We start from the raw sequence: 57,671 nt of genomic DNA, 5'->3' as shown, positions 1-57,671 counted from the left end.
TCATTAAATTACTGATCGGCGTGCGTAGCTCATGCGCCAGATCGGAAGAAAAATCCGATAGACGTTGGAATGCTTCCTCTAAGCGCGCCAACATCTGATTCAAGCTATGTGCTAAATCGGCGAGTTCTGGTGGTACTGCTTCTAGGGATAAACGTTGATTCAGCTTATTGGCCGTCACCCCTGATGCCCGTTCACGCATGGTTCGTAGCGGGCTAAGGCCGCGACTGGCAGCTACCCATGATAAGGCACCGGTCAGTATCGCGGCAGCGATAACGAATAACCATAGGCTGCGCATAAAGTTGTGCATAAACTCTTTGTGATGCGCGATATCAGTTGCTATCCCAACGGTAATCGTCGGCAATTGGGGATTTTTAGTTGCGTAGTGACCGACTAAGCCGCGATAAGTTTGCCCGCCTTGATCCCACGAAAATAATTCATGGGATGCTTTATTCGTGCGCGGATGTAGATAGCTGTCTGGGAACTGTATTTGACTTGAGTTGAGTAGCACCTTGCCCTTCGCATCTTGCACCAGTATCGCTAGATCATGATGCCCGACCAAGGCATCGCCAAGTTGATCGGATAGATTATTGACATCTTGTTGGGTGGTGACACGTTCAATAATGTGTTGGGCTAACTCAAGTTTGCCACTCAAGGCGTGGTGATCTTGTTCCTCAAAATGCTTTTCGATCGAGGCACCGATAAACCAACCTAATACCAGCAACACCGCACATGAGAGCGTAGTAAATAGTAGGCTCAGACGTGCCGTCAGCGAGAGTTTTTGTAGTAGCGCTCTCATGGGTTCTTCACCTCGAGCACATAGCCCATGCCGCGCAAAGTGTGTATAAGCTTAGGCTCAAAGTGATCATCGATTTTACTACGTAGACGACGCATAGCGACCTCAATGACATTGGTATCGCTATCAAAATTCATATCCCACACTTGGGATGCAATCAGCGAACGGGTCAGCACTTCGCCTTGACGGCGCATTAAAAGTTCGAGCAAGGAAAATTCTTTTGCCGTTAATTCTATGCGTTGTCCATCTCGACTCACGCGGTGCTTGAGTAAATCCAGTTCTAGATTCGCGGCACGTAAGACGCTCGCTTCAATTTGATTTTTGCCGCGACGCAGTAAGCTGCGCACCCGTGCAACTAATTCTGAAAAAGCAAAAGGCTTGACCAGATAATCATCCGCACCTAATTCCAAACCCTTCACTCTATCTTCGACTTGATCTTTAGCCGTCAAAAAAAGTACCGGGATTTGCAGACCTTGTGTGCGTAGCGCATCCAATACTTGCCAGCCACTGAGTTCAGGTAGCATGACATCCAAAATAATTAAGTCAAAATCGCCATTCTTTGCTAGGTGCAAACCATCTAGACCATTGCGCGCTAAGTCAACGGTGAAACCAAATTCTGTTAAACCTTGTTTCAGGTAATCACCAGTTTTTTGTTCGTCTTCGACTATCAGGATTTTCATTTGACTTCAATAAATGGGGTTGGCATCAGCTCTATGGACTTATTTTACTCGCGAAAATCCTTTCGAACTCGCCGCTGATGGGCAAGATTACAGAATTGTAATCTTGCTGTCAGCTTAGTGTCGGGGGCTAAGTCGCATAATGCAGGCTATTATTTTTCTGCGCAGGAGCACGTTTTGAAGTATCTGCCCGCTTTTATTATTTCTTTATTTTTGCTGGTATCAAATGTCGCCGCCATTCAAGTAGCACAGGCGCATGGTGCGGACGACCATGAGCACGCTACGACGGCTGGTTTGATGACCCAAGTCGCACCGCGTGCCAGTGCACAAACCGAAGACTTCGAATTGTTGATGGTGCTGCAAGGTCGACAATTAATCATTTATTTGGATCGTTTTGCTGATAATCAGCCTGTGCTCGATGCGCAACTGGAGTTGGAGAGCGCGGGCTTAAAAGCTATTGCAAAACAAAGTAGTCCAGGTGTCTATGTGCTTGATTTGCCTAAAGGTTGGCTGGAGAAAAGCGGCAAATATGCGTTTTCTATCAGCGTGGAAGTTGGGGATTTGGGCGATGTGATGACGGCCAGTTTGGAAATCCCTGAATTGAACGACACCCACCAAGATGAGCATGAACATACAAGTATTTTTTCGACTTGGTGGAAATGGTTGCTTGCAGCGACTTTATTGTTGATTGCTGTGACTTTGGTTTATGCGATATGGCGTCGTAAGCAGCGTTCTGACTTTGCTGCGTGAGGAAGCAATATGAAGATTCAAACTAAGACTATTACTAATACCAAAACTGACTTAATGCCTAGTGTTCAATCCACCATTTTGATATTGAGTGTGTTGAGTGCATTGAGTTTTTTTGCAATTCAATCAGTGTTCGCGCACGGTGATGAAGATCACAGTAAAAAGCCATCGGCAAAAGCGCTTGCAAAATCTAATTCAACTGCGGCAAGCGCTGATGCCAGCGCGGCACAACGTCTCGCCGATGGCAGTCTATTTGTGCCTAAGATCGTGCAACGCCAATTAGCGCTCAGAACGGTGCTAAGCGAAGTTGCTGATTTACCGCAAACCTTAGAGTTAAACGGCAAGATCATTGCCGATCCGAATGCAGGTGGTCGGGTTCAGGCCAGCCAAGCAGGGCGCGTGGAGGTGAGTGCGACAGGTTTGCCCAATCTCGGACAAAGAGTCAGTAAAGGACAGATCTTGGCTTACCTACGTCCGGTGATGAGCAATCTGGATCGCGGCAATAGTCAAGCAACTCTGGCGGACTTGGATGCGCAGTTGGATATCGCTGCGCGTAAAGTACAACGCTATGAGCAATTGTCAGATGCTCTGCCAAAAGCGACGGTGGAAGCCGTGCGTTTTGAGTACGAAGGATTGAAGAAACGCAAAGCCTCGGTGGAAGCGAGTTTGTCCAAAAGTGAAGCCTTGGTTGCGCCGGTATCTGGCGTCATCAGTGTTGCCAACGCGATCGCAGGGCAAGTGGTCGATGCCAAAGAGACGCTGTTTGAAATTGTTGATCCTTCACGTTTGATGGTAGAAGCACTGGCCTATGATCCGGTGTTGACCAATGATATTGCGAAAGCCTATGCAAAATTAGGTAATACAGATCAAAGTTTGGCACTGAGTTTTATTGGTGGTGGTCAGCAAATGCGTGAGCAAGCGATTCCTCTGTTATTCAAAGTAAATCAGCTCAAGGCTAAAGACCTTGTTGCCGCCGTCGGACAGCCCGTAAAAGTGATATTGCAGACCAAGAAACAAGTCGCTGGGGTCGCGTTGCCCAATGCCGCCGTGATTAAACTGCCGGGGGGAGAATCGGTGGTGTGGATACATACCGAGGTCGAGCGCTTTGTACAACGCAAAGTCAAGACGCAGGCATTAGATGCGCAACGCATGTTGGTGTTGTCAGATTCGGTAGGTGCATCTGATGTGGCGGTGAGTAAGACTGCGGAAGTGAGTGCGGGCATCAAAGCTGATGAGCGTGTGGTCATTTTTGGGGCAAGTTTGTTGACGCAAGTGCGCTAAATTTACTCGCATTAAGTTAAGGATATAAAAATGTAGGGCGGGTGAAACCCGCGCCGCCGGACCATCGAGCACTTGAGCGGCTACATAGTTGCAAACTTACTTAACCTCTTTTCAAGGAAAAATTTCTGCATGTTTCAATGGATCATTAACACCAGTTTGCGACAACGCCTGCTTGTTTTGGCGGCGTCTATACTATTGCTTGTGTATGGACTGATGAGCATACGTCAGATGCCAGTAGATGTGTTTCCCGATTTGAACAAACCTACAGTCACCTTGATGACTGAGGCTGGTGGTATGGCACCAGAAGAAGTAGAGCAGCTAGTTAGTTTTCCAATTGAATCTGCGATGAATGGTATGTCGGGTGTGACTCGTGTGCGTTCCGTTTCGGGTATTGGATTATCCATCGTGTATGTGGAATTTGATTGGGGTACTGATATTTATCGTAATCGCCAACAAATCGCAGAGCGACTGAGTTTGGTGCGTGAACAATTGCCTACTGGCGTAACACCACAAATGGGACCGATCTCGTCGATTATGGGCGAGATCTTGTTGATTGCTTTACCTATCAATGCGCCTGAAAGTAAGGGGAACGGTAGTACCGAAAACGCCACTCAAGCAGATAGTGCTCAAGGACAGAGTACCTCTATGCGCGCTCGCGAGTACGCCGATTGGGTAATGCGTCCGCGTTTGCTGAACATTCCCGGTGTAGCTCAAGTGACCCCGATTGGCGGTGAAGTTCGTCAATATCGAATCGAAATTAATCCTGCTCAACTACAGGCTTTGGCGATAGAACGAGACAAGGTAGAAGCCGCACTGAAAGATTTTGGTGCGAATACCAGTGGTGGTTTTTTGGAAGCAAATGGGCGGGAATATCTGATACGCCAAATTGGTCGGACTAGCCGTATCGAAGACATACAAAATATCGTAGTCGCTATGAAGCAAAATCAAGCGATACTTTTAAAGCAGCTGGCAGAGGTGAAGTTAGCGCCAGCCTTTAAACGAGGTGATGGTGGTTATCAAGGAAAACCTGCTGTTATCTTATCGGTACAAAAGCAACCTAGCGCAGATAGCATTAAGTTGACGCGCGAGGTGGAACGAGCCATCAATGAGTTGAGTAAGAATTTGCCAGCTGGGGTAGCGCAGCCACAGTTCTTATTCCGTCAGGCGGATTTCATCAAAAATTCTTTGGATAATGTGAGTGATGCCTTGCGTGATGGTGCCATCATGGTGGCGATCTTATTATTCTTATTTTTGCTCAATGTACGCACCACAATCATTTCTTTGGTCGCGATACCTTTGTCTTTATTGGCGACTGTCTTGGTGTTCCGTTATTTGGGTTTGTCGATTAATACGATGACGCTCGGCGGTTTGGCGATTGCGATTGGCGAGCTGGTTGATGATGCGGTGGTCGATGTAGAAAATGTCTTGCGTCGTTTGAAGGAAAACAGCAATTTGGCACAACCACTGCCAGTATTGCAGGTCATCGCGAATGCGTCGGGTGAAGTGCGCAGCGGTATTGTGTACGCGACCATGATAGTCGTGTTGGTGTTTGTCCCCTTATTTGCTTTGCCTGGCATTGAAGGCAGTTTGTTTACGCCTTTAGGCATCGCCTATGTGGTGTCAATCTTGGCGAGTATGGCTGTGGCGATGACGGTTACGCCAGTTCTGTGCTACTTCCTACTCCCTAAAATGAAGCAATTAGGACATGGTGATAGTCCTCTAGTGAAACGCTTGAAACAATGGGATACGCATCTACTCAATTGGTCATTTCTCCATGCGCGTAGTTTATTAGCACTCGCGGTAACGGCTGTTTTGCTGGCTGCTTTGGCCGTGCCATTTTTCCCACGCGCTTTTTTACCGGCATTTAACGAGGGCACATTGACCGTCAATTTGGTGCTCAATCCCGGTACTTCATTAGAAGAATCTAATCGCCTCGGTAGTCTGGCAGAGCAATTGATCGCAAGTGTGCCTGAAGTCACGCAGGTAGGTCGTCGTACCGGTCGTGCCGAGCTAGACGAGCATGCAGAAGGCGTGCATTACAGTGAGATGGATGTCGATCTGAAACCATCCAATCGCACCCGTGAGGCGATTATTCAAGATATACGTCAGCGTCTGTCGGTCTTGCCTGCGGCAAGCAATGTGGGACAGCCGATTTCGCATAGGTTAGATCATTTACTATCTGGCGTACGTGCCCAAATCGCGCTGAAAGTGTATGGAGAAGATTTAGATAATTTGCGCAATATTGCTAGCGATTTACGCGAACGTTTAATGAAAGTACCGGGCGTCACCGATTTGCAAATTGAGAAGCAAGTCTTGATTCCACAAATTAAAATTCATATCGACTATGAACAAGCAACGCGCTATGGAATCGCCCCAGGTGTTTTACTGGGTGCATTACAGCAAATGATAGAAGGCGAAAAAATTACCCAAGTGATAGAAGGTAATCGTCGTTTTGATTTGCTATTACGTTTGCCAGAAAAAGGCCGCAATGCGCAAGCCTTGCAGCAAGTCTTAATAGAAACCCCGCGTGGTCATATTCCACTTTCACAATTAGCGCGGATAGAAGAGAGCGATGGTCCGAATCAAATCAGTCGCGAGAATTCACGCCGTCGCATCGTATTGTCCGCCAACACGGATGGGCGTGATATGCGGCAGGTGATCCAAGCTATTCGTGACGAGCTATCGGCAAAGCAATTGCAGGTTGGTTATTCGACCGCCTTAGAAGGTCAATTTCAAGCCCAGGAAAAAGCTGCTAATTTGATCGCCTTGTTGTCTTTGATTTCTTTGGCTTTAATGTTTTTGGTACTGTATAGCCGATATCGCTCCGTCGCGTTAACCATGATCATTATGGGAAATATTCCTTTGGCCTTGGTCGGTAGCGTCATCGCTTTATGGCTGGCAGATCAGACCTTATCTGTTGCTGCTTTGGTTGGCTTCATCACCTTGGCGGGTATCTCGACACGCAATGGTATTTTGAAAATCAGTCATTATATTAATCTCTGTCTTTTTGAAGGCGAACAGTTTGGTAAAGCGATGATCATACGTGGCTCCTTAGAACGCTTGACGCCAGTCTTGATGACGGCATTGGTGGCGGCGTTTGCGCTCTTGCCTTTGTTAGTGTCGGCGGATGCACCTGGTAAAGAAATACTGCATCCAGTGGCGGTGGTGATCTTTGGTGGATTGATTAGTTCTACTTTATTAGACACGGTTTTGACGCCCTTGATGTTTTGGTTGTGGGGTGAAAAACCTTTACAAAAATTATTAGCAGCGCGCGCAGAGATGCAAAATGATCAGCAAGAAGTAGGGTACAAGCAGGAAAGTTTTTAGATCATAATTTATGAACTTAGTTAATGTAATTTAGAAAGTCAAAATCGTGACTATTCAGCTACTATGAAAAAAACTTAAAACCCCTAAACACAGAGGCACAGAGAAAATCAAGAGATTAATTGTAGTTTTGTTTTTCTCCGTCTTTGCTGTACCTCTGTGTCTCTGTGTTGAGAGGTTTGTTTTATTTGTCACAGGAGCTGAGTAGTCACTAAAAATCTACGAAAAGGAAAAACCATGAAAATCGCAAAAATAGTATCTAACTTGTTATGTGTCTCCGTTTTGAGTCTCGGTGCAATTGCAACAGTTAGCGCACACGACAACGCCTATTTTGATTCGATCAAATCAGCCAATGGCGGGCAAACTCGTATGGCCGGTGTGTATCACTTTGAACTCGTGTTGGCCAAAGGCAGTAAAGAAGCTAAGGAAAATCCGATTACGGTGTATGTCACGGATCACGCTAGCAAAGCCTTGGCAACTGCCGGTGGAACTGCAACTTTGACGATAGTGCAAGGTAAAAATAAATCTACCGTTACTTTGCTGCCAAGCGGTACCAATCAATTTACTGGCAAAGGCGTGTATGCATCCAATGCTAATTTTAAAGGCGCCTTGACTGTAACGATGGCCGGTAAACCAGCTGAGCAAGCACGCTTTACGCCTTTTGCACCAGTGAAAGCCGCACCAGCGAAAAAAGAGGCTGAGCACGAACATCATCATTGAGATTTTGTTTAACGCTACTTAGAAAAATAATTAGGGAGAATTTTTTGGTGAAAATAATCAGAGCTAGCCTCATCACATTGACATCACTTATCGCTATGAGCAGCATGTCTTCAGCGCATGCGAATTTATTGACGCTTAAGTGGAACGAGCAGGGTGAGTTTCGCCATCAAGGTCAGATCAAAGCGGGCGGCATACTTGAAGTCTGCGGTAAGTTACCGAATGGCTTGCGTATAGATTGGGATTTTAAGAGCGATCAAGCATTGGAGGCGAATATCCATTTTCATTTGGGCAAAAAAGTTAAATTGCCTGTCAAATTGGCCGCTAAATCAGAATGGAAAGATAGATTTGAAACCAAGCTAGCTCAAGATTATTGTTGGATGTGGAGTAATCGTAGCGATCAAGTTGCTGAAATCAGCTTGAGTTTGACTCAAGTCGGAAGTGAAAGCGGCGTTGATAAAGCTGTATTAATAAAGCGGTGAATTGAGAGTGCTAACTAATGCTTAGTCCTATTCAGTTCACAATCAATGCGGTCTGAATTGAAATGGACAGGCAGGTGACACCCATGCCGCCAAGCTACCGAACACACGAGATTTGAAGATAAATGCGCGTCAGTAGAAGGCAAGATTTGTTACACTGAAATCTTGCCTTCTTTGTTTTTGTGCTTGGAGAAATTAGATGATGTGGGTTTTCGCTTTGAATCATCGTAGTCGATCTCATTCATACGTTCTAGCCGTGCTAGGCAGCGCCATGCTGGGGCTGAGTTTGCCTATCTATGCAGATCCGTCGACAAAAAATATCGATATCCAAAGCCGCAATAATTACCCACACGCTACGGAAAAAATAGGCAATGTGCGACAAATTTACGACGGTGTTTTAAGTCCAGAATTAGCGGTCAATACCTTTCGTAATATAGATCGATTATTTCCTAGCGCTTTGGTACGTAAATCCAAGCGACCGTATTTAATTCCAGTTGATTCCAAACCTCTGACGCAATTTAGTTTTATAGATAGTGGTCGCCGTATCGAGTTGGAACAGTATTTGGAACTAAACCGTGTTGCAGGATTATTGATTCTAAAAGACGGCAAAATCAAACTAGAAAAATATCGCTACGGTAATACGCCACAAACGCGCTGGATGTCGATGTCGATTGCCAAGTCGATTACCTCAAGTTTAGTGGGCGCAGCTGTACAACAGAAGAAGATTGTCAGTTTGAATGACATGGTTGCACGCTATGTGCCTGAATTGAAAGGCAGTGCCTATCAAGCGGTCAGTCTACGAGACTTACTCATGATGACTTCGGGCGTCGCTTGGAACGAAACTTATATTGATCCGGATTCAGATCGTCGCCATTTGCTAGAGGCACAAATTTCGCAAGTGCCGGGTGCGACTATGCAGGTCATGAAAAAGCTTAGGTCTATACATCCGCCTACTACATTAATGAACTACAACACGGGGGAAACTCAGCTTGTGGCGCAAGTTCTGAGGAATGCTATAGGTCAGTCACTAGCGAACTATTTGTCGGAGCGTATTTGGGAAAAATTTGGTATGGAAGCGGATGCCTATTGGTGGTTAGATGCACCTAAAGGTGTCGAAATCGGCGGCAGTGGTTTCAGTGCTACTTTGCGTGATTACGGACGCTTCGGTTTATTCATGTTGAACGGTGGGCGTGCCGGTACCGAGCAGATATTGGCGCCAGGTTGGACATACGAGGCGAGTACGCCTAAGCGACTCGCGAATGGTCAGTTAATCCCGTATGGCTATCTATGGTGGCCTAGTACCAGCCCTGAAGCTTTAGCAGATGGTGCTTACGCTGCTATTGGGATACATGGCCAATATTTGTACATCAATCCACGTCAAAATATCGTGATCGTCGTATGGGGTGCGCAGACTAAACCCACTGGCGGAGCCGTGATCAATGACCGCGCTTTTTTTGATGCGATCAGCCGATCATTGCGTACACCTTAGGCCCTAGTGCGCGGCGATCTTTTCTTCTAAGGTTTTCAAGAGATTGCGAGCGTAAGTTCGTTGTTCTTCTGGCGCATCACTGATGACGTCTTCCAATAATAAGCAAGCACCTTCACTATCGCCTATCTCTATGTAGGCAAGCGCTAATTTGAGACGCACTTCATAAGCCGGTAATGCCGGCTTATCTTCTTGCGGTGGGCTAATGTGCGCAACGCACGCTGGGCTTTGAATGGCGACTTCAGTGCTTTTCTCTGAAGCGAGATTGCTGAGTGAGTTTGCTGGAATGGATGCCGCTTGAGTAGTCTCTGTTAATTGAGGTAGTTGAGCGAGTTGATGGGGGGCCGCAGGCGTAGATGCAGTTTGTGCTTCAGATTTATATTCATTTGCTAGATTAGATTTTTGTGTTGGCACTTGCGCGTCACGCAAAGGCTTTGAAATATTGACTAACTCTGCCGGTGCCGCAGCGACCATCGTCGTAACAGAAGCTAGTTTGTTCGTGGAGTCTGATACCGATTTTTTAGGTACGAATAAAAATGCCGCTAATGGGATTTGTTTTAATTGATCTACGCTGCGCGGACGATTGGGTTCTTGTGCCAATTTCATTAAATTCTCTAGATTTTCATAGAGTGTAATGTCAAATCCTTGACGACCGTTGATGCGAGAGTTTGCTAGTAAACGTTCTAGATAGGTGGCGACATGATCCTCATGCCACAGCTCTAAAATCTTATTTAAGACGTGCGGATAATCGGCGATTTGTTTTTGTCCTAAATCTTGGTGATCGTTCCACGATGGGACATTAATATTGAACAGTTTTTTTATTTCTTTGCGTATGGATTCAAAATTGGACTGATCATTTTCTTGACGGAATCCCTTAATCATAGAGAGCCAAGGCAAGGGGGATGTCGGGCGATTTTTGGTAGATTCTACATAGCGATCATGGGCTGAGCTGCCAGGGGTGTACACATTGAGCCACGCATCGACAAAGTTTTTTACCTGTGACATCTCTTGTTCAGTATTGGGGTTTATGCTTGTCTTGCTAGTCGTTGTGGCCGATAAGGGCTCTGAATTGTGCTCCATTACGCTGGAATGAAATGAAGAAACGACGCTATGGTGTGCCAGTTGGCGGGTGTCAATCAAAGATAGTATGGAATCTTGAAATTGCCGCAAGCCGGTGGTGAGTTCGGCGAGGCTGTTATTAAATGCGGCTTTGACGTGCAAGCGCCAGAACGAAAATAAGGAAATTACCATAAAAAATGTCATTAAACCTACTAGACATTGTGTCCAAAAAACTTTTTGCGCATCACTTTCTAATAGCGATTTTTTTTCTTGATTGATACGGGTATTTTCCGCCAGTAAGGCGTTTAACTCCAGATGTAAATCAGCACGCAGGTTCGTATTTCGGTTCGAGTTTTCGGTGGTGTTTATTGACTTTGTTTTTTGAGTAAGATTGCTGCTTGATTCATTAATCTCGGGTGCTGCCGCGTGAGCTAAGTGATTGGCATTGAGTGGATTGATCTGGTCTAAAACAATGAGTAGGGAAAACGCGATCAAGGCGCGTACTATTCTTCCTGTGACAGCATGGGCGTGCGGTGTAGTCATAGTGATCCAGAAATCGTGGTGGGAATTTTTTTATCGGACTTTGATCATGGACTTTTCTGCGCTTATGGACACGGCTGATGTTTGATCTCAATGGGATCGCGCTTTAAGTTCTGATCTTTTTTCTTATGAGGATTTTAAGAGAGAAAGAATGGCACATGATTGGTACAGTGATAATTGTTTGCATAAAACAAACACAATGCGTGCACAATTTTTAGCAAAGTATTGAGCACTGGAAATTACAGTGCCGTAAGGCAAAATTTCCAGTGCTATGGGTGTGCTCTTCAGTGATCGTGGGTGAAGCGATGTGATTTCGCTTATGTTCTAAGTATTGCGTAACGCTGCCCGTGTGGCATGCGCATGTTTTTCCCACGCTCGGCTTTTCCAACGACGATACATCAAGATACCTCGCACCCATTCGTCAATCGCAAAAGCGCACCAAACACCGACTAAACCCCAGCCAAAATAAATGCCAAACACCCAAGCTAAACTGACCGCAATTCCCCACATAGAAATGATGCCGACATACAGTGGAAAGTAAGCGTCACCGGTAGCACGTAATGAATTAATGACGACTAAATTGAAGGTGCGCCCAGGTTCCAATAGTAGCGATACCCGCAGCAATACGGCACCGCTAGCGATGATCGCGGGGTTGCTGCTGAACAGTCCAAATAATGAAGAAGCAAATAAAACCACGATGGCAGTCATCACTACCGTAACCGCAATGCCCAAGCGCAGACTGCGTAATAATTGGCGGTAGGCTAATTCAATTTCACCCGCACCGATAAAATGTCCAATCATGATTTCAGTACCTATACCGATCGCGATGCTGAGCATCATCATGATCATCGATAATTGCATCGCGTAGGTGAAGGTTGCCATACTGGTTTCACCCATCTGCGCGATGAAATAAGTGATCACCATAAAGCTAGTCCACCAACTGAGATTCTCACCCGCTGAGGGAATACCTATGTGTAAAATTTTCTTGATGATATCGCGAGAGAATTGCCAGAACGCAGTGAACGGAACATGCAGGTGTAGGCGCTTTTTAAGTAACCAGATAAATACCAAACAGGCGATTGCGCGGCTAATCACGGTTGAAAGCGCAGCACCTACTACGCCTAGTTCTGGGAAACCAAGATAGCCAAATATTAAGACGACATTTAATCCTATATTGAGCAAATTCATCCCCAATGCAACACCCATCGCATCCCTAGTGTGTCCATGCGCACGCAGGACAGAGCCAAAAATAATATTTAAGGCCTCCAAGAACAAAGTGCCACCCATTAGCGCCAAGAAGGGTTGTGCGTACGAAAGTAGTGCTGCTGGTAGCTGGAGTAATCCCAGCATTTGATTGGAGAAGGCAAAAGTCATTGCACTAATAATCGCCCCCAACCAAAAATTGACACCCACTGCGGTGGTCGCGACGCGGTCAGCGCCCGCCTTATCTTGCGCGCCCAGATAATGCGTGATCACGACGCTGCAACCCAATCCGACGAAAGAGAACAGTACGATAAAAAATACCACGATCTGATTTGCCACAGAAACACCTGCTGCAGCCGCATCCCCTAAATGACTGATCATGAAGACATCTATCATACCCGGCAAAATATGCGACAACTGCTCAATAAAAATGGGCCAAGTAACGGCAAACAGTCCGAGTTTTTGTAGCTTATTGGTGTTCATAGTGGGGCAGAGTGAAACGAGACGGGGGACAGCAAAGAGTAACTAGCCATTATAACGGGAACTTTCAAAGCCCTTTGGTCATCCTAGATTGGCTGCAAAAATAAATGCACGATAAATCCTCGATCAATACAAGATAAACGCACGATTAATATAAGATCAAACACAACACTCGCATAGGAAAGCGAGCCGTAAAAAGGTATGATCAAACGCATTTTGGTGTTTGCCTCACGCTCAATCACATTGGAAAATAATATGAAAAAAATGCGTCCTATTTTGTCCACTACATTGTTAGCCAGCTCGCTAGTCAGTTTATTCGCCACCTTGTTGAGTACAAATTCATCCGCTCAAACAACGAGCCAGATAACTAATCAGATAACGAGCAGTATTTTATTAAAACCAGATCGCGTTTTTGACGGGCAGCAAATGCACAGTGATTGGGTGGTGCTGGTACAGAATAATAAAATTGTTGAAGCAGGTGCCATGCGTTTTAAGCTTGCTGCCGATACTAAAGTGATTGAGCTAAAAGGCATGACTTTAATGCCTGGCCTAATTGAAGGCCATTCACATTTATTACTGCATCCTTATAACGAAGTCAGTTGGGATGATCAGGTCTTAAAAGAAAGTCGTGCCGAGCGCGTGATTCGAGCGGCAAATCACGCAAAGGCGACTTTGGCGGCAGGCTTTACCACCGTACGTGATTTAGGTACCGAAGGGGCAGAGTACGACGATGTTGGTTTGAAAAAAGCAATAGAAAAAGGCGTGATTTTAGGCCCTCGCATGATAATCGCGACCAAGGCGCTCGTTGCTAAAGGTGCTTATGGACCTAAGAGCGTCAATCCAGATCTAGATTTGCCACAAGGTGCAGCGGAGGTCTCAGGCGTAGAGCAAATCGCACATGAAGTTCGTACCCAAATCGGCAAGGGAGCCGATGTGATTAAGGTGTACGCAGATTATCGTGCGGGCAGAGATGGCGAAGCGGCGCCGATTTTCTCTACCGAAGAAATGGCGGTCATGGCGACCATTGCGAAAAGTGGCAACCGTCAATTGGTAGCGCATGCATCTACACCTGAAGGCATGCTGCGAGCCATTAATGCGGGTGTCTCCACCATAGAACACGGTGATAGCGCGACCGAAGAGGTGTTTAAGCGCATGAGAGAAAAAGGCGTGACTTTGTGCCCAACTTTGGCGGCAGGTGACGCAATAGAACAGTATCGTGGCTGGAAAAAAACCATCGATCCAGTGCCGGCTCGTATTCTCGCCAAACGTCAGAGCTTCGCATTGGCATTGAAATTAGGTGTCAACATCTGCATGGGTGGTGATGTTGGTGTCTATGCGCACGGTGACAATGCAAGAGAAATGGAATTGATGGTCGACTATGGTATGAGCGCACTTGAGGTCTTACGCTCGGCTACTTCGGTGAATGCGAAAGCTTTCGGTTACGCTGAAAAAATTGGGAGTATTAAAAAAGGTTTGTTAGCTGACTTGGTGGCAGTGGAAGGCGATCCTTCGAAGGATATTCAAGCGGTGCGTCGTGTGAAGTTGGTGATGAAGGACGGTAAAATTTACCTATAGTCGCGTGATTTAAAAATGCATCGATAAAAATCCGAAAAAATCGAAAAAATCCAAATACATAAACGCAAAATGAAGGAGTCGTATTTTGAAATTGAACAATAAAATCGCCGCCTATATCGCTGCCAGTCTAAGTTTGATGACTATTACGACGCAGGCTAGATCCGCCACCGAAATCGATGCCGCGACCAGTTTTCTAGTAGCTCAATTGCCCGATTCAAATTCAGGCACCGATGCACAAAACTACGCCAGCTTAGTCAAGCTGTTCCAAGATTGGCGTAACTTTGAGCGACCCAGTGTGAAAGATGGTGCGCCAGATTACACAGCAATTCGCCGCGACAAAGATTATCAGGTATTTAAACGCTATCAAGCGCGGCTTAAGTCCATGGATAGCAGTAAATGGACAGTCGCGCAAAAGGTCGATCTCCAAATCGTACAAGCCGAAATGAACGGCTATGATTTTAATCAACGCATTTTGCAGCCATGGGTGCGTGATCCGGCTTTTTACCAAAGTATCTATACCGAAGCCAGCGATACGCCAGCAAGAGAAGGTCCGACCAATCATGCCACCATCGAAGTATGGAAATATCGTTTCCCTCTATCTAGCGAAGATCAGATTAAACTCGCCAAAGAGCTAGCAGTTATTCCTCCCTTATTAAAGCAAGCTAAAGGCAATCTCACTGGCAATGCATGTGATTTATGGATCGCAGGTATTAATACTTTCGAGCTACAGGCTGAAGAATTAAAAAACATAGAAAAAGATTTAGTCAGCTATGCCAATTCTGAATTAAAAAAGGCATTAACCGCTGCGCAGATCGCTAATGCCGATTTCATCACATGGCTGAATGCACAGGCACCCCGCAAAAACGGCCCTTCGGGTATCGGGAAAGAGAACTACACTTGGTACCAACAAAATGTCCATTTGGTGCCATTGACCTGGCAACAAGAAGTTGATTTGCTTCAGCGCGAATTAGATCGTGCTTGGGCGAATTTGAAGTTGGAAGAGCAGCGCAATAAAGATTTACCACCCATGCGGGCTGCGAGTACCGACGACGAATACAAGGCAATGGCAGATCGTGCCGCTAGTAAGCTCATGCGCTTTTTGAGTAATAAGCAAGTGATGCCGATCAAAGCAAATATGGAACCAGCTTTGCGCGAGCATTTACAATCTTTTGTACCCGAAGATAAGCGAAACTTCTTCAGTATCACGCTGCACTATGATCCTGTTGCCTTGTATTGCCATTGGTATCATTGGTTTGATTTGGCGCAAATGCGTGATGAACCCCATACTAGTTTGATACGGCGCGGACCCTTGTTATATAACATTTGGGATAACCGCAACGAAGGAGTGGCGACTGGAGTTGAGGAAATGTTTATGCACATGGGCTTACATGATGATAGTCCACGATCTCGTGAGCTAGTGTGGATATTACTAGCGCAACGCGCAGCTCGTGGACTTGGCTCATTATACGCACATGCGAATCAAAAAAATATGGAAGAAGCCAGTCGAATGCATCTTGATTGGACGCCACGCAATTGGATGCGCCGCGAGCCGCATTTAATTAAATTTGAACAGCATTTGTACTTGCGTCAACCGGGCTATGGCACCAGCTACATAGTCGGTAAATATTTGATAGAACGTTTGATGGCGCAACGCGCTAAACAGCTAGAGCTAGAAAATAAACCTTTTGTGATGCAAGATTTTTTTAAGGCATTCAATGATTTTGGTAATATTCCGGTCATGTTGACTAGCCAACAAATGCTAACAAAATAATTTTTTATGTTCGCAAATAAAAAAATAAGTGAACAAAACCCACAAGGAAAAAACATCATGACAACAATCGTCAAAAGCGATTTAGAAATTGCACAAAGCGCTCAACTCAAACACATCAACGAGATTGCTAAATTATTGGGCGTGGATATCGATGATCTCGAACACTATGGTAAGTACAAAGCCAAATTACCACTGCACTTGATTGACCCAGCAAAAATTAAAAAGAATAAATTGATCTTGGTCACCGCCATCACACCAACCCCACCTGGCGAAGGTAAAACCACCACATCAATTGGCCTCACCGAAGGTCTAAATCGAATCGGTAAAAAAACCACGGTTGTATTGCGCGAACCTTCGCTAGGCCCAGTGTTTGGTATCAAAGGCGGCGCAGCGGGTGGTGGTTATTCGCAAGTGGTGCCGATGGAAGATATTAATCTGCATTTTACTGGGGACTTTTCTGCGATTGAAAAAGCGAATAACTTATTAGCTGCCTTGATCGACAATAATATTTACTTCCAAAAAGAAAGTTTAGGGATTGATCCACGCACGGTGAAGTGGAAGCGTGTGATGGACATGAATGATCGCTCATTGCGCAGCATCATTACTGGCTTGGGTGGTCGTCCTGGCGGTAACCTACGTGAAGCGGGTTTTAATATTACGGCAGCGTCCGAGATCATGGCGATCTTGTGCCTTGCAGAATCCTTCCAAGATTTGAAGACCAAGCTCGGCAACATTTATGTCGGCGATACTTACGACAATAAGCCAATTTACTGTCGCGATTTGAAAGCGCAAGGTGCGATGGCTGCTTTATTGAAAGATGCAATCAAACCCAATTTGGTACAAACTTTAGAAGGAAATCCTGCGATTATTCATGGCGGTCCATTCGCGAATATCGCGCAGGGTACGAACTCGGTGTTGGCGACTAAACTTGGTCTGTCTTTATCAGATTATGTGGTGACCGAAGCAGGCTTCGGCGCCGATTTAGGCGCAGAAAAATTCCTCGATATTAAGTGCGGCTATTCGGGTTTGAGTCCGTCCGCAGTCGTCATTGTCGCTACGGTTCGTGCATTGAAATATCACGGCGGCCAAGATCTCAAAACCCTGACAACACCGAATTTAGATGCGCTCAAAGCAGGTTTTGCGAATCTCGAAAAGCACTTAGAAAACATCGCCCAATTTGGTTTGCCAGCGGTTGTGTCGATTAATCGCTTCAGCAGCGACAGCGACGAAGAACTCGCTTTCTTAAAACAAGCGTGTGAATCACGTGGAGCCAAAGTGGCGCTCTCTGAAGGCTGGGCAAAAGGCGGTGAAGGAACAACCGACTTAGCTCGCGCGGTCGTCGAAACTGCAGAAAACTTCAACGGACGTTATACCCCGATTTACGATTGGAATAGCGATATCAAAACCAAAGTCGAAACCGTCGCCAAGAAAATCTACGGTGCTGGTTCCGTGGTTTTCCAAGCGAAAGCGCTGGCCGACATCAAACACATAGAGGGTTTGGGCTTAGGACATCTACCAATTTGCATCGCCAAAACACAAAAGTCTTTCTCGGATAATGAAGCTTTAATCGGAAGACCAAGCGGCTTTGAACTCACAGTGCGCGAATTCGAAATTGCTGCCGGTGCTGGCTTCTTAGTACCAATCACAGGCGCAATTATGCGTTTGCCGGGATTGCCTGCGGTACCCGCTGCCTTGCATATTGATATTGATGATCAGGGTGTGATTAGTGGCCTCTCTTAATTTGTTTTGATAAAACAAATTATCGGACGTGAACGTGTTCAGTAACTCCTTTTTCCGCGAATGCTGATCACCCGCGACGAACTTATGTGACTAGAATAAGTACCTTCACAAGTCGAGGAATCTAGAAAACTCCCTCTCCCGCAAGCGGGAGAGGGTTGGGGTGAGGGTAGTTCAGATTAGCCAAACAGTTATTCAATATCGGCTGGCATACACATACGCCAGAAACGTCATTGCACTGACACTTAATTTAATGTCAGAAATCTAGCCACATTGCAGCTAAACAAATTGAGTTCCTGTTCAAAAATAGACTGAACTGAAGAACGCTTTAAGATCAGCAACGTGCAATTTTTACAGCGCTTGATTGTAGTGATTGCGAGATATTCAAATGGCATACTTAAGTTCGCCTATTCCACATTTTAATCGTTACATAAATCGTTACATATTTGTGTGTTTCAGATCGCATTTTCATGTATGATAAATTCATCTATTGATGATTAAATAATCGTTACATGACTATTTCAGCAAAAGTCCTTGAAATATTACGCACTTGGCAACGACAACAAGCCGGTGAATTGTTGGGGCGACTTGGCGTTAGCCGTCCTTCCTTGATGCGTGCGATTGCCGAACTACAAGGGCAAGTAGTATCGCGTGGCCGCGCGCGCAGGACGGCCTATGCAGCACGTCGCGCTATTCGTGGCAACCTTAAACCATTACCGTTTTATCGCGTCGATGAACAAGGTCAAGTGCACGAGAGTGGCTTACTTGAGCCGACGTATCCCGCAGGCTGCGCTGTCACATTTGCAGAAGATTTCCCTTGGCTCTTAGATGATGAAATGCGCGATGGTTGGTTTCGCGGCTTGCCTTATGTTTTTGGTGACATGCGACCGCAAGGTTACTTAGGCCGCAATTTTGCGCATCAGTTTGCAGCACTCATGCAAGTCGATGAGACGCTCACCAGATGGAGTGAAGATGATGTGTTGCATGTGCTTAGTTTGCTTGGGTCAGATCAGCCCGGCAATTACATCATCGGTGAACAAGCCTTGCATCGTTTTTTAAATTCGCAGCAACAAGCCGCACATTTTTTAAAGGACGATGAGATCGAGGCTGCCTATCCGACTTATGCACTGCAAGCACTCAATTTTGGCGTTGCCGATTCTTCGGCGGCGGGCGAGTTCCCCAAATTTACCGCACGTCGCTGGCGAGATGCACCGACCCACGTCATCGTCAAATTCTCTGGCGCAGACGATACACCGCAAGAGCGCCGTTGGGCTGATCTATTGATCTGCGAGCACCTAGCACTAAGCACTATCGCCGATACGCTGCAAGTGGACGCAGCTAACAGCCGCATCTACCAATTTGCTGGACGCACATTCTACGAGGTAGATCGTTTTGATCGGCACGGTGAATTTGGTCGCTCTGGTGTGTGTAGTTGGCACGAATTAAATGCTGCATTATTTGGCGGCACTGGAAATTGGTCAGACGGTGCCGACGCGCTCCTGAGTGCGAACTGCATTGCAGAAGAAACTGCGCAGCAAATAAAACTGTTGACCCATTTTGGTCGCATGATAGGCAACACAGATATGCATGACGGCAATCTCGCCTTCTTACCCGATATGCGCTTGGCGCCAGCTTATGACATGCTGCCAATGATGTATGCACCACAGCGCGGCGTGGAGCTGGTTGAGCGTCAATTGAAGTTTTCCTTGCCTTTACCGAAGGAGCGCGAGACTTGGTTGCGTGCTGCCAAGGCGGCTGCTGTGTTTTGGCGTCGTGTTGAGGCTGATGACCGTGTTAGTTCTGAGTTTCGGCGGATTGCTGGGGTGAGTGCTAAACTTGTTGCTTGCTTGGTTGCCCTTCAGAGTGGTTGAGTTGACTAGGTGAAAGTCTTGACCGATCCAAACATATTGAAGGTTTGAGTTTAGATTATCTACTGATTTTTATCGCTAAGACGTAAAAATCTTTCGCTGATAACGAGGCTTAAATTGGTCGCCTTTATAGTTTTGAACTTACTGTGTGGGAATTGAAATTGCAGTAGGAGCTGGGTTCTTAGTGCCGATCACTGGTGCGAATATGCGATTGCCAGGTCTGCCTGCGATATTTACCGAGCTACTTGTCCTCGCAATATCTGAATATTGCTGTGGGAAGCGCCTCGCACTGCATCTCAAGCCTGGATTCTTTGGCAAAGATCATTGAAGTTTTAATTTGAGGAAGGGCCACGAGAGAGATCTGGTGGCGCCATTTCTTGAAAATTACTATCTATAACAACCTTGTTTTTTTAACCCGTGACCTTCGCCTTGCAGGTGCTCGCGAGTCGTTACCAACGGGCATTCGCTTATCCAAATTCATCGACATCTCTCTAGCTTGTGGCATATTGAATTCCAACATGCGCTCAAAGAGCATTGATCCAGCCGCTCGTTCTGCACTACCCATGTCTTGAAGATGTAGAGCAATATCAAGTAAACACTCCGCACTTAAATACCAAGAAGTAGCGATATTGCCCATTTGGTCCCCAGCAATGTCAAGCAATGCGTTCGCTACACGGCAAATTCGTTCTGGTTCAGTAGTTGTTAATTTGACTAATAATTCGGGGAGGTTTTCAGCCCGACCGTTCTTAAGTAGGTTTGGATAAACCACAATAGCATCTAAAAATTCTCTGGTTTCAGCGTCAACTGAGAACCCATCATTTATGAAGATTGTTGATACTGCATTCAGGATATGTTCATCGCTACTATGGGTTAGGGTTAATAGAATAGGATGAACTACTGGTCTTGTAATTGGTTCATGCCACAGATGAGCGACTGAATGTGCCAGCCCAAGTGTGAACTCTAGCGAGTTCATCTTCTCAAAGGAATATGCCAGTTCTCGCGGCCAAATTTCTGCGGGAAATTGTGCGTGACGCAGGGCGACTAATTCACCTGTACCTTGCAGATTCTTTGCATGTTCTAACGTGTAAGTTATCCATCGCTGAATTGCTATAGAGGAAGCCCAATGGTAAGCATGAGCAAGAAAACGAATCCAACCTGATCCGTTTGCTATGCAGGCGTCTTTTTGCAATAGTTTGTCGATTAGTGATTCAATGCGTGAGGGTTCTGCAATTCGCAGATTTAACATATCTCTTTGAAGGAGTGCATCCCATACCTTTGGTGATTCTGTTCGATCAACATGCAGTTCGAGAATAGCTAACCAGTGATCAATACGTAGAGGCACAGAGGTTAAGCACGATGCTGAAATCGCATTGAGTATCGGATAGTTTCCATTTGGGAGGACGCTCATTGATCTATTGTTCCAGAGAATAGTTTGTTGGTTATCTTGTTTATTATATTCATCTTCTTGGAACGAATTTGACGGAGGCGGAGTTAGCCAATGTTCCATTCGATCAATTAATGTTTGTGGAACGGGGAATTCTCTACTTGCAGTACTTGCGATGGCGTACGCCGCATCTCGTCGAAAATCAATACCAACAAAGCCTTTATCTTCAAGTTCAGCTATCAAAGTATAAAGTTCAGGCGCCGGAAGGCCTGCCGGTACAAGTTCGCGCAAAACCATTGCCACTGGAATTTCGTTTTGGCTTGGTTGGAGTGCTTGAACGATCCGAAGTGCTTTGTTTAAGTCCTTTTTCGTAAGGTTAGTTAATTCGCGACTTGCCTGGATCGCGCCGCCTTTCATTTGGTGCCTTGGATGATCCCATGCAGACTCGTCTGTCAATTCAACGAAAAGATTGATAATTTCGGAGTCGCTGGCTCTCTCCATTTGTTCAGCACTTACCGGGCTTCCAATCCACTGCACTCCCGAAAATTTGGCGTCATGGTTCTCTAGGTTTGGGAAAGCTCGTTCTTCCTCTGCTATGAGGCGCTGCAGGTCGAGGCTGCGTTTCGCACTTGGAACTGCTCGCAAAAGGCGCAGGCGATGCTGTCTTGCCCATTGAAGCCTTCTGTGTCTGACCTCAGCAGATTCATCAGCTCGTGCCGAGTCAGTGTATTGTTGCCAATTAATCAGTAATGCTTCAAGACGTAAAAGATTTGCTGTTTCAAGAAACGGACTCATCGCGCTGATGAGTGAAATGCTTTCCTTGTGAACGTCGGTGTAAGGACCAAGCACCAGCCGTCTCGCGTCTGAAGTTAAATAGTCAAATAGTCGCAGCGGGAAGCTATTTGCGGCGCATATTCGGCCGATCGACAGTAGTCGGTGTACCACTAATAGGTCAGAATTCGCATGTTCGTCCGCGAAGTTAAGAAAGTCTGCAGGATTACTTTTGGCCCATGCTTGTACGGCTAAACGTATTGAACGCGTCAGCGGCTGCTCGTGACGAGATTCCGCATCGTCCAGTTCTAGGATGCCAATTCCATAATTTTGCCGATAGCTTACGATAACATCGGACTCATCGGTGGTACATAATTGCAATGCATCGAGTAAAGGTGGCCAAATCGATAGAATGAATGCTCTAGGGGAGGCCTCTGCAATTGCCTCCAAGCCGTGGAAGTGTCGTGCTTCGAGAATGGACTGTATGCTTTGGGAGACATTAGAGGTTATAGTTTCGTCATCTGAGGTTGAGTTTTGCGGAGCTTTTACCGCGTTAACTTGGCGGGCGAGCCACGCTGCGATAATCCTTGGCGCCTCCTCAGGAAATGCAGCGCTCACTACACTCGCTAAATCCCCGACAGCCCACTCGGAAATTGGCGTCCGTCCTGCAATCGTCACTATGCTATTTAGCCACTGCCCCTGTTGAGGCACAACGCTGCCGAAACCAAGTACCTGCCAACTCAATAGATCTCGGTTCTGATTGATTAACCAATGCCGGCATACAAGAGCAACAACAGCGTCAGCATCGAAGTGCAAGGCCTGCCGCAGAAAGGGCAGTAACATTTGTGCCTGATTGTCCGGCAATGTCATCAATGCCGGAAGGTGTGTTGTTGCTAAAACCGAGAACCATCCCGGACTTCCGACAGCAGCCCCTATGAATCTTGGTAAGAACCATTGGTTTGTCAGTGCGTTTTCTACTAGTCGTTTTTCCGCGGTTAAAGGTACCGTCTGCCGTCCGAGAAATTCTATTAGAAGCATCTTCAAATGCGGTCGAAGGTCAGCTGCCCAAAGTCGCCCAATCTCTGTTACGTATTCCTCAGGGCTCGCATTCCGAAAGTACCCGAGCGCATGCCATAATTGGGGACGAACACGCAGGCTGCTTTGCTGTGCTCGTACAGTGTCAGTAAGGCTTCCTCTTGTTTCTAGAAAACTACGTGCTCGGATAAATTCATACAAAGTTTGGTGTCGAAATTCTACTCTGCCGGGCCCATTGTCAAGACGTAGTAGCCCATTCGCAGCTAATGCTTGTATTTCCGTGAAGTGATCATCGACCAAAGCTAATGGTAGTCCGAGTACTTCTCGGTCTGCCATTATTTTCGCCAAATGCATTAGCGTTGTCTTGCGTTTTCCGCTTTCGTCACTTAGAACTTGCGTCTCCCATTGTTTCTCCAACAATCCATGGAAGCTCTTCAGAGCTGCTGGTTCAGTCGTTTCTTCAAGTAGCGATAAAAATATGTCTAAGGCGTGAGGAGACCGTATGGTCTGCTGTAGGTCATGGTTCCACATTTCTGCTTGAAGGCCACGTGCATTTAAGACAGCTAACACCGTCGACCAATCTGGCAACTCCAACTTCAAAATACTTGCATCCAAATTTCTAAGCGATGGATCATGTCTTTGTTCGAAAGTGCGACACGAGATGACAGTATGTAATCCTGGTTCATCTGAGAGATCTTGAACAAGATCGAGTAAAACCCGCAACCGAGCAGAATGCTGAACGACCAAGTCTGCTAGGGCATCAACTTGATCAATGACAACAAGAACCGGGCCACTCTTGGCCAAATGGCGCAATACTTTTGCGGAATCTCCGCCAAGGTCTAAATGCCGCGCGAGTGCACTTCGATCCCTTAATTCCGGAGGGAGTCGGTCAGCCTTGATCGCTAAAACAGTCCATCCGATCGCAAGTTTCTCTTGGGCCAATCGAACTAAAAGCGACGACTTTCCACATCCAGGATCGCCAATTAGAAAATGTGTACCCATAGAAGAAGTGTCGAGATTGTGCTTGAGTATATCGAGTTCGGGACGTTGAAGCCATGTACCGTCGGGTAATGTGTTTGGCCAACTCAATAATTCTGCTGACGCGATACGTAAACGCGTCGAGAGCTCATTTGCTGCAAGATGTTCAATGCTAGTGGATTCAAGTGCCGCAACTGTCTTCGTTGGGATGATCTCCACATTTTTCAAAAATTCGAGTAGGGTTTTATGCAGAAAGTCTGAGCGAGATTTTGGCTTGGCAATTTCGATGTGATCACCTTCAATCGGAATAGGTGCGACTCCGGCAATACCGGGGTCGCTGCTATTGCTATCAACGATCAATAGGTGTTTTCCGAATGAAAAGCCAAAAAATCTTTTTCCGATAAAGACGCCTTTGGTCTCGTAAAACACACCGACTTCGAAACGCCGCTGACTTTGCAAATTGCGAAACTGCGTGTTTAGTAGCTTCAGCCAGCCATCATCGCGCGCCATGTTCGTGACTTGAGGATTCGTTTTGAGGAAAAGTCGCAGATTGTTCGCAATCGTCGCAAGATTAGAACCCTGATGTGGGGTTCCAATGAAGACAATTCCAGCAATTGAATTGAGTAACTCTGTTCGTTGTTGGTCGCCAAGAGTTGCTACTTGTGCTGCCGCTTGTGTCATACCAGCCTTAATAACCAAGCCTCCAAGGCTGTGACCTATTAAGACCAAGCTGCGATTTTTTAGAATCGGTTCTGCTTGGATCGATGCGAAGAGGGACTCTCCAAGTTCGGCAAGATGCATGGCATCATCAGTCCAGCCGGATATCGCGGCGCCGTACGCTGCGACCCAAACATTGCATTCGAAATCTTCGCCAACCCAGATAGGCCAAAGTGAAGCTTGATCATCTGGGTCGTGCATCCAGGTAGAACGAGCATCGCCACCGAGGCCGTGGATGAAAATTACGTGTAACGCATCTAAGTTGGAAACGGCATGTATTTGAGTAAGTTGCGCCATGTGGTTATCTCTAAAATTCACTAATCATTTGATAAGGCCATTGTCCAAGTTTTACGGGTAAAGTAATAGTCTGTTTAATTTGACGCTCTTGCTATGTTCAATAGCTATTAGCTTTTGCCAGTCTTATATATTGTACATTGCTAATTCAACTAACTAATCGTTTAGTAAATGGAGAAATGGCTAGATATTAAATTCCCCACCTAGTTCCAAAGAACTATCCCATCCTAGTGCCAATGCTTACCTCTAGGCACCGCTCCGAAGAATGGGCGACTTCATCACCAATCTCTAAAATTTGATCATGTCAAAGTGAAGTGAGCATCTGGCCCACTTCATCTCAAACAACAAGGAGTGTGAGATGAGTCATTTTCTGGATAGATTGAAGTTCATGTCTAAGGTGAAATCCACCTATTCTGACGGACATGGTGCGGTGGTGGATGAGGATAGACAGTGGGAGAACGCTTACCGCAGTCGCTGGCAGCATGACAAGATTGTGCGTTCTACGCACGGCGTGAACTGTACTGGTTCTTGCTCTTGGAAAGTGTATGTCAAGAACGGTTTGATTACCTGGGAAACCCAGCAAACAGACTATCCACGTACTCGTCCTGATTTGCCGAATCATGAACCACGCGGTTGCCCTCGTGGTGCTTCGTATAGCTGGTATGTGTATTCTGCACAGCGCGTGAAATATCCGATGATTCGTGGTCGCTTGATGGAAATGTGGCAGGAAGCGCGTAAAACCATGGGCCCAATTCAGGCGTGGGAAGCTATCAGTCAAAATCCAGAAAAAGCTAAACGCTATAAATCTGTGCGCGGCCTTGGTGGATTTGTGCGTGCTGATTGGGATACGGCGCAAGAAATTATCGCAGCGGCGAATGCGTTCACCGTGAAGAAATTCGGCCCAGACCGCGTAATTGGCTTCTCACCAATTCCAGCGATGTCCATGGTGTCGTATGCAGCCGGTGCACGTTACCTGTCTTTGATCGGTGGCGCCTGCTTGTCTTTCTACGATTGGTATTGCGATTTGCCACCAGCGAGCCCACAAATTTGGGGTGAGCAAACCGACGTCCCAGAATCGGCTGACTGGTATAACTCCACTTATTTGATGGTGTGGGGTTCCAACGTGCCGCAAACACGTACGCCTGACGCGCACTTCTACACAGAAGTTCGTTATAAAGGTACGAAGACAGTTGCGGTGTCTTCTGACTTCGGTGAGATGGTGAAATTTGGTGACATCTGGATGGCACCAAAACAAGGTACTGATGCAGCCCTAGCGATGGCGATGGGTCATGTGATTTTGAAAGAATTCCACCTCGGTGGCAAGTCTGATTATTTCCGCAGCTATGTGAAACAATATACCGACATGCCTATGCTGGTACGTTTGGTTGAGCGCAATGGCTGCTTTGTGCCAGATCAAATGTTACGTGCTTCGCAATTGCCAGGTGGCTTGAATGAGGCAAATAACGGTGATTGGAAGACACTCGCCATTGATGCGAACACCAATGAAATCGTGACACCCAATGGTTCGATTGGTTATCGCTGGGGTGAAGGCAAGGTTAACGACGGCGAGAAAGTCGGTCGTTGGAACTTGGAAACTAAAGATGGTGGTTCCGGTCGTGAGATCGATCCGCAATTGAGTTTGGTGGCTAAGCATGATGAAGTTGTTAGCGTAGGCTTTAACTACTTCGGCGGAGCAGATGCGAACGACATGGTATTGCGCAATGTGCCTGCACGTAAAGTGCAATTAGCAGATGGCTCTGAGATTTTAGTCGCGACTGTGTATGACTTGTCGATGGCGAACTACGGTGTCGATCAAGGCTTGGGCGGCGCAGTTGCTAGCTCTTACGATGATGACGTGCCATACACACCAGCTTGGCAAGAGAAGCATACTAGCGTTAAACGTGAATTAGTGATTCAAGTAGCGCGTGAATTTGCGCAAAATGCACACGACACCCATGGTAAGAGCATGGTCATCGTTGGTGCGGCTTTGAATCACTGGTACCACAACGATATGATTTATCGCGGCATCATCAATATGCTGATGATGTGCGGTTGCGTGGGTCAATCTGGCGGCGGTTGGGCGCACTACGTGGGCCAAGAAAAACTGCGTCCACAATTCGGTTGGGCGCCATTAGCGTTTGCGTCTGATTGGACGCGCCCACCACGCCAAATGAATGGCACCAGTTTCTTCTATGCGCACACGAGCCAATGGCGCCATGAGAAGTTGCACATTGATGAAATCCTAGCGCCCACGGCGGACAAATCCAAAGTCAGCCACATGAGCATGATCGATATGAATGCCAAATCTGAGCGTCTCGGCTGGTTACCATCTTGCCCGCAACTAGAAACTAATCCTTTGGATGTCTGCGATGCGGCGGCAGCAGCGGGTGTAGAACCTGCAGAATACCTGAAGCAAAGCTTGAAGTCTGGCGCAGTGAATATGAGTTGCGATGACCCAGATAATCCTAAGAACTTCCCACGCAATATGTTCGTGTGGCGTTCGAATATTCTCGGTAGTTCTGGCAAAGGCCATGAGTACTTCTTGAAGTATTTGCTCGGCACGCAAAATGCCTTGTTTGATGATCCAGATGAAGCGGTCAAACCATCGGAAGTGAAATTCCGTGAAGAAGCCGCTGAAGGTAAATTGGACTTGTTGACGGTGTTGGATTTCCGTATGAGCACGACTTGTTTGTATGGCGACATCGTGTTGCCAACCGCGACATGGTATGAAAAAGATGATTTGAATACCTCTGATATGCACCCATTCATTCACCCATTGAGTGAAGCCGTGCAACCTTTGTGGGAAAGTAAAACCGACTGGGAAATCTACAAAGGTATCGCTAAGAAATTCACTGAAATCGGTGGCGACTATCTCGGCACACGCAAAGACATCGTCTTGCAACCATTGATGCACGATACACCAGGTGAATTGGGTCAAGCGTTTGAGCCTAAAGATTGGAAAAAAGGCGAGTGTGATTTGATTCCTGGTAAGACAGCACCGAGCTTTGTTGTGGTGGAACGTAACTACAAAGAGATCTACAAAAAGTTCACCTCAATTGGACCTTTGTTAGACAAACTCGGCAATGGCGGTAAAGGCATTAACTGGAACACTGAACACGAAGTCCATGAAATCGGCGGTATCACCAAAGTGGTGACCGAAGAGGGCGTATCAAAAGGCCGCCCACGTCTGGAAACAGCGATTGATGCTTGCGAAATGATTTTGACCTTTGCACCAGAAACCAATGGTCATGTCTCCGTCAAAGCATGGGAAGCTTTATCAAAAATCACTGGTCGTGATCATACGCATTTAGCAGTGGGCCGTGAACATGACAAGATCCGTTTCCGCGATGTACAAGCGCAACCCCGTAAGATTATTTCTGCACCGACTTGGTCAGGTTTGGAATCGGAAGAAGTCAGCTACAACGCTGGTTACACCAACGTACATGAATTGATCCCATGGCGCACGCTCACTGGTCGTCAGCAGTTCTACCAAGATCACCGTTGGATGCTCGATTTTGGTGAAGGTTTGTGCGTGTACAAACCAGCGATTGACACCAAAACTGTGGCACCGATGTTGAACAAATCACCGAACGGTGAAAAAGAAATCGTGTTGAACTGGATTACACCGCATCAAAAATGGGGTATCCACTCTACCTACTCTGACAACTTGCGGATGTTGACTTTGAGTCGCGGTGGCCCACACGTCTGGGTTTCTGAGATCGAAGCAAAAGAAGCAGGTTTGGTGGATAACGATTGGGTTGAAGTATTTAACAGTAACGGTACTTTGACCGCGCGTGTGGTGGTCAGCCAGCGTGTGCCAAAAGGTATGTGCTTGATGTATCACGCCCAAGAAAAAATCGTCAATACACCAGGTGCAGAACTGTCCGGTATGCGTGGAGGTATCCATAACTCGGTAACACGTGCGGTGTTGAAACCAACGCATATGATCGGTGGTTATGCGCAACAAGCGTACGGCTTTAACTACTACGGCACGGTGGGTAGTAACCGCGATGAGTTTGTGGTCTTGCGCAAGATGAAAAAAGTGGATTGGTTAGAAGCGAAGTTAGAAGATCGGTTGGAAGAATCTGAAGGAGCAGCGTCATGAAAATTCGCGCACAAGTAGGCATGGTGTTAAACCTTGATAAATGTATCGGTTGCCACACCTGTTCCGTGACCTGTAAAAACGTGTGGACTAGCCGTGACGGTGTTGAGTACGCTTGGTTCAATAACGTCGAAACGAAGCCTGGCATTGGTTATCCTAAAGAATGGGAAAATCAAGCTAAATGGAAAGGCGGTTGGCATAGAAACGAGGCTGGCAAATTAGAGCCAAAACAAGGTGGCAAATTACGCATCTTGGCGAACATTTTTGCCAATCCTAACTTGCCACAGATAGACGATTACTACGAGCCATTCACCTATGATTATGAGCGTCTGCAAAACGCGCCATTGTCACAAACGCCGCCAACAGCACGTCCTATATCTGTCATCACTGGCAAGAAAATGGACAAGATCGTGTGGGGTCCGAACTGGGAAGATGACTTAGGCGGTGAATTTAGTTCACGTAGTCGTGACCAGTTATTTGAAGGCGTACAAAAAGAAATGTACAGCACCTTTGAATCGACTTTCATGATGTACTTGCCACGTTTGTGTGAGCACTGCTTGAACCCAGCATGTGTGGCGTCATGCCCATCTGGCTCGATCTACAAACGTGAAGACGACGGCATCGTGTTGGTGGATCAAGATAAGTGCCGCGGCTGGCGTATGTGTATCTCTGGTTGCCCTTACAAAAAGATTTACTACAACTGGAGTTCAGGCAAAGCGGAAAAATGTACCTTCTGCTATCCACGTATCGAAGCAGGTCAGCCAACAGTTTGTTCAGAAACTTGCGTAGGCCGTATTCGTTACTTGGGCGTGTTGTTGTATGACGCCGACAAGATTGAAGCCGCGGCATCCACACCCAATGAGCAAGACTTGTATCAAGCGCAGTTGGATTGCTTCTTAGATCCGCATGATCGAGAAGTGATCGCTGAAGCACGCAAACATGGTATTCCAGAAAGCTGGATTACCTCAGCGCAAAAATCGCCTGTGTACAAAATGGCGATGGAATGGAAGATTGCCTTCCCATTGCATCCTGAATATCGCACTTTGCCTATGGTTTGGTATGTACCACCTTTATCACCAATTCAAAAAGCCGCAGAAGCAGGCCATATGGGTATGAACGGCATTATTCCTGACGTGAAATCCTTGCGTATTCCTGTGCGCTATTTGGCAAACTTGCTGACAGCAGGCAAAGAAGAGCCAGTCTTGGAAGCGCTAGAAAAAATGTTGGCGATGCGTGCGTACAAGCGTTCTGAAGTCGTGCATGGTGAACTTGATCATGAGGTCTTGAAACAAGTCGGTCTGACAGCAGCGCAAGTCGAAGACATGTATCAAACCATGGCGATTGCGAACTACGAAGACCGTTTCGTGATTCCATCCTCCCATAAAGAAATGGTGGAAGATAGTTTCAACGAAAAAGGTAGTTGTGGCTTCACCTTTGGCAATGGTTGTTCAGGCGGTACTTCTGACGGTGCATTGTTTGGTAAGAAGCCTCAGGGTAGTGTGATTTTTGTGGATATGCCGAAGTCGCGTAAGAAGTTGTCGACGACTGAATAGCTCTTATCTCCCTTCTCCCGCAAGCGGGAGAAGGGGCGGGGATGAGGGAAATTGATAAAGTCGAACAGAGTTTATTTGGCGACGTCAAACAATTCGGATTACTGAACGCCCCTCACCCTAACCCTCTCCCGCTTGCGGGAGAGGGGATATCCAAAGTAGAAATGACGCTAATAGCGCCACAAAGAATAAAGGAAATCGTATGCAAATTTATCGCATTTTATCCGCGCTACTGAGTTACCCGCAGCCAGATTTGATCGCTGCTCTGCCAGAGATTCGTGCTGAGCTGGCTGCAGATCAAGAGACTGCGGTTGCTCTCCAGCCCTTGCTGAATTACTTGCAAGAGAGTGATCTGATTAGTGTGCAAGAGAACTACGTGGGAACCTTCGATCGTACCCCTTCAGTGGCTCTGCATTTGTTCGAGCATATTCACGGTGAAAGCCGCGATCGTGGTCAAGCGATGGTCGATTTAATCTCAGAGTATCGCCGTTATGGTTTTGAGCCAGAAGCGAGCGAATTGCCAGATTATGTACCGCTATTTTTTGAGTTCCTCAGTTTGGTCGATGCTGAGACCGCGGAAAAATTACTCGGTGAAGCAATTCACGTTTTAGCGGCGATTGGTATCCGCTTACAGCGCAAAGACAGCCCTTACGCCAACGCCTTCTTACTGTTAACTGCATTTACTGATGTGGTTCCGCAAGAACAAGGTGAGCCTCCAGTGCGCGATATGGACGATGCGATGGAAACCTTCGGCCCTGGTGTCGATGGTGTTGAGCCTTTGTTGAAGCCTGGCTTATCGTGTTCATCGAGTGCTGCATCGGGTGGCGCGCAGGCTGTGAATTTTTATCCACGTCAGGCTAAGACAACCGGTGCTCAATTGCCGGGCTAATTGTTTACTCCTTCCCCTTCAAGGGGAAGGTCGGGATGGGGATGGGTTTTAGTCGGAAATAGCTACATCAATAGTTCAACCGAAACCCATCCCCACCCTAACCCTCCCCTTGGAAGGGGAGGGGATTAAGTAAGTTAATTTCATTCACGCGTGAATTTTAGAATGCAGAGTCAATAAAGAGGAAACATCATGGACTACTTACATCAATTTATCTACGGGATTTATCCCTATATCGCTTTAGCGATTTTCTTGTTCGGTAGCTTGGCACGTTTCGAGCGCGAACAATATACGTGGAAGAGTGATTCTTCTCAAATGCTCCACGCCGGTAATCTGCGTGTGGGTAATATCTTGTTCCACATCGGCGTGCTTGGTTTGTTCTTCGGCCATATGGTTGGTTTGCTGACGCCTATCGTTGTGTGGGATACGCTAGGCGTCACACATGGCTTCAAACAAATGATCGCGATTGTGATGGGTGGCGTATTTGGTAGCCTGTGTATGGTTGGCTTGCTGATTTTGATGCACCGTCGTTTTACCGATGCGCGTATCTCTGCAGTGACCAAAACCGGTGACAAAGTCCTGTTGTTGTGGATTTTCATTACCTTAGGCTTGGGATTGTCTACGATTTTTGAATCCTTGCATCATACAGATGGTCAAATGATGGTTTTGTTGATGACATGGGCGCAGCACATCGTTACCTTCAAAGGCGATGCGGCTAGTTATATCGTCACCGCACCGTTCTTGTTCAAAGCGCACTTGTTTATGGGCTTAAGCTTGTTTGTAATTTTCCCATTTACTCGTTTAGTGCATGTGTGGAGCGGCTTTGCATCAGTCGGTTATTTGAGCCGTGCATGGCAGTTGGTACGTCCACGCTGATCAAACTTCTAGCTTGTCGTTCCTGCCTACGCAGGAGCGACAATGAATCAAATTGCCAGCATAAAATTTTTAGGAGGCAATCATGCCCGTCATAGTTAATGGTTACGAACTCAGCGATGCTGAGATGGAAAAAGAACTGCCAGAGCATCAAGGAACGGCAGATCCGATGAAGAGTGCGATGACGGCTTTGGTCTTGAGTCGCGTCTTGTTGGATAAGGCCAATGAACTCGGTTTGTCGGGTGAAGATGAAAACAAGATCGAAGCTTTGTTAGTACGTGAAGTCGTCGTACCTAAGCCAAGTTCAGAAGAATGTCTGCGTCACTATCAAGCGCATCCACAGCGTTTTACTGTGGGTGAATTGGTCGAAGCAAATCACATTTTATTCCAAGTGACACCCGCGCTCGATCTCGATAATTTACGACGTCATGCCGAAGTGGTGTTACAAGATTTGTTGGAAAATCCAGCCAATTTTGCCGCGATGGCAAAAGCAAATTCAAACTGCCCATCTAGTGAAGTGGGTGGCAATCTCGGGCAATTAACGCGTGGCGACACTGTACCTGAATTTGAAAAAGTGATTTTCTCCGCAGAAGAACACAAGATCGTGCCACGTTTGGTAGAAACCAGATTCGGTCTGCACATCGTGCAACTAGGTCGTAAATTGGCAGGAAAATTACTGCCATTCGAGAAAGTTGAAAGCAAGATCGCTGACGCGATGCAAAGAGCAAGCCACGATCATGCGATGCGCCAGTATCTGCAATTGATGATTGGACAAGCCAAGATCAGCGGTATCGAATTGGAAGGTGCTGAGTCGCCTTTGGTGCAGTAAGTAGAGATAAAGCAGGGTGCGCAGCGCGCACCATTGAAATGTATGAAAAAGCGGTGTGCATGGCACACCCTATGACTGGATAGAATCGGGAGTCAATCATGTCTCAAGCAATGATGAGTTTAGTAAAGCAACACCAAGAGTGTGACGATCAATTAAATCGTGTCGAAGCCGCTTTGCATAAAGCAGACTTGTCTTCAGCTGGTAGAAATTTTCGTTTGTTCGATGAACAGTTAGAACACCATTTCCGCCTGGAAGAAGAGCGCTTATTCCCTGCGTTTGAAAAAGCCACCGGTATGACCAATGGCCCTACCGTGGTGATGCGTGGTGAACATGCAGAGATCCGCCAATTGCGTGATCAAGCCATGGATGAAATTGAACAAGGACAGATCGAATCGGCTTTGGCAACGATTGATACGCTAAATGTCTTGATTCAACAGCATAATGTGAAAGAAGAAAATATTCTCTATCCTATGTGCGGTGGCAGTGTGCCAAACTTGATGTCGGTACTTGGTATGGGCGGTTGTGGTGGTGCTTGTTCCTGTGCAGCTTAATTGAATTTTGATCTATCTCCCCCTAAATAGCTTTGCTTAGCGCAGGCTAGAAAATTTACTCAGCTTAAGCAAATTTAGGATGCTGATTAAAAAGCGTTAAGAACGAGATGACGTTCCCATGTTCACTTGCTCTCTTGCTTATATAGATCGCGCTACACTGCTTGATAGCAAGTAGATGTTCCAATCGCAAAGGCGAAGCAATGTCTGTTCCAAAAATTCTCAACTATGAACTAGCGCCTTCGCCAGCAACCATTTTTGGCTGCCTGTTGCCCGCGCCGTGGTTAGGTGTGGTGGCGGGATTGTTACTCGCCTTTGGTCCTGAAGCAGGATTGCCTAATCGTTTTTCGCCTTTAGTGTTAGCCGTCACGCATGTATTGGTGCTGGGAATGCTAGAGCCGATTATGGTCGGTGCCTTATTTCAATTGTTTCCTGTGGTGGCCGGGCAGGTGGTGCGACCGGCGAAATGGATAGCACCTTTTGTCGCGTTGGGATCGACGGTAATTGCGGCGGGGCTGAGCACAGGTTTCTTGCACGGGAATACAGCGGGATTTACTGTCGCATTGCTGCTTGCCCTTATTTTATATGGTGCTATTGTTTTGGCTTTAGCACAGGCTGCGTGGCAGATGGTGTTGCCGCCGACACCAGACGCAACGCTCAAGACTTTGCGCGGGATTGCACTGGCTTTGGGATTGGTCGTTGCGCTTGGCGTGGGATTAGCGGGTGCCTTGGCAGGTTGGTGGTCGGTCGATATTGCTTATGTTTTGCGCTTACATGTCGCGTGGGGCTTGGTAGGGTGGATCGCAGTCTTGGTATTGGGTGTGGGAACGACCGTGGTGCCGATGTTTTGGCAAACGCCTCGCCCAACATCGACTTGGCATCGGCGCTTGCCTTGGGATATTTGGTTAGGGCTGTTCATTCTGTTTTTACCTTTATCAGATACTTTAGCGAAATTATTGTTGACCGCTTTATCACTTTTAGTCAGTTTATTGGCATTTCGTGCGGTGCGAGCTTTACTGCAAGCGAAGCGCCGTTTTGATCCCGCTTGGCCCTTGTGGCTGACTTGTGCGCTAAGCTGGGGGATTGCTGCTTTTATCTTGTTGATTCAAACCCATTTAGAAGATTTACTGACGCAACCGCTAACGTCTTTTTGGCAACAAGCCATTCTTTGGTGGATAGGTGTGTTGTGTTTGGTCGGTGGTGCGGTGATGCCAGTCAATGCCATGCTCGGCAAAATTATTCCCTTTTTGATTTTCCTGCATTTGCGTCGGCAAATACCTATGGGTACCCGCGTTCCTAGCATGCAAGTCGTGTTGCCACCTGTGCGCTTACGGTGGCAAGCGTATATGCTTGGCTTTAGTTTTGTTTGTCTTTTGCTATTGCCGGTCGCACCTGATATTTTGCGTTATTGGGGCGGCTTGAGTTTTGCACTGTCTCAGGGCGCTTTGGCTGTCTTTTTATTGCATAGTTTGGCGCGTTATCGTAAAGAACTGAAGGTCAGTTTGTTTTCGAAGCCTATTTAATAAAGAATTTGGATGTGATTTGAAGCGCATTGTTGAAAAATGCTCAGGTAAATTCCTTGATCTCAGGCAAAGTATTTTAATTGCGAACTTTTGTCTGATATAGTTGTCATCTAGTTAGGCATTCCTATCGTGCCCAATGATGAATAGCGCCAGGGAGTAATTGTTTTGCATGTTTCCATTGCATCGATTTTGAATTTACTCGTCCCTATCTTTAGGTATGGCGCAGGCTTCTGGGTTGCTCCCCGTATTTTTACTCCCGCCATATTCTTCGCAAATCAATCTTGTATTTTCTCCCGATTGCGCCTCAGTTCTTTGGCTGTCGTTTCCATTGTTGTGCTGATTCTAGGGGGTGGACTGGTCTCTGAACCGGCACAAGCTGGAAGCTTGCATCGTTTGCGTTTTGATCACTTTAGTGTGGATCAAGGTTTACCCAGCACAGGGATTACGACTATTTATCAAACCCGCGATGGTTATGTTTGGATAGGAACGGCGAATGGTTTAGTGCGTTACGATGGGCGCCATATGCAGGTTTTTTCTAATAGTCCCGATAAGCCTGACAGCCTCAGCCACAACCGTATTTTTAGTCTGTTTGAAGATTCGCAACAAAATCTATGGATAGGTACGCGGCGTGGACTTGATCGCCTGGATTTAAAAACCGATCTGATTCAACGTTATTCTATCGCCCCCGAGCTCAACGAAAAAGACAAGGTGGTTTATGGTATTGCGCAAGCAGGATCTGGTGAATTATGGCTGGGAACCGCAAGCGGTTTAAAGCTATTTAACGTGCAAACTGGCCGTTATCGTAATTGGCAGCCACAGGCTGGTGATAGCGCCTATTTTAGTGGTGAAGTGCGTGCTTTGCTTAGCGATGGTGCAGGTGGTGTTTGGATAGGACAAGGCCGCCGTGTTGCTCATATTAATCAGAGCGGGCAATTGTTATTGCAATTTCCAGCCAGTGATGAAGGTACCGAGCATAAATTACAAGCAATCGATAAGCTGGTTCGTAGTCTGGCCTTTGACCCATCTGGGCAATTATGGGTGGGATTAACGGGTGGCTTGAGCTTGTGGAGTATAGAAAATAATCGGGCGACGCCGGTTCCCTTGCCGCCTGAATTGCGTCTTCCCAAGGCTAGCGTGACCGCTATCGTACAGGATCAAGAAAAATCCATGTGGCTGGGCATGAGCGATGATCAAGGCTTGTTTCGGTGGCACGTCCAGCAAAAAAAATTAGAACGATTTGTGAATACGCCCTCAGTGGCGAGTAGCTTAAGTGGGAATTCTTTAACCGCATTGACATTAGATGCAACAGGCGGCTTATGGGTAGGGACCACCGATTATGGAGTGAATTTGGTGGATTTGAATGGGCATGGATTTCAAACTTATTTGAATGTACCCGGTGATGTTCACAGCATCTCGAATCGTCTGGTAACCGCTGTTATTCCTGATCGTGATGATTATGTCTGGTTAGGTACTTTGGGTGGCGGTTTAAATCGTTTGCATGTGCCGACTGGCGATGCCGAGCGATTTACCACCAGTCAAATGGGGGTTGAATATATCCGTGCTTTGCTTTTGGATGATAAAAAGCAGTTGTGGGTTGGTGGTGAACGTTTGGAAGTATTTGATCCTAAAAAACGCAGCAGTAAACAAGTAATTTTAGATCCAGATTTTCCTGCAGGCGCACGCATCACCGCATTGAACCGAGATGATAAAGGTAATGTGTGGGCAGGAACCAGTGCCGGTTTGTATCGAGTCGGGGCTGATCTGCGTGTCCAAGCTTATCACGCCAATGAGAGCCAGTCAGGTTGTCTAAATGATGATGCAATTGATAGCCTGTTATTCGATACGGAAAAACGCTTATGGGTGGGTACCAAAGGTGGCTTATTTTTGTGGCGAGAGGAAGATGCCAGTTTTGAGATGATTGGCAAAGGTGAGAAGGGAACTATCAATCCTGAAAAACTGGGTGTCACCAGCTTACGACAAGATAAGCAAGGTCGAATTTGGGTCGCCAGCTTGCAAGGTTTGTTAGAGGTTCAACCCAAATCCGACAATGCTGCAGATACTGCTGTCGTTGCTTCAAACAAGAGTGGAGTAACGAATTTATCAAAAGGCATTACGGCACGCCGTCATGCCGCAGATTGGAGTCTAGTATCTTGGGCGAATACACCTGGATTACCAGATGACGTGATTGAGTCTATGCAAGATGCTGATAATGGTGAGATTTGGTTGAGCAGCGAACGCGGTTTAATGCGATTTAATCCTGAGCAAAAAGTGGGGCGTAGTTTTCCATCTTATGGCCGATTTGAAGGGGCATTTAATTTTGGCGCTGCCGCCCGTGCACCTGATGGTGGAATGTTTTTCGGTGGCGTAGGTTTAGTGTATTTCCGTCCCGACAATATTCGAGACAATGTCATTCCTGCCCGCGTCGTGGTGAGTGATATTTTGTTATTCAATAAGTCTTTGACCAATTGGAATAGTAGGGGAGCGATCGATAGTAAAAAAGGTCAAGAGTCCGCCTCTGGCAAAGATAATAATTATAGTTACGATCTGAAAAGCATAGGTATTACCGGCACCTTGAGTGCGGCGCGTCAGATACAGTTAAATCATGAGCAGACTATGGTCAGTTTTGAATTGGCCGCTCTGCATTTTTATAATCGTAGCCAAAATCGTTATGCTTGGAAGTTAGAGGGCTATGATAAAGAATGGATCGTTGGGCAATCAGATCGAGGTGTCGCGACCTACACCAATCTAGATGCAGGCACTTATCGCTTGCTAGGGCGCGCGGCCAATTTTGACGGGATATGGAGCGAGAGTACGGTCTTGTTAGAGGTCGTGGTGTTGCCGCCTTATTGGAGAACGCCTTGGTGGTATAGCTTGTGGGCGCTACTTATCTTAGGTCTAGCCGCTTTGTTTTATCAGCGGCGGGTACAAGGTATTCGTGCCACTCAACTGTATCTGGAGCAACAGGTAAAACGCCAGACGCAAGAAGTCTTAGAACAAAAAAAACTGGCTGAAATTCAACGCGAAATTGCTGAGCATGCACGGCATAATCTTGGGCGCCTAAGTGAGATTGGTTTGCAGATTACCTCTTCCTTGGATGTGAACGAAATCTTAGATACGCTGTATATCAATATTCGTAGCCTGATTTCTGCATCCACCATAGGTGTTGGTTTTGTTGATTGGGAAAAGCGCCAGATTAATTTTGAGTACACGATGCAAGGTGAGCTTCGTATTTTGCCTTATTCACGCAGTTTGGATGCGCTTGAGCAGCCGGCGACACAATGCGTGCTCAATGGGCAGGAAATGCTCATTGATGAAATTTTGCATGACAGTCGTAAGTTAGATTCGATTACGGCAGGAAAGATGGGACAGGTCGACACCTTATTAGAAAACGGCCTCAGCACTGAAAATTCTCGTTCGGGCATTTATGTTCCTATGATCTTGTCAGGACGTGTCATGGGATTGATTGGCGCTTTGAGTATGAAGCCTAAGGCTTTTGGGCTGGACGAACTTAATATCTTACGTACTTTAGCTGCTTATACCGCGGTCGCCTATGATAATGCAGAGGCTTATCGTCGCTTGCAATTGACTCAGTCAAAATTAGTGGAGCAAGAAAAACTAGCGGCATTGGGCTCTTTGGTCGCCGGTGTTGCGCATGAATTGAATACGCCGATTGGTAATAGTTTATTGATGGCTAGCACTATGCTAGAGATGAATCGTCAATTCTTAAAACAAGTGCAGTCGAATCAATTGCGTCGTTCCGATCTAGAAAAATTTTGTGAAAATACCAGCGTGTCTTCTGATCTGATGATGCGTAATTTAACGAATGCAGCGAATTTGGTCAGTAGTTTTAAACAAATTGCGGTTGACCAGACTTCGGATCAAAGGCGCACATTTGATTTGCTTAATTTCTGTGAAGAAGTCGTGTTGACGCTGTCAAATCGGATCAAGCGCGAAGGACACGAGTCGCAAATAAAGGTAGAAGCGGGCTTAGAGTTGGATAGTTATCCTGGCTCCTTGGGGCAAGTCTTGAGTAATTTAATTATCAATGCCATGGTGCATGGTTTGCATGAAAAACAGAATGGCGTCATCCGAATTACCGGACGCGCCTACGGTGCATCCAATATCATCCTGACGGTAGAAGATAATGGGCAAGGTATCGCCAAAGAGAATCTTGATCGCATCTTTGAACCATTTTTCACCACCCGCCTAGGTAAAGGTGGTAGCGGTCTGGGTTTGCATATCTGCTACAACATGGTAAGTTCGGTATTGGGCGGCAGTATCACCGTGGAAAGTGAAGTGGGACACGGGGCTCGGTTTATCATTATCTTGCCTAAAGTCGCACCGCTGGAGCGGACAACTTGAGTCGATAAGCTGACCCAATAAGCTAAGTCAGTAAGCTGAGTCAGTAAGTTTTTGACCTCGATTAGTACCAATTTCGCGCATCAGTTTCTGCCATTAAATTTCTTTCACATTCAACGCTATTCCCTAGTCGTTCTGACAATGGCTTACATAAAAGTTTGATCTAGAACAAATTTTATCCCCCAAAAGAACTAGGTATCTTTAGCTTGGGGGAGAATTGTGCTGGGGTCGGAAAGCCGCCACAATGAGTCTATGAAAAACCCAATCCCCTCACAGCTCATGACACAAGATACTAAATTGATTGATCGCTTTGGCCGTCAATTAAATTATTTACGGGTGTCCGTGACGGACAAATGTGACTTGCGTTGCAGCTATTGCATGCCCGCAGGATTTACTGGTTTTGAAGAGCCTGAGAATTGGTTGAGTTTTGCCGAAATAGAACGAGTGGTGGCCGCCTTTGGGCGACTGGGTGTGGGACGCGTGCGTTTGACGGGGGGCGAGCCTCTACTACGTCGACATTTGCCACAACTTGTGGAACGTCTAGCCGCTTTGCCCGAGATTCAAGATATTTCACTATCGACTAATGCGACGCAATTGCATAAACATGCTCCTGATTTATACCGTGCCGGTATCAGTCGCATCAATGTCAGTTTAGATAGCTTGGATAAAGCGTGCATGCAAACGATCACTGGGCGTGATAGCTTTTCCAGCATCATGGAAGGTTTGCAAGCAGGAAAACGGGCGGGATTTACGCCGATTAAATTGAATATGGTTGTGATGGCTGGTGTGAATGATCACGAAGTACAACGCATGGCAGAGTTTTGTTTTAACGAAGGATTCATTTTGCGCCTGATTGAGGCTATGCCTATGGGAAGCACGGGGCAGAATAGTCAGTATCGCGACATTGGTCCGATTCGTGATGAATTAGTACGACAATTTGATTTGATTCCCGCGGCAGAAGAATTGGGCGGTGGTCCGGCTAGATATTGGCGTAGTAGAGATGGACAGGCGACTATAGGATTTATTTTACCTTTAAGTCAGCATTTTTGCGCTACTTGTAATCGGGTACGTTTAGCGGTCGATGGCACTTTGTATATGTGCTTAGGACAAGATGAAAAATTTGAATTACGTCCTTTATTACGTGCAGGAATTAGTGATGAAGGATTAGAGCAGGCGATACGCCAGGCCATAGAACTAAAGCCCGAAAAGCACGAATTTACGACGCAAAGGCATAAAATCATACGGTTTATGTCGCAAACTGGCGGCTAAAAAGACGAAGTGGAGAATGGTATGGAAGTGCGCAATATTCACCAATTTATTGAAGGATTTCAACGATTTCAAACTAAATATTTTTCGGGTGAAAAGCCATTGTATGACAAATTGAATAATGGCCAAAATCCGACTACCTTGTTGATTGGTTGTTGTGATTCCCGCGTTGATCCAGCATTGTTGTTGGATTGCGATCCGGGCGATATTTTTGTCATACGCAATGTGGCCAATCTAGTACCGCCTTGCAATGAATCCGGTAATCAGCAAGGTGTTAGCGCGGCGATTCAGTTCGCGGTGGAAGCGTTAAATGTGAAACGCATCATTGTGATGGGGCATGAAAAATGTGGTGGTATCCGAGCCTTGATGCAGGGGTATCAACCAAGTAGAAAAATTGATTTTATCGGACGTTGGATGCGTATCGTGGAGCCCGTCAAACAACAAGTGTTGCATCAACTGGCGAATTGTTCTATCGAGGTGCAAAATCGTGCTTGTGAATTGGGCGCCATTATTCTGTCTTTGAATAATTTACGCAGTTTCCCTTGGGTCGCAGAAAGAGAAGCTCGTGGTCAGATCGCGCTGCATGGCTGGTATTTCGATATGACCAACGGCGCACTGTTGGCGTATTCTGATCGTACCGATAGTTTTTTACCTATGGTGTGTCCGTTAGGTGTTTCGCATCGTAAGTCGAGTGTAGCAGTAACCGATGCTGGTGACGTGGAGGTGCAGGAAGCGGAAGCATTTGAAGCCTCTTAACTTGGTAGCCTAAGGCACGAAATATACATTCATGGGAATTTTTTAGTGTTTTTCTTTGTAGTTAGTTACGACACGAAACTTTTGACAAACTCAACAATTATTTAATGATGTCTGCCTGAAATGACGACTACCAATCTGCCAGCACCTATCGTTTTACCGATGGGGAAACGCCTTACCTTTCGTATCCTAGTGACTACGGTGGTTGGGCTCGCTTTGACCTTGATGGCGATTGGTTACACCTTATTGCTGTCATGGCAGTTAGAAGGTGGTGGCGCCGCGATTAATGAAGCGGGTAGTCTAAGGATGCGCTCCTATCGTATGGCCATGCTGCTGGAGCAAGCACCTTCAAATGGCATTGTTGAACAAGAGTTGCTTGATTTTAATCGTACTTTGTCCGAGCTACAGTCGGGTGATCCAAAGCGACCTTTATTTTTACCTCAGACCGCTGCTATTCGCGAGCAAGTAAAAAAAGTGCAGGATGAATGGTTGCTGAGTATTCAGGTAAATGCAAAAAACGTTTTACGTGAGACGGATCCTGCGTTACGCCGTCAGGCACTCAGTCAATACGAGCAAGAGTTGCCGACCTTCGTCCACAATATCAATCAATTGGTCATACTGGTCGAAGTCGAGTTGGCTGAGAAAACCACTTGGCTACGTCTGTGTCAGACCGCCTTGATTTTCATGTCTTTGGCTGCGAGTATTGCATTACTGTATCTTCTCTATTTGTGGATAGTGGGTCCCGTCACCCGTATGCAAGCGGGCATTGCCCGTATGAGCAAGGATGATTTGAGCGTGCGTTTGCCGATAGAGACTGAAGATGAGTTTGGTGTGCTGGCACAAGCTTTTAATCAAATGGCTGATCATGTGCAGACGGTACATCGCACATTGGAAGTGCGCGTCTCGGAAAAAACAGCTAAATTGCAAGCTCAGAATCATGAGATGAGTACCTTATATGAGGTCGCCGGATTTTTGGCGGGGCCTCATACGATAGAAGAATTGTGTCGAGGATTTTTGCACAGAATTATGCAGCGCATGCAGGCAGATGGTGGCACTGTACGTATCTTGGATGCGGTCAATGACAACATGCATATCACCGTGCATGCGGGCATTTCTGAAGCCATGATAGAAGAGGAACATTGCATCAAAAAAGATGATTGTCTATGTGGTGCCGCGGCTCAGCAAGGTATTATTTTGGTACGGGATTTTCGTTTGCTTGATCAACAAAAACGTTATCGCTGTCAGGAAGAAGGCTATGTATCTTTAGCCGTGTTTCAAATATTGACGCGTGAGATGGTTATCGGCAGTTTCTCTTTACATTTTTCTAAAGAACGTATCGTTAGCGCTGAAGAGCGACGCTTGTTAGAAATCCTCGGGAAAAACTTAGGCTCTGCGATTGAAAATCAAAGATTGATCGCCAAGGAAAAAGAGTTTGCGGTTTCGCAGGAGCGCAATTTATTAGCGCAGGGTTTGCATGACAGTATTGCGCAAGGTTTGAATTTTTTGAATCTGCAAGTGCAAATGTTGGAAGACTCATTAAAGCGTGATGAAATAGAAGAAATCCGGGATATCGCGCCTTTGTTAAGAGCTGGTGTGCAAGAAAGCTATGAAGATGTGCGAGAATTATTATTGAATTTTCGGACTCGTCTGCAAGACAGTAATCTCGAGTCCGAAATGCGCAATGTGATGGCGAAATTCCAGCGTCAGACGGGCGTACATAGTGAAATTCACTTTGCCGGAAATGGCGCGCCTTTAGCGCCAGAACAACAATTGCAGGTACTTTTTATTCTGCAAGAGGCTTTATCTAATGTGCGCAAGCATGCACAGGCCAGCGAAGTTCAGGTCAAAATAGATAATCTTCGTGACTTTACAATGACAGTGCACGATGATGGCTTAGGTTTTGATATGGATAAAGTGGCGGAAAAAGGGGATGGTCATGTTGGTCTCAGAATTATGAGAGAAAGAGCAGAGCGTCTATCAGCGCAGTTTTCCATCGAGAGTAGCAGCGAACATGGCACTACCATTGCATTGCATCTGTTGCGACAAGAACGCTTGGTTGCTTAAGCTTAGTTAAGTGTTTCTGACCAGCGTTTCCGATAAGCGCGTCCGATCATACGTGCTGCAAAGCTTTAATAATTACCGTTAATACCGTTTAAAAAATAAAGAAAGCAGAGACATGAGTATTCGTATTTTGTTGGTCGATGATCATAGCTTGTTTCGTAGTGGCATTCGCCTATTACTGCAACGTAATCCAGAATTTGAAATCGTTGGTGAAGCGGCTGATGGCTTGGAAGGCGTGAAACGTGCCAAACAATTGAAACCCGATGTGGTCTTGATGGATTTAAATATGGCGGGTTTGTCTGGCTTGGAAGCGATGCAACTGATCGTAGAAGATCTGCCCGATACTGCGGTATTGATGTTGACCGTGTCAGAAGAAGCCGAAGATCTAACAACCGCTTTAAAGAACGGTGCGCGCGGATATCTTTTAAAAAATATTGAGGCTGATTATTTAACTTTGGCGATCAAACGTGCGGTAGCCGGTGAGCCTGTGATCGCGGAGTCTATGACGGCAAAATTAGTCATGCAATTTCGCGCTGGTAACAATATCAATACCGCACCAGAACGTGAAAAGCTCACTCCGCGTGAACGCGAGACCATGGTGTGCCTGGCACGTGGTGAAAGCAATAAAGAAATCGCTCGCAATCTTGATGTCGCCGAGAGTACGGTGAAGATCCATGTGCAAAATATTTTGAAAAAATTAAATCTCACCAGCCGTGTGCAAATCGCTGTGTATGCGGTAGAGCATGGGATGGATAAGTCATAAAAGACACGGATCAAAGCGACCTACATCAAGACTTGCAAAAATTTGTCAAAAAAACCGCAAAATTTATCAAAATGGAATAAGCCAGTTTCTATAACAATAAGATCAAATCCTCAGCCTTTTGCAGTGACGAACTACCTCTAATGGCGTATAGCCGCTCTAAACAGCGCATCTTACACTTCATATATATTTAATTATGATTGGGGGAACGTTATGAGTAAGATCAATTTGGATGGCTTATTGCTTAATCAGGCTTTATTTCGTCATATTTCACCTTTTGAATTAGATAGTCTGAAAAAAGAAGTGGGCAAGATGGAGCTGGAAAAAGGCTTCAGTCTATTTCAAAAAGGCGATATGGCCGATGCCTGTTTTATTCTGGTCTATGGCATGGTCAAGCTCGCAATTCCCGCTTCAAATGGTAGCGATAAGATCGTTGAATTAATTCGTCCAGGTCAGTGTTTTGGGGAGGCGATGATGTTCTTGGAAGAGCCTTATCCATTTTATGCTGAAGCACTAGAACCCTCTTTGCTTTTGCGCTTGCCCAAAAATGCGTTGTTCAAATTATTAGATCAATCTCCGGCCATTGCGCGTCAGATGATGACCGGTTTGTCCTATCGTTTACTAGGCTTTATTCGTAGTGTAGAACGACAATCATCACACAATGCCATGCAGCGCGTAGTTGACTATTTGGTGCAAACTTCGCTCTCGCAAGAGAGCAATGAAATACGTTTAGAGTTGAAAAAAAATGTCGTTGCGTCCTTGCTCAATTTAACGCCAGAAACCTTCTCACGTATGCTTCATCATTTGAGCGAGTTGGGATTAATCAGTGTTAGCGCTTCACGTATCAAGATTAGCTCTGTGTCCTCGCTCAAAGCTTATCCGCAAATTCATAGTGAAGCTGAGCAGGCCAGCGGTAAGTTGACTATGCATAGCGCATCGCATAAAAAAAGCACATTACGCAGTGCCGTTTCGGTTAGTTAATTTGAGTTAGCTAATTCACTTTTCGTGCCTTGCCTTGCTCTCCACTACATAAGTATCTACACGGGTCGAGATTCGGATAAAGCTCCTGTTCCTTCTCTCTCCCCCGATTGCGGGAGAGGGGGGAGTCCGTTCACAACTGTCTTGAGTTGTTTGATTTGTGTAGATAGCGATTTCTTGATGGGATGAGAATCTAATATCAATCCCTGTTTTGGGCCATTGCTTCCTCATATTAGTTCCCCACGCTAACCCTTAGCTCATGTGTCCTAGTTCTTTCGGCTAGGGCATACCTACTTCTGCAGTCATATTCTTACCCAGACGAAGAATTTTCAAATGGACGACGTGTCCGTATTCTGTCTCCCATGGTTAATAGCATTCAGGTATTCAAGTTTTGATCACATGCACTTAGCTTCGCAATAAATTTTTAGGGAGATAAAAATGAGTCACGTATTAAGTCGATGGGAGCCGGAAGACGGTGCGTTTTGGAGTAAGGAAGGAAGTGGCATTGCCAATCGTAATTTGTGGATTTCTATCCCGTGCTTGATGTTGGCATTTTCGGTTTGGATGTTGTGGAGTGTGGTCGCGGCGAATTTGGATAAAGCTGGTTTCAAATTTTCTAAAGATCAGTTATTTTTTCTGACCGCTCTGCCTGCGCTATCAGGTGCTACTTTGCGTATTTTTTATTCTTTCTTGGTGCCTGTCTTTGGTGGCCGTCGGTTTACTGCATTCTCGACTGCTAGTCTTTTGATTCCTGCAATCGGCATGGGCTTTGCGTTGCAAGATCCAACTACCAGTTATTCCACTTTGTTGATACTGGCTTTGTTGTGTGGTTTTGGTGGCGGAAATTTTAGTTCTAGTATGGCGAATATCAGTTTCTTCTTTCCTAAGTCGCGTAAAGGTTATGCGACGGGCATGAATGCTGGTATCGGTAATCTGGGAGTATCGGTCGTGCAGTTTGTCACGCCATTGGTGATTTCATCTGCTGTGTTTGGTGCCGCCATATCGGGTGAAGGATTCTTGTATCACAACGCTAAAACGAACGCGGATAATTTGTTTTGGCTGGCCAATGCAGGTTTTATTTGGGTTCCATTCATCGTTGTAGCGACCTTGGCCGCATGGTTTGGCATGAATGATATTGCGTCTGCTAAAGCTTCTTTTTCGGATCAAGCGATTATTTTCAAACGCAAACATAATTGGTTGATGTGTTGGTTATACATTGGCACTTTCGGTTCTTTCATCGGTTTTTCTGCGGGTTTTGCGATGTTGATTAAGGCACAGTTCCCCGAAGTGGATGTGGCTAAGTTTGCGTTCTTGGGACCTTTAGCCGGTGCCTTGGCACGTCCTGTGGGCGGTATGTTGGCAGATAAAATTGGTGGTGCAAGATTGACGTTTTGGGTATTTGCAGCGATGGCGGTGACGATCGCGGTGGGTATTTTGCCAGCCTTGCATTCCCACCAATTTATGATTTTCTTGTTTTCATTTATCGGTATGTTTATCTTGACCGGTTTAGGTAACGGTTCGACTTTCTGCATGATCCCTATCATTTTTCAAACAGAGAGAGAACGAGCTAGCGCAGGGCAAGGTGAGGCTGCTATCAGACAAGCACGTTTGGATGCAGCGAAAGAATCCGCAGCTGTGTTGGGTTTTTCCGGTGCGATTGGTGCGTATGGTGGCTTCTTTATTCCACAAAGCTTTGGTACATCGATCAAGCTGACGGGCGCACCGGATATGGCTTTGTACACGTTCATCGCCTTCTATGTCAGTTGCATGATCATTACGTGGTGGTTCTATTCTCGTAAACATGCCGAGATGCCTTGCTAAGTTCTTAGTGGTTTGACGTAAAAAAAGCCCCGTGCATGAACGGGGCTTTTGATATTTTGAATGGGCTGAGTTGGCTAGAGCTGCATTACAGGATTAGTCACTAAGCGCAACTTTAGCCGCCTCTTCAGGCGTCAATCCGTCATAAAATTGGTCAGTCAGAAATTCAATTTCTTCCTCGATAAATTCCTGTGCTTGCGCCTGAGTTGCGCCGCCTTTTACGAGAAACCCTTCGACTTCTATGCACCAATTGATCACAGCCAAAGTTTCTTCGTCGAGTTCTTCATTTTTCTTTGCCATGATGTTTCCTTGTGTTGGGTTGTTGTTAGGTGATAGGTTTTTAACGGATTCGCTTATTTAAACTATTTCGCGCGCTCTCATATAGCCATAATAGAACCATGATAGAAGTATATAGGCTATGGAGTATTATCATGGTACTTGATCTATTCTATCGCCGCATTAAGTTAACCTGACTTTAATCTGACTAATTAGGAAATGATGTTATGGAGTTTCATTACCAGCTTGTAAATGTGTTCGCTGAATCGACCTTTGGCGGTAATCCGCTTTGTGTTTTTGAAGATGCTCGTGGTTTAAGCGATGCGCAAATGCAGTCATTGGCCTTGCAATTTAATTTATCTGAAACGGTATTTATTTTGCCGTCGGAGCGCGCAACGGCGCGTATGCGAATTTTTACTACTGGTTATGAAATGCCGTTTGCGGGACACCCCACTTTGGGCACAGCGCACGTCGTGCGTCATTTGTTAAAGACTGGGAACAACATTAGCTTAGAGTGCAAAGCAGGAATTGTTACTGTGCAGGCGTCATCCGATGAACCCAATATTTGGACCTTTACCGCCCCCGTACCTGATGGTCTAGTGACAGCAAAATGTGCCTTACCGGGAGCGGAGCTTGCGGCCATGTTAGGTTTGCATGCTAGTGACTTGCTTGATGAACCCGTGTGGGTGAATACGGGGACTGACCAATTATTAGTTCCACTACGCACGATAGCGGCTGTGCAACGCGCTCAACCTGATAGTAGTCGCTTGGCTGAGTGGCCACCGAGTAGCTTAGGACGAAAGACGGCCTATGTATTTGCTTGGGAGGATGGCACTGCGAGTGCGAATGAGCGCTTGGCAGTCACTGCGCGTTATTTTTTTACCAAACAAGGTGGTGGTGTCGCCGAAGATCCAGGTACCGGATCGGCTTGTGCCAATCTGGGTGGCTGGTGGATGGCACAGAAACGGCCTTTACCCGCCCGTTTGCAGATTAGTCAGGGCGAGCAAGTTCAACGACCTAGTTGCCTGTATTTAGATGTAGATATAGATTCGGATGTCGGTTCAGAATGTCGGATACAGGTCGGTGGGCGCGTGCTGGAATTGGGACGTGGAGTGATAAACTTAGGCTAAGCCACAAGTTCTATTTTTATAAAAAGACCGATAACAAATGACGACAGAAAAAAAACCGATGTTGAGCGTGGCAGAGGCTTTGCAAACCTTATTGCAAGCAGCGCGGCCTATTTACAGTGCAGAATACGGTACAGAATACAGCGCAGAACACAGTCCAGAAGCAGACATAGAGCAGATAAGCACACTGGCGGCTAATGGCCGTATTTTGGCGCGGACACAAAGTTCAAACTTGCATGTGCCGCCTATGGATAACACGCAAATGGATGGTTACGCTGTGCGCGCCGCCGACTGCCTAAGTGGTAATGCACGTTTAAGAGTTTCACAAAGAATACCGGCGGGTGTGGTGGGTGCTCCTTTGGAACGAGGTACCGCCGCGCGTATTTTTACCGGCGCGTTTATTCCCGAAGGTGCTGATGCCGTTGTGATGCAAGAACAATGTAGCGCTGAGCAAGAGGGGGATCAGACCTTTGTCACGATTGCGCATGCGCCGAAAAGTGGCGAATGGATACGGCGGCAAGGCGAGGATATTCGGGCGGGCGCTGAGATTTTGAGTGCGGGTACGCGTTTGCGTGCGCAAGAGTTAGGATTGGCGGCTTCCGTCGGCTTGGCTAGTCTGCCGGTTTTACGTCGATTGCGTGTCGCTGTATTTTTTACTGGTGACGAATTAACTATGCCGGGCGAAGATTTGAAGCCTGGCGCAATCTATAATTCGAATCGTTTTTTGCTGACCGGCCTGTTGCAAAATTTAGGCTGTGAAATTACCGATTATGGCATCGTGCCAGACAGCCTAGACGCAACTCGCGCCACCTTGCGGGCGGCTGCAGGTGAACATGATTTGATCATCACCTCGGGTGGCGTTTCGGTCGGGGAAGAAGATCATATACGTCCAGCGGTAGAAGCCGAGGGCAGTATCAATATGTGGCAGATCGCGATCAAACCGGGCAAGCCTTTGGCCTTTGGTGAAGTGCGACGAGGTGAGGGCGGCGGAAACAATATTAGCAATGCTGCGTTCTTCCTTGGTTTACCCGGCAATCCCGTATCCAGTTTTGTGACCTTCTTACTATTTGTGCGTCCGTTTATTTTGCGACTGCAAGGTGTACAAGAGGTGACGCCGCAGTCTTATTTGATGCGTGCTGATTTCAATGTGAGCAAAGCTGATAGACGTAACGAATTTTTACGCGCCAAAATCAACCCGCAAGGTGGCTTGGATTTATTTCCTAATCAAAGCTCAGGCGTGTTGGCGTCAACCGTGTGGGGCGATGGTTTGATTGACTTGCCTGCGGGAACAACGATCAGCCAAGGGCAGTTAGTGAAATTTATTCCGTTTAGTGCGGTACTTAATTAAAAGAAATAGTCAATTTAAATTAGATTTATATAGATACAGTAGGGTGCGCCACGTGCACCGCTGTAGGCTAAACTGTTTCAACAGTCTCAATAGCAATGGTGCGCGCGGCGCGCCCTACGGTTTACCTGAGTCAAATTTGAGTGGGAAAGTAAGAATTCAAACATGAAAATCCAATTACGTTTTTTTGCCAGTGTGCGCGAAAAATTAGCGAGTTCTGGAGAGCTTTTAGAGCTGTCTGATGAGGTAAATCACGCCAGTCAAGTTCGCGCCTTATTGATCGCTCGCGGCGGTGTATGGGCCGAGGTGTTGGCGCCTGATCGTGCTTTGCGTATGGCGTATAATCAGCAGATGGTGCACGGCGATACCTTGTTGCAAGATGGCGGTGAGCTGGCATTTTTCCCACCAGTGACTGGCGGTTAGGAATGAGTATGTTGATTTCAGTACAGACCGAAGATTTCGATATCAGCACAGAGATTGCCAAACTACGTGCAAACAATCCTGCGATTGGTGCGGTGGTCAGTTTTGTCGGACTGGTTCGTGATTTGAACGAGGGATTATCAGTTAGTGCGATGGAGTTGGAGCACTATCCAGGTATGACAGAAAAATCCTTAGAAACGATCGCGACCCAAGCCAAGCAACGCTGGAATCTCATCGACTGTTTGATTATTCACAGAGTCGGTCTGTTGCAGGCGCTAGACCAAATCGTACTGGTGGCTGCTACTAGCGCACATCGCGGTGAAGCCTTTGCTGCTTGTGAATTTATGATGGACTACTTAAAAACCGACGCGCCGTTTTGGAAAAAAGAAACCACGCCAGAAGGTGAGCGTTGGGTCGATGCGCGTGTAAGCGATGAGGGCGCCATGCGTAAGTGGAATGTTGACGCGGAATCGGCGTTGTCATGAACGGACTAGCTGTTATTGCGGTAGGTGTGGGGGCCGCATTCGGTGCTTGTGTGCGATGGATGCTTGGCCTATGGTTAAATCCTGTCGTGGCGAGTTTGCCTTTAGGTACCTTGATTGCTAACTTGGGCGGTGGTTATGTGATTGGTATTTGTGTCGGTTTTTTTTCTGCAAATCCACAAGTATCGCCAGAATGGAAACTCTTGATTGTTACCGGTTTTCTTGGTGGTTTAACGACTTTTTCAACCTTCTCAGCAGAAGCGATGAACTTACTGCAAAAAGGTGATTGGATGTGGGCATTGGGTCATAGCGCTTTGCATTTAATCGGTTCTATTGCTTGCTGTTTCGCGGGTTTTGCTAGTTGGCGCTTTCTTCAATCCCTCTAATTGAAAATAATAATATGTCAGAAAATACTTTGATGTTTCCCCCAATCGAGCCTTATCGTCACGGCATGTTAGAAGTCGATGCGCTGCACACTTTGTATTGGGAAGAGTGCGGCAATCCTGACGGTCAACCTGTATTGTTTTTGCATGGCGGACCGGGTGGCGGCACCTCACCGACGCATAGACGTTTTTTTGATCCTGCACATTATCGTATTGTGTTGTTCGATCAACGTGGCGCAGGTAAATCGACACCGCTCGGTGAGTATCGAAATAACACAACCGCCTTGTTGATCGAAGACATAGAAAAAATTCGCAATATGCTGGGGATAGAACAATGGCTGGTGTTTGGCGGCTCTTGGGGCTCTACTTTGGCGCTGGCGTATGGTGAAGAACACCCAGATCGTTGTCTAGGCTTTGTATTGCGCGGCATCTTTTTGTGCACCAAGGCCGAAGTTGATTGGTTTGTGAATGGGATGAATCACTTTTACCCAGAAGTGCATCAGCGTTTTGCTGAAGCGATTCCGCATTCTGAGCGTGGAAATTTATTACAGGCCTACGTCAAGCGTTTGTTTTGCGATGAGCCTGCGATCTATAAAGAAGCGGCGCGCAATTGGAGTCGCTATGAAGGCTCTTGTTTATTTTTAGAACCGCAAGCGCAGGCGATTGAGGATTTTGAGTCGGATGAGGTGAGTTTAGGTATCGGTCGTCTGGAAGCGCATTACATGCTAAACGGCGCTTTCATGGATGAAGATCAATTGATCAAAAATATCCATAAGATTCGTCATTTACCCGCGGTGATTGTGCAAGGCCGTTATGACGTGATTTGTCCTCCTGTATCGGCATATCGATTACACCAAGCCTGGCCAACGGCCAAATTGCATATGATCGTGAATGCAGGTCATGCCGCCATGGAACCGGGTATCGCGACTGAATTGGTACGTGCGACCGAACAATTCAAAACACACGGGAAGTTTTTATAATATTTGTGCATATGCCGCATAGTCATTACAATGCGCAGCTGTTTGTCCTTTTCATGTTGAAAGGGATGCTAAATCGATAAAGAATATCATGACACCATCAAAAAAATCCCGTAACGCACGCCAACGTAAAAAATTGCACGTAGGAGAATTTCAAGAATTTGGTTTTGAGTACAAAGCCGAATTGGCGCAAGAGTTGAATGAAGATCAAGAAGCGCAACTCATACACACGTTTTTGGAAGAAGTGATCGAAGTTCGTGATTTGGCCTTGAGTGGTTGGTTGACCTCAGGTTTTGTGTGTAATTTCGGAGCCGGTTCTGCCACTGATGAAGATCGTGAAGCATTAAAAGCGTGGATGACTGCACGTCCTGAGTTCAAGAACGTCCAAGTCGGCGCTTTGAAAGATGCTTGGTATTCACCTATGGATACCGAATTCGCAGAATAAGACGTCTGAGAATTGTTCAGATTTATTTCTTTGAAAAGTGTTACCAAAAAGTGTCACTAAAGAGAGCTTAGGCTCTCTTTTTTTATGTCCGCGATATTTGTGCTGCAGTCTTTGCCTTTCGCCTATCTGCATGGGTACGGCGTAGGTTTTGAGCTTAAATAGTAGAGTGTGTTTTAATATATTAATGGTATATCTACGTTGTGTCATGTGCTATTGTTGCCAATTGATAGTCATTTGAGTCTATTCTTTTTGTGTATTCATTAGCGTTGTTGGCGGGGCTAGATGAGAGGCTGGAGATTGGACGGTAAAAGAGACGAAAGGAAATAACATGCAACACGCTCAATTCCAACAACGACTGCGCGATTTTCGCGCCAGTATGCAGCTAGCCGCCCAGGATGCTGCTTTGATCTTTTCCTCGGATAATCTGCGATATTTGTTCAACTACACGGGCGAAGCCGCTTATGGTGTCGTGACCGCAGATGCGCTTTATTTAATTACCGACTATCGTTTCGTCGAACAAGCGGAGCAAGAGTGCATCAATGAGCAAATGTCGGCCAATGTGATTTGCCGCGATAGAGATAAGCAGAGCTTAGGCGCGGCGATAGCGGTCTTGCTGCATCAGCATCGCGTACACCGTGTGTGGTTTGAAGCGGCGCAGGTGACGGTGAGCATATGGCAGGATATCTCGCAAGATTTATCGTTTTGTGTATTGACGCCTGCACCCGCCGTCATAGAGCAACAACGAAAAACTAAAGACGCGTGGGAAATTGCACAAATTCAGGCCGCGGCTCAGATTGCAGATCAAGCATTAGCCGCTATCATGCCGCAAATGCGTTTAGGCGTGAGGGAAGCAGATCTCGCGCTAGAGCTTGATTATCAAATGCAAAAACGTGGATCGGCGGGCGTGTCGTTTACGACGATTTTAGGTTTTGGGGCGCGATCTGCGTTACCGCACTGCCTACCTTCAGATAGGGAATTACAGGCAGGTGATCTTGTCGTCTTGGATTTTGGTGCGGTAGTGAATGGCTATCGTTCGGATATGACGCGCAGTTTTGTCGCGGGTAAAGCGACGCCACAACAGCGTGCTATGTTCGATACCGTGTATGCAGCTCAACAAGCTGCGATGGCGACATTACAAGCAGGTGTTGCGGCAGTCGATGTGAATGCCGCGTCCAGTGCGGTATTGCAGGCTTCCCCATTTGCAGAATTTGCGGGACCTGGTTTGGGACATGGCGTTGGTATTAAATTGCATGAACAACCGTTTATCAGTCCCGTCTGCCGTGAACACCTTGGGTGGCATTACGTGGTGACGATAGAACCGGGTATTTATATTCCGAGTTATGGCGGCATACGCATAGAAGATGATGTGTTGATCACTGACGATGGCTATCAATTGTTGACTCATGCACCTAAGGAATTTGAGCTCTCAATATGAACTTATTTTGAATACCCGATGAAAACCTTCAGCGCGCAAGAAGTCAATCAAGTATTGGACTTCCCAACTTTAATTAATGCTCTAGATGCAGGATTTAAGCAAGCGTTTGGCATGCCGCAACGTCAGGTATTTGCGCTCTCGACTGAGCCAGAAAAGCATGACGCGTTTGCCGTACTTCCCGCATGGAATGAAGACGTGATAGGCGTTAAAGCCTTCACTTATTTCCCTGAAAATGGCGCGCAGCAGTTGCCCACTTTGTTCTCAAAAATATTGTTATTTAATCGTAGTAACGGCGCACCCCTAGCGATGATAGACGGCACCACGGTGACGTATTGGCGAACTGCAGCCGTCTCCGCGCTCGCCAGCCGTTATCTGGCACGCCCCGAATCCATGCGCATGTTATTGCTTGGCGCCGGTAATTTGGCCTTGCCCTTGATTGCTGCACATTTAGCCGAACATGCGATTGCTCATGTTGCTGTGTGTGGAAGGAGTGAGTGCCGCTGGTTGTCATATCGATTTGTTAGGCAATCATAGCCCTGATCGACGTGAATGCGACACGGAATTAATTCAAAAATCGTCGGTCTATGTCGATTACCGAGATAATGTGTTGAAGGAAGCCGGAGAGTCGTTGATCTCCATCAGCAAGGGCGTATTTACGGCGTCGGCTGTCAAAGCGGATTTGGCCGAGTTGTGTCGTCGTGGTGTCATGTAGCGATCTGGGGGGGATGAGATTACTTTGTTTAAATCGGTGGGAACGGCTTTGAGTGATTTGATTTGTGCTAAGTTGGTGTTGGATGGGGTGGGGTGAGGTTTTATTGTGGTGATTTTTGAGCCTGTTGGTCGGGTGTGGCCCGACAGCCACTTACCTTTTTTGCTTCGCCAAAAAAGGTAAGCCAAAAAAGGCGACCGTAGACTCGCCCTTCGGGTGCTTACGCTATGCTCCAGCATAATTTATGCATCCCAAAAAATGGGAAAGTGTTGAAACTCGCCTTCGGCTCAAACACAACACTTTCTTATCCATTTTTTGTGAGGCACAAATTGCATCGTCTCGAACGGGGTAGGTCAAAAACAAAGTCAAGAACAACCTCAACATCAAAACAATCAAATTCAACCGTAATTTATTTTTCTATTAGCTGTTGAAGGTCGTTGCTTTTGATTTTGATCTTCCCGCGTGTGGCACTGCCAATTGTGTGATACAGAAAATGGATAAAGAAAGCCTTGTGTCTGAGCGTAGCGAGTTTCAAGGCTTTCCCATTTTTTGTATTGCACAATTGGGAACCCGAAGGGCAGTGACGCCTGCGTCGCCTTCTTTTGCTCACTTTTCTTGGCGAAGCAAGAAAAGTGAGTGGCTGTCGGGCCACACCCGACCTGCGAACGCAAACAATCTAAAAACGTAAACAACCTAAAAACGTAAAACAAGAAAAAGCAGAAACTTCTAAATAAAACATAAAAAAATAAGAGACAAATAATATGACCAAACTCCCCAAAACCCCCTTCCCAAGAGCCTTCTACGTCGCCAACATCATGGAGATTTTTGAACGTCTCGCGTGGTATGGCTTCTTCACTTTATCTTCGCTTTACATCACCAGCCCGACTGCGCAAGGTGGCTTAGGCTTTACCGATAAAGAGCGTGGCTTCCTGCAAGGGATGATTCCGTTTTTACTCTATTTACTGCCCGTGATTACCGGTGCACTCGCGGATCGTTTTGGTTATCGCCGCATGTTCCTGATTTCTTTTGTGATTATGTGTCCTTCGTATTATCTGCTCGGGCAGGTGCATCAGTTCTGGACTTTTTTTCTCTTGTTTTTTGCGGTTGCCGTTGGTGCAGCTTGTTTTAAACCCGTGGTGGTGGGAACGATAGGCCGCTCTACTGATGATACGAATCGTGGGCTAGGTTTTGGCGTGTTTTATACCATGGTGAATATCGGTGGATTTATCGGGCCATTTGTGGCTGGTTATGTTCGCGCCGTAAGCTGGGATATGGTGTTTATTATGTCGGCGATTTGGATAGGGATTAATTTTATTCCTGCGCTATTTTTCTATAAAGAACCCGAGCACGATAGCGATAAGGATCAACGTAGTTTGAAATTAGTGCTACTCGAAGTGCAGGAAGTCTTGGGTAATGCTCGTCTCGCTTTGATGGTGGTGCCAGCCATTATTGCTTTGATGGTGACGACGCGCTTGGGCATCGCTCTCCACTACTATTTATTGGGCGTAGCGGCATGGTTGGGGTTGAATTTTTTGTGGACGATTGTAAGTCAATCGAGTACATCTAATCAGACATCGAATTCAACGGTCTGGTATCGACAGTCTGTGCGAGTTGGTAATTTACCGTTCGTTTTATACCTAATAATTTTGACGGGGTTTTGGGTCGTTTATTTTCAGTTATTTACTACCTTACCAGTGTTTATCCGCGACTTTGTTGACACTAAAGATGTGGTGTCAGTAGTGCAGCAGTATGTGCCGTCGTGGCTCGATTTTGTGGCGGGTGTGAATGTCGATCAACTGAGTGCTGCATTGCCTGCCTTGGCACAAAAATATAATACGGGCATGGATGCGACGGCTTTGCGGCAAATTAGTTTTGAATTAGTGAACTATAAAGTCATGGTTCCCGATGCGGCTTTGCGAATGGGTTTGGCCGATTTGAAAGTTGGTAGCGTGCAAGCCAAACAATTGGCTGATATATGGTCGCAACAATATCGTCAGGTGAATCCAGAATATATCGTCAATGTCGGTTTCGGAATGATCGTTTTGTGTCAAATTGGACTCAGTGCTTATATCCAGCGTTGGAGGGCTTTGCCGATCTTGGTATTTGGCACTTTGATTCTGAGTGTTGGTATCGCTTTATGTGGCTTGGGTGCGAGTCTGACCTTAGGTGGTTTTACGGTGATTTTCGCGGTCGTGATATTTTCCATAGGTGAAATGGTCGCGTCACCCAAAAGCCAAGAATACGTTGCCGCGATTGCACCTAAGAGTAAAACGGCGATGTATATGGGGTACTACTTTGTCTCTTTAGCCTTAGGTAATTTATTCGCAGGGTTGTTGTCGGGTTGGGCGTACACCGCGATTGCAAAAGACATGCAGCAACCATTGTTGATGTGGGCTTTGTTTGCTGCGATTGGCGTGATGACTGCTTTAGGCTTATTGATTTTTAATAATTGGCTCAAGCGCAGGCCATAGTTTTATGGCCTGTTATGGCCTGGTTATGTAAAATTTTTGGACGGCTAGTGAATTAACAAGACATCAGAAATTGCGCCTGCTTTGTTGCAGGCGCTTGTTAACATTAATCTTGTTAACATTAATATCGGTTTTAATGTTTGCCGGTACTACCAAAACCACCTTCACCACGCTCGCTCTCACCAAACTCTTCAACGATATTAAAGCCGACTTGCAGCACTGGCACGATGATCAGTTGTGCTAGGCGTTCCATCGGGTTCAAGGTGAAAGCATTTTGTCCACGATTCCAAGTAGAGACCATGAGTTGACCTTGGTAGTCAGAATCGATCAAGCCCACTAAGTTACCGAGTACGATGCCGTTTTTGTGACCCATGCCGCTGCG

The 57,671-nt window shown here is 46.4% G+C and carries 42 protein-coding genes (2 of these 42 running past the window's edge); 35 read left to right on the top strand and 7 right to left on the bottom strand.

Annotated features, from left to right (window positions below):
- Both ACFFJH_RS16845 and ACFFJH_RS16840 read right to left on the bottom strand, forming a co-directional pair.
- A protein-coding gene (locus ACFFJH_RS16845; RefSeq protein ID WP_390214106.1) for a heavy metal sensor histidine kinase crosses the window boundary here: on the bottom strand, positions 1 to 796 show its 5' portion. It extends 659 nt beyond the left edge of the window; 796 of the gene's 1,455 nt are visible here — the first part of the coding sequence; it begins with the start codon at positions 794 to 796; its stop codon lies beyond the left edge, outside the window.
- Entirely contained in the window at positions 793 to 1,473 is a 681-nt protein-coding gene (locus tag ACFFJH_RS16840) for a heavy metal response regulator transcription factor (RefSeq protein WP_390214105.1), read from the bottom strand. Before ACFFJH_RS16840 ends, ACFFJH_RS16845 begins: the two co-directional genes overlap by 4 nt.
- A 174-nt stretch (positions 1,474 to 1,647) precedes the next feature.
- On the opposite strand from ACFFJH_RS16840, the gene ACFFJH_RS16835 reads away from it, so the two are divergent.
- The 6 genes from ACFFJH_RS16835 (at position 1,648) to ACFFJH_RS16810 (ending at position 9,507) form a co-directional block, all read left to right on the top strand.
- Positions 1,648 to 2,220, top strand: a complete 573-nt coding sequence (locus tag ACFFJH_RS16835; RefSeq protein WP_390214104.1) for a hypothetical protein — start codon at positions 1,648 to 1,650, stop codon at positions 2,218 to 2,220.
- A gap of 9 nt (positions 2,221 to 2,229) precedes the next feature.
- The gene (locus tag ACFFJH_RS16830; protein WP_390214103.1) at positions 2,230 to 3,498 is read left to right on the top strand and encodes an efflux RND transporter periplasmic adaptor subunit; all 1,269 of its coding nucleotides are present in this window, start codon (positions 2,230 to 2,232) and stop codon (positions 3,496 to 3,498) included.
- Positions 3,499 to 3,627: 129 nt separating this feature from the next.
- Positions 3,628 to 6,825, top strand: coding sequence for an efflux RND transporter permease subunit (locus ACFFJH_RS16825; protein ID WP_390214102.1), 3,198 nt, complete (start codon positions 3,628 to 3,630; stop codon positions 6,823 to 6,825).
- 234 nt (positions 6,826 to 7,059) lie between these two features.
- On the top strand, positions 7,060 to 7,542 hold the full coding sequence (locus ACFFJH_RS16820; protein WP_390214101.1) for a flagellar basal body L-ring protein FlgH: 483 nt from the start codon (positions 7,060 to 7,062) through the stop codon (positions 7,540 to 7,542).
- A 104-nt stretch (positions 7,543 to 7,646) separates the two neighbouring features.
- Positions 7,647 to 8,021, top strand: coding sequence for a hypothetical protein (locus tag ACFFJH_RS16815; protein WP_390214100.1), 375 nt, complete (start codon positions 7,647 to 7,649; stop codon positions 8,019 to 8,021).
- Positions 8,022 to 8,217: 196 nt separating this feature from the next.
- Positions 8,218 to 9,507: a serine hydrolase domain-containing protein gene (locus ACFFJH_RS16810; RefSeq protein WP_390214099.1), complete on the top strand. Its 1,290-nt coding sequence runs from the start codon at positions 8,218 to 8,220 to the stop codon at positions 9,505 to 9,507.
- 3 nt (positions 9,508 to 9,510) lie between these two features.
- Here the strand turns inward: ACFFJH_RS16810 and ACFFJH_RS16805 are convergent, their stop codons facing one another.
- Positions 9,511 to 11,106, bottom strand: a complete 1,596-nt coding sequence (locus ACFFJH_RS16805; protein WP_390214098.1) for a FimV C-terminal domain-containing protein — start codon at positions 11,104 to 11,106, stop codon at positions 9,511 to 9,513.
- A 321-nt stretch (positions 11,107 to 11,427) separates the two neighbouring features.
- The gene (locus ACFFJH_RS16800) at positions 11,428 to 12,789 is read right to left on the bottom strand and encodes an MATE family efflux transporter (protein ID WP_390214097.1); all 1,362 of its coding nucleotides are present in this window, start codon (positions 12,787 to 12,789) and stop codon (positions 11,428 to 11,430) included.
- Positions 12,790 to 13,041: 252 nt separating this feature from the next.
- On the opposite strand from ACFFJH_RS16800, the gene ACFFJH_RS16795 reads away from it, so the two are divergent.
- The 4 genes from ACFFJH_RS16795 to yjjJ all read left to right on the top strand — a co-directional run bounded on the left by ACFFJH_RS16795 (position 13,042) and on the right by yjjJ (position 19,740).
- Complete coding sequence (locus ACFFJH_RS16795) at positions 13,042 to 14,361, top strand: metal-dependent hydrolase family protein (RefSeq protein ID WP_390214096.1); 1,320 nt, start codon at positions 13,042 to 13,044, stop codon at positions 14,359 to 14,361.
- Between the two features lie 85 nt (positions 14,362 to 14,446).
- The gene (locus ACFFJH_RS16790) at positions 14,447 to 16,132 is read left to right on the top strand and encodes a hypothetical protein (protein ID WP_390214095.1); all 1,686 of its coding nucleotides are present in this window, start codon (positions 14,447 to 14,449) and stop codon (positions 16,130 to 16,132) included.
- A gap of 57 nt (positions 16,133 to 16,189) precedes the next feature.
- Positions 16,190 to 17,872: a formate--tetrahydrofolate ligase gene (locus ACFFJH_RS16785; RefSeq protein WP_390214094.1), complete on the top strand. Its 1,683-nt coding sequence runs from the start codon at positions 16,190 to 16,192 to the stop codon at positions 17,870 to 17,872.
- 509 nt (positions 17,873 to 18,381) lie between these two features.
- The gene (gene yjjJ, locus ACFFJH_RS16780; protein ID WP_390214093.1) at positions 18,382 to 19,740 is read left to right on the top strand and encodes a type II toxin-antitoxin system HipA family toxin YjjJ; all 1,359 of its coding nucleotides are present in this window, start codon (positions 18,382 to 18,384) and stop codon (positions 19,738 to 19,740) included.
- A 388-nt stretch (positions 19,741 to 20,128) separates the two neighbouring features.
- Here the strand turns inward: yjjJ and ACFFJH_RS16775 are convergent, their stop codons facing one another.
- Positions 20,129 to 24,919 (bottom strand): AAA family ATPase, encoded by a 4,791-nt coding sequence (locus ACFFJH_RS16775; protein WP_390214092.1) that lies wholly within the window; start codon positions 24,917 to 24,919, stop codon positions 20,129 to 20,131.
- Positions 24,920 to 25,274: 355 nt separating this feature from the next.
- On the opposite strand from ACFFJH_RS16775, the gene ACFFJH_RS16770 reads away from it, so the two are divergent.
- The 14 genes from ACFFJH_RS16770 to ACFFJH_RS16705 all read left to right on the top strand — a co-directional run bounded on the left by ACFFJH_RS16770 (position 25,275) and on the right by ACFFJH_RS16705 (position 47,225).
- Positions 25,275 to 29,021, top strand: a complete 3,747-nt coding sequence (locus ACFFJH_RS16770; RefSeq protein WP_390214091.1) for a nitrate reductase subunit alpha — start codon at positions 25,275 to 25,277, stop codon at positions 29,019 to 29,021.
- Positions 29,018 to 30,571 (top strand): nitrate reductase subunit beta, encoded by a 1,554-nt coding sequence (gene narH, locus ACFFJH_RS16765; protein ID WP_390214090.1) that lies wholly within the window; start codon positions 29,018 to 29,020, stop codon positions 30,569 to 30,571. The genes ACFFJH_RS16770 and narH overlap by 4 nt, the downstream gene beginning before the upstream one ends.
- A 199-nt stretch (positions 30,572 to 30,770) precedes the next feature.
- A complete protein-coding gene (gene narJ, locus ACFFJH_RS16760) occupies positions 30,771 to 31,457 on the top strand; it encodes a nitrate reductase molybdenum cofactor assembly chaperone (RefSeq protein WP_390214089.1) in 687 nt (228 codons plus the stop codon).
- 189 nt (positions 31,458 to 31,646) lie between these two features.
- Positions 31,647 to 32,330, top strand: coding sequence for a respiratory nitrate reductase subunit gamma (gene narI, locus ACFFJH_RS16755; RefSeq protein ID WP_390214088.1), 684 nt, complete (start codon positions 31,647 to 31,649; stop codon positions 32,328 to 32,330).
- Between the two features lie 82 nt (positions 32,331 to 32,412).
- Complete coding sequence (locus ACFFJH_RS16750) at positions 32,413 to 33,156, top strand: peptidylprolyl isomerase (protein WP_390214087.1); 744 nt, start codon at positions 32,413 to 32,415, stop codon at positions 33,154 to 33,156.
- Positions 33,157 to 33,254: 98 nt separating this feature from the next.
- Positions 33,255 to 33,707 (top strand): hemerythrin domain-containing protein, encoded by a 453-nt coding sequence (locus ACFFJH_RS16745; RefSeq protein WP_212683959.1) that lies wholly within the window; start codon positions 33,255 to 33,257, stop codon positions 33,705 to 33,707.
- A gap of 200 nt (positions 33,708 to 33,907) precedes the next feature.
- Positions 33,908 to 35,227, top strand: a complete 1,320-nt coding sequence (locus ACFFJH_RS16740) for a hypothetical protein (RefSeq protein ID WP_390214086.1) — start codon at positions 33,908 to 33,910, stop codon at positions 35,225 to 35,227.
- 165 nt (positions 35,228 to 35,392) lie between these two features.
- Positions 35,393 to 39,589 (top strand): two-component regulator propeller domain-containing protein, encoded by a 4,197-nt coding sequence (locus ACFFJH_RS16735; protein WP_390214085.1) that lies wholly within the window; start codon positions 35,393 to 35,395, stop codon positions 39,587 to 39,589.
- A 249-nt stretch (positions 39,590 to 39,838) separates the two neighbouring features.
- A complete protein-coding gene (moaA, locus tag ACFFJH_RS16730; protein WP_390214084.1) occupies positions 39,839 to 40,855 on the top strand; it encodes a GTP 3',8-cyclase MoaA in 1,017 nt (338 codons plus the stop codon).
- Between the two features lie 27 nt (positions 40,856 to 40,882).
- The gene (locus tag ACFFJH_RS16725) at positions 40,883 to 41,608 is read left to right on the top strand and encodes a carbonic anhydrase (RefSeq protein ID WP_390214349.1); all 726 of its coding nucleotides are present in this window, start codon (positions 40,883 to 40,885) and stop codon (positions 41,606 to 41,608) included.
- Between the two features lie 120 nt (positions 41,609 to 41,728).
- Positions 41,729 to 43,669, top strand: coding sequence for a type IV pili methyl-accepting chemotaxis transducer N-terminal domain-containing protein (locus tag ACFFJH_RS16720; RefSeq protein ID WP_390214083.1), 1,941 nt, complete (start codon positions 41,729 to 41,731; stop codon positions 43,667 to 43,669).
- A 112-nt stretch (positions 43,670 to 43,781) separates the two neighbouring features.
- Positions 43,782 to 44,429 (top strand): response regulator, encoded by a 648-nt coding sequence (locus tag ACFFJH_RS16715; protein ID WP_390214082.1) that lies wholly within the window; start codon positions 43,782 to 43,784, stop codon positions 44,427 to 44,429.
- Between the two features lie 210 nt (positions 44,430 to 44,639).
- Positions 44,640 to 45,407 carry a Crp/Fnr family transcriptional regulator gene (locus tag ACFFJH_RS16710; protein ID WP_390214081.1) on the top strand — a complete coding sequence of 256 codons (768 nt, stop codon included), beginning with the start codon at positions 44,640 to 44,642 and terminating at the stop codon, positions 45,405 to 45,407.
- Between the two features lie 435 nt (positions 45,408 to 45,842).
- On the top strand, positions 45,843 to 47,225 hold the full coding sequence (locus tag ACFFJH_RS16705) for a NarK family nitrate/nitrite MFS transporter (protein WP_390214080.1): 1,383 nt from the start codon (positions 45,843 to 45,845) through the stop codon (positions 47,223 to 47,225).
- A gap of 93 nt (positions 47,226 to 47,318) precedes the next feature.
- Here ACFFJH_RS16705 and ACFFJH_RS16700 read toward each other — a convergent pair whose 3' ends face one another.
- Positions 47,319 to 47,522 (bottom strand): hypothetical protein, encoded by a 204-nt coding sequence (locus ACFFJH_RS16700; RefSeq protein WP_390214079.1) that lies wholly within the window; start codon positions 47,520 to 47,522, stop codon positions 47,319 to 47,321.
- Between the two features lie 203 nt (positions 47,523 to 47,725).
- On the opposite strand from ACFFJH_RS16700, the gene ACFFJH_RS16695 reads away from it, so the two are divergent.
- The 11 genes from ACFFJH_RS16695 to ACFFJH_RS16645 all read left to right on the top strand — a co-directional run bounded on the left by ACFFJH_RS16695 (position 47,726) and on the right by ACFFJH_RS16645 (position 57,292).
- Positions 47,726 to 48,628, top strand: a complete 903-nt coding sequence (locus ACFFJH_RS16695) for a PhzF family phenazine biosynthesis protein (RefSeq protein ID WP_390214078.1) — start codon at positions 47,726 to 47,728, stop codon at positions 48,626 to 48,628.
- A 37-nt stretch (positions 48,629 to 48,665) separates the two neighbouring features.
- Positions 48,666 to 49,973, top strand: a complete 1,308-nt coding sequence (locus tag ACFFJH_RS16690) for a molybdopterin molybdotransferase MoeA (protein WP_390214077.1) — start codon at positions 48,666 to 48,668, stop codon at positions 49,971 to 49,973.
- Positions 49,974 to 50,135: 162 nt separating this feature from the next.
- The gene (gene moaD / locus ACFFJH_RS16685; RefSeq protein ID WP_390214076.1) at positions 50,136 to 50,393 is read left to right on the top strand and encodes a molybdopterin converting factor subunit 1; all 258 of its coding nucleotides are present in this window, start codon (positions 50,136 to 50,138) and stop codon (positions 50,391 to 50,393) included.
- Between the two features lie 8 nt (positions 50,394 to 50,401).
- Positions 50,402 to 50,875: a molybdopterin synthase catalytic subunit MoaE gene (gene moaE / locus ACFFJH_RS16680; protein WP_390214075.1), complete on the top strand. Its 474-nt coding sequence runs from the start codon at positions 50,402 to 50,404 to the stop codon at positions 50,873 to 50,875.
- A complete protein-coding gene (crcB, locus tag ACFFJH_RS16675; protein WP_390214074.1) occupies positions 50,872 to 51,258 on the top strand; it encodes a fluoride efflux transporter CrcB in 387 nt (128 codons plus the stop codon). Before moaE ends, crcB begins: the two co-directional genes overlap by 4 nt.
- Positions 51,259 to 51,272: 14 nt before the next feature.
- A complete protein-coding gene (gene pip, locus ACFFJH_RS16670) occupies positions 51,273 to 52,235 on the top strand; it encodes a prolyl aminopeptidase (RefSeq protein WP_390214073.1) in 963 nt (320 codons plus the stop codon).
- Positions 52,236 to 52,323: 88 nt separating this feature from the next.
- Positions 52,324 to 52,677, top strand: coding sequence for a YggL 50S ribosome-binding family protein (locus tag ACFFJH_RS16665; protein WP_390214072.1), 354 nt, complete (start codon positions 52,324 to 52,326; stop codon positions 52,675 to 52,677).
- Positions 52,678 to 53,005: 328 nt separating this feature from the next.
- The gene (locus ACFFJH_RS16660; protein ID WP_390214071.1) at positions 53,006 to 54,112 is read left to right on the top strand and encodes a M24 family metallopeptidase; all 1,107 of its coding nucleotides are present in this window, start codon (positions 53,006 to 53,008) and stop codon (positions 54,110 to 54,112) included.
- A gap of 18 nt (positions 54,113 to 54,130) precedes the next feature.
- Positions 54,131 to 54,646 (top strand): hypothetical protein, encoded by a 516-nt coding sequence (locus ACFFJH_RS16655; RefSeq protein ID WP_390214070.1) that lies wholly within the window; start codon positions 54,131 to 54,133, stop codon positions 54,644 to 54,646.
- Positions 54,630 to 54,824, top strand: a complete 195-nt coding sequence (locus ACFFJH_RS16650; RefSeq protein WP_390214069.1) for a hypothetical protein — start codon at positions 54,630 to 54,632, stop codon at positions 54,822 to 54,824. Before ACFFJH_RS16655 ends, ACFFJH_RS16650 begins: the two co-directional genes overlap by 17 nt.
- A gap of 758 nt (positions 54,825 to 55,582) precedes the next feature.
- Positions 55,583 to 57,292: an MFS transporter gene (locus tag ACFFJH_RS16645; RefSeq protein ID WP_390214068.1), complete on the top strand. Its 1,710-nt coding sequence runs from the start codon at positions 55,583 to 55,585 to the stop codon at positions 57,290 to 57,292.
- Between the two features lie 130 nt (positions 57,293 to 57,422).
- Here ACFFJH_RS16645 and dut read toward each other — a convergent pair whose 3' ends face one another.
- On the bottom strand, positions 57,423 to 57,671 hold the 3' portion of the coding sequence (gene dut, locus ACFFJH_RS16640) for a dUTP diphosphatase (RefSeq protein WP_390214067.1). The gene runs 201 nt beyond the window's last position; only the last 249 of its 450 coding nucleotides appear in the window; its start codon lies beyond the right edge, outside the window; its stop codon occupies positions 57,423 to 57,425.

The sequence above is a fragment of the Affinundibacterium danionis genome (assembly GCF_042432465.1).
GTDB classification, from domain to species: Bacteria; Pseudomonadota; Gammaproteobacteria; order Burkholderiales; family Burkholderiaceae_D; genus Undibacterium; species Undibacterium danionis.
The sequence above is the reverse complement of the archived record's forward strand: the minus strand, read 5'-3'. Positions and strand labels throughout refer to the sequence as shown.

Bases quoted from the DNA above. Each gene is read 5' to 3' on its own strand.
- ACFFJH_RS16840 (WP_390214105.1), bottom strand. From the start codon at position 1,473: ATGAAAATCCTGATAGTCGAAGACGAACAAAAAACTGGTGATTACCTG.
- ACFFJH_RS16830 (WP_390214103.1), top strand. From the start codon at position 2,230: ATGAAGATTCAAACTAAGACTATTACTAATACCAAAACTGACTTAATG.
- ACFFJH_RS16825 (WP_390214102.1), top strand. From the start codon at position 3,628: ATGTTTCAATGGATCATTAACACCAGTTTGCGACAACGCCTGCTTGTT.
- ACFFJH_RS16820 (WP_390214101.1), top strand. From the start codon at position 7,060: ATGAAAATCGCAAAAATAGTATCTAACTTGTTATGTGTCTCCGTTTTG.
- ACFFJH_RS16815 (WP_390214100.1), top strand. From the start codon at position 7,647: ATGTCTTCAGCGCATGCGAATTTATTGACGCTTAAGTGGAACGAGCAG.
- ACFFJH_RS16810 (WP_390214099.1), top strand. From the start codon at position 8,218: ATGATGTGGGTTTTCGCTTTGAATCATCGTAGTCGATCTCATTCATAC.
- ACFFJH_RS16805 (WP_390214098.1), bottom strand. From the start codon at position 11,106: ATGACTACACCGCACGCCCATGCTGTCACAGGAAGAATAGTACGCGCC.
- ACFFJH_RS16800 (WP_390214097.1), bottom strand. From the start codon at position 12,789: ATGAACACCAATAAGCTACAAAAACTCGGACTGTTTGCCGTTACTTGG.
- ACFFJH_RS16795 (WP_390214096.1), top strand. From the start codon at position 13,042: ATGAAAAAAATGCGTCCTATTTTGTCCACTACATTGTTAGCCAGCTCG.
- ACFFJH_RS16785 (WP_390214094.1), top strand. From the start codon at position 16,190: ATGACAACAATCGTCAAAAGCGATTTAGAAATTGCACAAAGCGCTCAA.
- yjjJ (WP_390214093.1), top strand. From the start codon at position 18,382: ATGACTATTTCAGCAAAAGTCCTTGAAATATTACGCACTTGGCAACGA.
- ACFFJH_RS16775 (WP_390214092.1), bottom strand. From the start codon at position 24,919: ATGGCGCAACTTACTCAAATACATGCCGTTTCCAACTTAGATGCGTTA.
- ACFFJH_RS16770 (WP_390214091.1), top strand. From the start codon at position 25,275: ATGAGTCATTTTCTGGATAGATTGAAGTTCATGTCTAAGGTGAAATCC.
- narH (WP_390214090.1), top strand. From the start codon at position 29,018: ATGAAAATTCGCGCACAAGTAGGCATGGTGTTAAACCTTGATAAATGT.
- narJ (WP_390214089.1), top strand. From the start codon at position 30,771: ATGCAAATTTATCGCATTTTATCCGCGCTACTGAGTTACCCGCAGCCA.
- narI (WP_390214088.1), top strand. From the start codon at position 31,647: ATGGACTACTTACATCAATTTATCTACGGGATTTATCCCTATATCGCT.
- ACFFJH_RS16750 (WP_390214087.1), top strand. From the start codon at position 32,413: ATGCCCGTCATAGTTAATGGTTACGAACTCAGCGATGCTGAGATGGAA.
- ACFFJH_RS16745 (WP_212683959.1), top strand. From the start codon at position 33,255: ATGTCTCAAGCAATGATGAGTTTAGTAAAGCAACACCAAGAGTGTGAC.
- ACFFJH_RS16740 (WP_390214086.1), top strand. From the start codon at position 33,908: ATGTCTGTTCCAAAAATTCTCAACTATGAACTAGCGCCTTCGCCAGCA.
- moaA (WP_390214084.1), top strand. From the start codon at position 39,839: ATGAAAAACCCAATCCCCTCACAGCTCATGACACAAGATACTAAATTG.
- ACFFJH_RS16720 (WP_390214083.1), top strand. From the start codon at position 41,729: ATGACGACTACCAATCTGCCAGCACCTATCGTTTTACCGATGGGGAAA.
- ACFFJH_RS16715 (WP_390214082.1), top strand. From the start codon at position 43,782: ATGAGTATTCGTATTTTGTTGGTCGATGATCATAGCTTGTTTCGTAGT.
- ACFFJH_RS16710 (WP_390214081.1), top strand. From the start codon at position 44,640: ATGAGTAAGATCAATTTGGATGGCTTATTGCTTAATCAGGCTTTATTT.
- ACFFJH_RS16705 (WP_390214080.1), top strand. From the start codon at position 45,843: ATGAGTCACGTATTAAGTCGATGGGAGCCGGAAGACGGTGCGTTTTGG.
- ACFFJH_RS16700 (WP_390214079.1), bottom strand. From the start codon at position 47,522: ATGGCAAAGAAAAATGAAGAACTCGACGAAGAAACTTTGGCTGTGATC.
- ACFFJH_RS16695 (WP_390214078.1), top strand. From the start codon at position 47,726: ATGGAGTTTCATTACCAGCTTGTAAATGTGTTCGCTGAATCGACCTTT.
- ACFFJH_RS16690 (WP_390214077.1), top strand. From the start codon at position 48,666: ATGACGACAGAAAAAAAACCGATGTTGAGCGTGGCAGAGGCTTTGCAA.
- moaD (WP_390214076.1), top strand. From the start codon at position 50,136: ATGAAAATCCAATTACGTTTTTTTGCCAGTGTGCGCGAAAAATTAGCG.
- moaE (WP_390214075.1), top strand. From the start codon at position 50,402: ATGTTGATTTCAGTACAGACCGAAGATTTCGATATCAGCACAGAGATT.
- crcB (WP_390214074.1), top strand. From the start codon at position 50,872: ATGAACGGACTAGCTGTTATTGCGGTAGGTGTGGGGGCCGCATTCGGT.
- pip (WP_390214073.1), top strand. From the start codon at position 51,273: ATGTCAGAAAATACTTTGATGTTTCCCCCAATCGAGCCTTATCGTCAC.
- ACFFJH_RS16665 (WP_390214072.1), top strand. From the start codon at position 52,324: ATGACACCATCAAAAAAATCCCGTAACGCACGCCAACGTAAAAAATTG.
- ACFFJH_RS16660 (WP_390214071.1), top strand. From the start codon at position 53,006: ATGCAACACGCTCAATTCCAACAACGACTGCGCGATTTTCGCGCCAGT.
- ACFFJH_RS16655 (WP_390214070.1), top strand. From the start codon at position 54,131: ATGAAAACCTTCAGCGCGCAAGAAGTCAATCAAGTATTGGACTTCCCA.
- ACFFJH_RS16645 (WP_390214068.1), top strand. From the start codon at position 55,583: ATGACCAAACTCCCCAAAACCCCCTTCCCAAGAGCCTTCTACGTCGCC.